This is a genomic window from Ruegeria marisflavi (assembly GCF_025673445.1).
Classification (GTDB): Bacteria; Pseudomonadota; Alphaproteobacteria; order Rhodobacterales; family Rhodobacteraceae; genus Ruegeria_B; species Ruegeria_B marisflavi.
Genome location: NZ_JAOVQN010000020.1, coordinates 1 through 54488 on the forward strand (window position 1 = coordinate 1; position 54488 = coordinate 54488).

At 63.5% G+C, this 54488-nt stretch carries 59 protein-coding genes, 1 tRNA gene, 1 pseudogene and 1 riboswitch (1 of these 62 running past the window's edge); of the genes and pseudogenes, 30 read left to right on the forward strand and 31 right to left on the reverse strand.

What is annotated here, in order from left to right:
- Positions 1–479: 479 nt before the first annotated feature.
- Complete coding sequence (locus OEZ49_RS17505; RefSeq protein WP_263389523.1) at positions 480–1493, forward strand: GlxA family transcriptional regulator; 1014 nt, start codon at positions 480–482, stop codon at positions 1491–1493.
- A gap of 337 nt (positions 1494–1830) precedes the next feature.
- Here the strand turns inward: OEZ49_RS17505 and OEZ49_RS17510 are convergent, their stop codons facing one another.
- From OEZ49_RS17510 to OEZ49_RS17520, 3 genes are all read right to left on the reverse strand, one after another.
- A complete protein-coding gene (locus OEZ49_RS17510; protein ID WP_263389524.1) occupies positions 1831–2808 on the reverse strand; it encodes an ABC transporter substrate-binding protein in 978 nt (325 codons plus the stop codon).
- Positions 2809–3082: 274 nt separating this feature from the next.
- Complete coding sequence (locus OEZ49_RS17515; RefSeq protein ID WP_263389525.1) at positions 3083–4087, reverse strand: ABC transporter substrate-binding protein; 1005 nt, start codon at positions 4085–4087, stop codon at positions 3083–3085.
- Positions 4088–4117: 30 nt separating this feature from the next.
- A complete protein-coding gene (locus OEZ49_RS17520) occupies positions 4118–6934 on the reverse strand; it encodes an MFS transporter (RefSeq protein ID WP_263389526.1) in 2817 nt (938 codons plus the stop codon).
- Positions 6935–7780: 846 nt separating this feature from the next.
- Here OEZ49_RS17520 and OEZ49_RS17525 point away from each other — a divergent pair.
- Genes OEZ49_RS17525 through OEZ49_RS17535 form a run of 3 tightly spaced genes read left to right on the forward strand, consistent with a single transcriptional unit; the run spans position 7781 to position 9529 of the window.
- Positions 7781–7984, forward strand: coding sequence for a helix-turn-helix domain-containing protein (locus OEZ49_RS17525; protein ID WP_058272705.1), 204 nt, complete (start codon positions 7781–7783; stop codon positions 7982–7984).
- The gene (locus tag OEZ49_RS17530) at positions 7984–8490 is read left to right on the forward strand and encodes a helix-turn-helix domain-containing protein (protein ID WP_263389527.1); all 507 of its coding nucleotides are present in this window, start codon (positions 7984–7986) and stop codon (positions 8488–8490) included. The genes OEZ49_RS17525 and OEZ49_RS17530 overlap by 1 nt, the downstream gene beginning before the upstream one ends.
- Positions 8468–9529: a tyrosine-type recombinase/integrase gene (locus OEZ49_RS17535; protein WP_263389528.1), complete on the forward strand. Its 1062-nt coding sequence runs from the start codon at positions 8468–8470 to the stop codon at positions 9527–9529. Before OEZ49_RS17530 ends, OEZ49_RS17535 begins: the two co-directional genes overlap by 23 nt.
- On the opposite strand, the gene OEZ49_RS17540 is transcribed toward OEZ49_RS17535, so the two are convergent.
- From OEZ49_RS17540 to OEZ49_RS17550, 3 genes are all read right to left on the reverse strand, one after another.
- Complete coding sequence (locus tag OEZ49_RS17540; RefSeq protein WP_263389529.1) at positions 9511–11373, reverse strand: 7-cyano-7-deazaguanine synthase; 1863 nt, start codon at positions 11371–11373, stop codon at positions 9511–9513. The two genes, OEZ49_RS17535 and OEZ49_RS17540, sit on opposite strands and share 19 nt — an antisense overlap.
- The gene (locus OEZ49_RS17545; protein WP_263389530.1) at positions 11348–12127 is read right to left on the reverse strand and encodes a hypothetical protein; all 780 of its coding nucleotides are present in this window, start codon (positions 12125–12127) and stop codon (positions 11348–11350) included. Before OEZ49_RS17545 ends, OEZ49_RS17540 begins: the two co-directional genes overlap by 26 nt.
- A gap of 134 nt (positions 12128–12261) precedes the next feature.
- Positions 12262–12337 (reverse strand) — tRNA-Lys (locus OEZ49_RS17550).
- A 218-nt stretch (positions 12338–12555) separates the two neighbouring features.
- Here OEZ49_RS17550 and dapF point away from each other — a divergent pair.
- From dapF to OEZ49_RS17565, 3 genes are read left to right on the forward strand one after another with little or no spacing between them, the layout of a single operon-like run.
- Complete coding sequence (gene dapF, locus OEZ49_RS17555) at positions 12556–13389, forward strand: diaminopimelate epimerase (protein WP_397545684.1); 834 nt, start codon at positions 12556–12558, stop codon at positions 13387–13389.
- Positions 13386–14642, forward strand: a complete 1257-nt coding sequence (mtaB, locus tag OEZ49_RS17560) for a tRNA (N(6)-L-threonylcarbamoyladenosine(37)-C(2))-methylthiotransferase MtaB (protein WP_263389532.1) — start codon at positions 13386–13388, stop codon at positions 14640–14642. The genes dapF and mtaB overlap by 4 nt, the downstream gene beginning before the upstream one ends.
- 8 nt (positions 14643–14650) lie before the next feature.
- Positions 14651–15190: a chloramphenicol phosphotransferase CPT family protein gene (locus OEZ49_RS17565; RefSeq protein ID WP_263389533.1), complete on the forward strand. Its 540-nt coding sequence runs from the start codon at positions 14651–14653 to the stop codon at positions 15188–15190.
- Between the two features lie 80 nt (positions 15191–15270).
- On the opposite strand, the gene OEZ49_RS23070 is transcribed toward OEZ49_RS17565, so the two are convergent.
- The 8 genes from OEZ49_RS23070 to OEZ49_RS17600 form a co-directional block, all read right to left on the reverse strand.
- Positions 15271–15639, reverse strand: coding sequence for an HNH endonuclease (locus OEZ49_RS23070; protein WP_397545683.1), 369 nt, complete (start codon positions 15637–15639; stop codon positions 15271–15273).
- Between the two features lie 280 nt (positions 15640–15919).
- Positions 15920–16441: a helix-turn-helix transcriptional regulator gene (locus tag OEZ49_RS17570; RefSeq protein WP_239059699.1), complete on the reverse strand. Its 522-nt coding sequence runs from the start codon at positions 16439–16441 to the stop codon at positions 15920–15922.
- Entirely contained in the window at positions 16438–17016 is a 579-nt protein-coding gene (locus OEZ49_RS17575; RefSeq protein WP_263389534.1) for a cytochrome b/b6 domain-containing protein, read from the reverse strand. Before OEZ49_RS17575 ends, OEZ49_RS17570 begins: the two co-directional genes overlap by 4 nt.
- The gene (locus OEZ49_RS17580; RefSeq protein WP_263389535.1) at positions 17013–17267 is read right to left on the reverse strand and encodes a PepSY domain-containing protein; all 255 of its coding nucleotides are present in this window, start codon (positions 17265–17267) and stop codon (positions 17013–17015) included. Before OEZ49_RS17580 ends, OEZ49_RS17575 begins: the two co-directional genes overlap by 4 nt.
- 303 nt (positions 17268–17570) lie before the next feature.
- On the reverse strand, positions 17571–18362 hold the full coding sequence (locus OEZ49_RS17585) for a cytochrome c1 (RefSeq protein ID WP_263389536.1): 792 nt from the start codon (positions 18360–18362) through the stop codon (positions 17571–17573).
- 18 nt (positions 18363–18380) lie between these two features.
- Positions 18381–19709, reverse strand: coding sequence for a cytochrome b (gene petB / locus OEZ49_RS17590; protein WP_164128421.1), 1329 nt, complete (start codon positions 19707–19709; stop codon positions 18381–18383).
- A gap of 12 nt (positions 19710–19721) precedes the next feature.
- Complete coding sequence (gene petA, locus OEZ49_RS17595; RefSeq protein ID WP_263389537.1) at positions 19722–20282, reverse strand: ubiquinol-cytochrome c reductase iron-sulfur subunit; 561 nt, start codon at positions 20280–20282, stop codon at positions 19722–19724.
- A gap of 199 nt (positions 20283–20481) precedes the next feature.
- The gene (locus tag OEZ49_RS17600; protein ID WP_263389608.1) at positions 20482–21093 is read right to left on the reverse strand and encodes a glutathione S-transferase; all 612 of its coding nucleotides are present in this window, start codon (positions 21091–21093) and stop codon (positions 20482–20484) included.
- A gap of 170 nt (positions 21094–21263) precedes the next feature.
- Here OEZ49_RS17600 and OEZ49_RS17605 point away from each other — a divergent pair, with 170 nt between their 5' ends.
- A complete protein-coding gene (locus tag OEZ49_RS17605) occupies positions 21264–22154 on the forward strand; it encodes an alpha/beta fold hydrolase (RefSeq protein WP_263389538.1) in 891 nt (296 codons plus the stop codon).
- Here the strand turns inward: OEZ49_RS17605 and OEZ49_RS17610 are convergent.
- Positions 22151–22768 (reverse strand): FMN-binding negative transcriptional regulator, encoded by a 618-nt coding sequence (locus tag OEZ49_RS17610; protein ID WP_263389539.1) that lies wholly within the window; start codon positions 22766–22768, stop codon positions 22151–22153. The two genes, OEZ49_RS17605 and OEZ49_RS17610, sit on opposite strands and share 4 nt — an antisense overlap.
- 61 nt (positions 22769–22829) lie before the next feature.
- Positions 22830–22981: riboswitch (FMN riboswitch) on the forward strand.
- A gap of 76 nt (positions 22982–23057) precedes the next feature.
- Between OEZ49_RS17610 and OEZ49_RS17615 the strand changes: the two genes are divergently transcribed.
- From OEZ49_RS17615 to OEZ49_RS17630, 4 genes are all read left to right on the forward strand, one after another.
- Positions 23058–23498 (forward strand): 6,7-dimethyl-8-ribityllumazine synthase, encoded by a 441-nt coding sequence (locus tag OEZ49_RS17615; RefSeq protein WP_263389540.1) that lies wholly within the window; start codon positions 23058–23060, stop codon positions 23496–23498.
- A gap of 145 nt (positions 23499–23643) precedes the next feature.
- Positions 23644–24744, forward strand: coding sequence for a chorismate synthase (aroC, locus tag OEZ49_RS17620; protein WP_263389541.1), 1101 nt, complete (start codon positions 23644–23646; stop codon positions 24742–24744).
- Positions 24728–25390 (forward strand): HD domain-containing protein, encoded by a 663-nt coding sequence (locus tag OEZ49_RS17625; RefSeq protein ID WP_263389542.1) that lies wholly within the window; start codon positions 24728–24730, stop codon positions 25388–25390. The genes aroC and OEZ49_RS17625 overlap by 17 nt, the downstream gene beginning before the upstream one ends.
- Positions 25387–26328: an AEC family transporter gene (locus tag OEZ49_RS17630; protein ID WP_263389543.1), complete on the forward strand. Its 942-nt coding sequence runs from the start codon at positions 25387–25389 to the stop codon at positions 26326–26328. Before OEZ49_RS17625 ends, OEZ49_RS17630 begins: the two co-directional genes overlap by 4 nt.
- On the opposite strand, the gene OEZ49_RS17635 is transcribed toward OEZ49_RS17630, so the two are convergent.
- Positions 26329–27660, reverse strand: a complete 1332-nt coding sequence (locus OEZ49_RS17635; RefSeq protein ID WP_263389544.1) for a CoA transferase — start codon at positions 27658–27660, stop codon at positions 26329–26331. It abuts the gene before it with no gap.
- A gap of 101 nt (positions 27661–27761) precedes the next feature.
- Here OEZ49_RS17635 and OEZ49_RS17640 point away from each other — a divergent pair, with 101 nt between their 5' ends.
- From OEZ49_RS17640 to OEZ49_RS17650, 3 genes are read left to right on the forward strand one after another with little or no spacing between them, the layout of a single operon-like run.
- Entirely contained in the window at positions 27762–28697 is a 936-nt protein-coding gene (locus OEZ49_RS17640) for a DMT family transporter (protein ID WP_263389545.1), read from the forward strand.
- Positions 28698–28753: 56 nt separating this feature from the next.
- Positions 28754–29353, forward strand: coding sequence for a cob(I)yrinic acid a,c-diamide adenosyltransferase (cobO, locus tag OEZ49_RS17645; RefSeq protein WP_263389546.1), 600 nt, complete (start codon positions 28754–28756; stop codon positions 29351–29353).
- A 5-nt stretch (positions 29354–29358) separates the two neighbouring features.
- The gene (locus tag OEZ49_RS17650; RefSeq protein ID WP_263389547.1) at positions 29359–30225 is read left to right on the forward strand and encodes a DMT family transporter; all 867 of its coding nucleotides are present in this window, start codon (positions 29359–29361) and stop codon (positions 30223–30225) included.
- 82 nt (positions 30226–30307) lie between these two features.
- Here the strand turns inward: OEZ49_RS17650 and OEZ49_RS17655 are convergent, their stop codons facing one another.
- The 3 genes from OEZ49_RS17655 to OEZ49_RS17665 form a co-directional block, all read right to left on the reverse strand.
- Positions 30308–31876, reverse strand: a complete 1569-nt coding sequence (locus OEZ49_RS17655; protein WP_263389548.1) for an alkaline phosphatase D family protein — start codon at positions 31874–31876, stop codon at positions 30308–30310.
- A gap of 173 nt (positions 31877–32049) precedes the next feature.
- A complete protein-coding gene (locus OEZ49_RS17660) occupies positions 32050–32415 on the reverse strand; it encodes an SPW repeat domain-containing protein (protein WP_164128434.1) in 366 nt (121 codons plus the stop codon).
- A gap of 111 nt (positions 32416–32526) precedes the next feature.
- Positions 32527–33507 carry an AraC family transcriptional regulator gene (locus tag OEZ49_RS17665; protein ID WP_263389549.1) on the reverse strand — a complete coding sequence of 327 codons (981 nt, stop codon included), beginning with the start codon at positions 33505–33507 and terminating at the stop codon, positions 32527–32529.
- 136 nt (positions 33508–33643) lie between these two features.
- Between OEZ49_RS17665 and OEZ49_RS17670 the strand changes: the two genes are divergently transcribed.
- Positions 33644–34168: a DUF4142 domain-containing protein gene (locus OEZ49_RS17670; RefSeq protein ID WP_263389550.1), complete on the forward strand. Its 525-nt coding sequence runs from the start codon at positions 33644–33646 to the stop codon at positions 34166–34168.
- A 38-nt stretch (positions 34169–34206) separates the two neighbouring features.
- Positions 34207–34488, forward strand: coding sequence for a cupredoxin domain-containing protein (locus OEZ49_RS17675; protein ID WP_263389551.1), 282 nt, complete (start codon positions 34207–34209; stop codon positions 34486–34488).
- Positions 34489–34500: 12 nt separating this feature from the next.
- On the opposite strand, the gene OEZ49_RS17680 is transcribed toward OEZ49_RS17675, so the two are convergent.
- On the reverse strand, positions 34501–34938 hold the full coding sequence (locus OEZ49_RS17680; protein WP_164128438.1) for a MarR family winged helix-turn-helix transcriptional regulator: 438 nt from the start codon (positions 34936–34938) through the stop codon (positions 34501–34503).
- A gap of 111 nt (positions 34939–35049) precedes the next feature.
- Between OEZ49_RS17680 and OEZ49_RS17685 the strand changes: the two genes are divergently transcribed.
- Positions 35050–35478, forward strand: coding sequence for an organic hydroperoxide resistance protein (locus OEZ49_RS17685; protein ID WP_263389552.1), 429 nt, complete (start codon positions 35050–35052; stop codon positions 35476–35478).
- Positions 35479–35533: 55 nt separating this feature from the next.
- Here OEZ49_RS17685 and OEZ49_RS17690 read toward each other — a convergent pair whose 3' ends face one another.
- A complete protein-coding gene (locus tag OEZ49_RS17690) occupies positions 35534–36400 on the reverse strand; it encodes a branched-chain amino acid aminotransferase (protein ID WP_164128440.1) in 867 nt (288 codons plus the stop codon).
- A 155-nt stretch (positions 36401–36555) separates the two neighbouring features.
- On the opposite strand from OEZ49_RS17690, the gene OEZ49_RS17695 reads away from it, so the two are divergent.
- From OEZ49_RS17695 to OEZ49_RS17730, 9 genes and pseudogenes are all read left to right on the forward strand, one after another.
- Positions 36556–37068 carry a MarR family winged helix-turn-helix transcriptional regulator gene (locus OEZ49_RS17695; protein ID WP_263389553.1) on the forward strand — a complete coding sequence of 171 codons (513 nt, stop codon included), beginning with the start codon at positions 36556–36558 and terminating at the stop codon, positions 37066–37068.
- Complete coding sequence (locus tag OEZ49_RS17700) at positions 37065–37766, forward strand: response regulator (RefSeq protein ID WP_263389554.1); 702 nt, start codon at positions 37065–37067, stop codon at positions 37764–37766. Before OEZ49_RS17695 ends, OEZ49_RS17700 begins: the two co-directional genes overlap by 4 nt.
- Positions 37767–37838: 72 nt before the next feature.
- A complete protein-coding gene (locus OEZ49_RS17705; RefSeq protein ID WP_263389555.1) occupies positions 37839–38621 on the forward strand; it encodes a delta-class carbonic anhydrase in 783 nt (260 codons plus the stop codon).
- 55 nt (positions 38622–38676) lie between these two features.
- On the forward strand, positions 38677–39603 hold the full coding sequence (locus OEZ49_RS17710; protein WP_263389556.1) for a histone deacetylase family protein: 927 nt from the start codon (positions 38677–38679) through the stop codon (positions 39601–39603).
- Entirely contained in the window at positions 39600–39842 is a 243-nt protein-coding gene (locus OEZ49_RS17715; RefSeq protein WP_044027791.1) for an exodeoxyribonuclease VII small subunit, read from the forward strand. The genes OEZ49_RS17710 and OEZ49_RS17715 overlap by 4 nt, the downstream gene beginning before the upstream one ends.
- A 2-nt stretch (positions 39843–39844) precedes the next feature.
- Positions 39845–40711, forward strand: a complete 867-nt coding sequence (locus OEZ49_RS17720) for a polyprenyl synthetase family protein (RefSeq protein ID WP_263389557.1) — start codon at positions 39845–39847, stop codon at positions 40709–40711.
- Positions 40712–40726: 15 nt separating this feature from the next.
- The gene (gene dxs, locus OEZ49_RS17725; RefSeq protein ID WP_263389558.1) at positions 40727–42655 is read left to right on the forward strand and encodes a 1-deoxy-D-xylulose-5-phosphate synthase; all 1929 of its coding nucleotides are present in this window, start codon (positions 40727–40729) and stop codon (positions 42653–42655) included.
- A 29-nt stretch (positions 42656–42684) separates the two neighbouring features.
- Positions 42685–42915, forward strand: a pseudogene (locus OEZ49_RS23075) (winged helix-turn-helix domain-containing protein); the annotation flags it as partial.
- A 33-nt stretch (positions 42916–42948) separates the two neighbouring features.
- Complete coding sequence (locus OEZ49_RS17730; protein ID WP_263389559.1) at positions 42949–43581, forward strand: restriction endonuclease; 633 nt, start codon at positions 42949–42951, stop codon at positions 43579–43581.
- A 9-nt stretch (positions 43582–43590) separates the two neighbouring features.
- Here the strand turns inward: OEZ49_RS17730 and OEZ49_RS17735 are convergent, their stop codons facing one another.
- Genes OEZ49_RS17735 through OEZ49_RS17765 form a run of 7 tightly spaced genes read right to left on the reverse strand, consistent with a single transcriptional unit; the run spans position 43591 to position 50162 of the window.
- Positions 43591–44349: a tyrosine-protein phosphatase gene (locus tag OEZ49_RS17735; RefSeq protein ID WP_263389560.1), complete on the reverse strand. Its 759-nt coding sequence runs from the start codon at positions 44347–44349 to the stop codon at positions 43591–43593.
- Positions 44346–45152, reverse strand: a complete 807-nt coding sequence (locus OEZ49_RS17740; RefSeq protein WP_263389561.1) for a metallophosphoesterase family protein — start codon at positions 45150–45152, stop codon at positions 44346–44348. The genes OEZ49_RS17735 and OEZ49_RS17740 overlap by 4 nt, the downstream gene beginning before the upstream one ends.
- Entirely contained in the window at positions 45149–45919 is a 771-nt protein-coding gene (locus OEZ49_RS17745) for an ATP-binding cassette domain-containing protein (protein ID WP_263389562.1), read from the reverse strand. Before OEZ49_RS17745 ends, OEZ49_RS17740 begins: the two co-directional genes overlap by 4 nt.
- Entirely contained in the window at positions 45916–46866 is a 951-nt protein-coding gene (locus tag OEZ49_RS17750) for an ABC transporter ATP-binding protein (protein WP_263389563.1), read from the reverse strand. Before OEZ49_RS17750 ends, OEZ49_RS17745 begins: the two co-directional genes overlap by 4 nt.
- The gene (locus OEZ49_RS17755) at positions 46863–47681 is read right to left on the reverse strand and encodes an ABC transporter permease (protein WP_263389564.1); all 819 of its coding nucleotides are present in this window, start codon (positions 47679–47681) and stop codon (positions 46863–46865) included. The genes OEZ49_RS17750 and OEZ49_RS17755 overlap by 4 nt, the downstream gene beginning before the upstream one ends.
- Complete coding sequence (locus OEZ49_RS17760) at positions 47678–48622, reverse strand: ABC transporter permease (RefSeq protein WP_164128451.1); 945 nt, start codon at positions 48620–48622, stop codon at positions 47678–47680. Before OEZ49_RS17760 ends, OEZ49_RS17755 begins: the two co-directional genes overlap by 4 nt.
- 46 nt (positions 48623–48668) lie before the next feature.
- Positions 48669–50162, reverse strand: coding sequence for an ABC transporter substrate-binding protein (locus tag OEZ49_RS17765; protein WP_263389565.1), 1494 nt, complete (start codon positions 50160–50162; stop codon positions 48669–48671).
- A 332-nt stretch (positions 50163–50494) separates the two neighbouring features.
- Here OEZ49_RS17765 and OEZ49_RS17770 point away from each other — a divergent pair, with 332 nt between their 5' ends.
- Both OEZ49_RS17770 and OEZ49_RS17775 read left to right on the forward strand, forming a co-directional pair.
- A complete protein-coding gene (locus OEZ49_RS17770) occupies positions 50495–51238 on the forward strand; it encodes a hypothetical protein (protein ID WP_263389566.1) in 744 nt (247 codons plus the stop codon).
- The gene (locus OEZ49_RS17775; RefSeq protein ID WP_263389567.1) at positions 51235–51999 is read left to right on the forward strand and encodes a hypothetical protein; all 765 of its coding nucleotides are present in this window, start codon (positions 51235–51237) and stop codon (positions 51997–51999) included. The genes OEZ49_RS17770 and OEZ49_RS17775 overlap by 4 nt, the downstream gene beginning before the upstream one ends.
- Before the next feature lie 97 nt (positions 52000–52096).
- Here the strand turns inward: OEZ49_RS17775 and OEZ49_RS17780 are convergent, their stop codons facing one another.
- Entirely contained in the window at positions 52097–52942 is an 846-nt protein-coding gene (locus OEZ49_RS17780; RefSeq protein WP_263389568.1) for an SDR family oxidoreductase, read from the reverse strand.
- Between the two features lie 87 nt (positions 52943–53029).
- Here OEZ49_RS17780 and OEZ49_RS17785 point away from each other — a divergent pair, with 87 nt between their 5' ends.
- Positions 53030–53662, forward strand: coding sequence for a class I SAM-dependent DNA methyltransferase (locus OEZ49_RS17785; RefSeq protein ID WP_263389569.1), 633 nt, complete (start codon positions 53030–53032; stop codon positions 53660–53662).
- Positions 53663–53672: 10 nt separating this feature from the next.
- Here OEZ49_RS17785 and queF read toward each other — a convergent pair whose 3' ends face one another.
- Positions 53673–54140, reverse strand: a complete 468-nt coding sequence (queF, locus tag OEZ49_RS17790) for a preQ(1) synthase (RefSeq protein ID WP_263389570.1) — start codon at positions 54138–54140, stop codon at positions 53673–53675.
- 21 nt (positions 54141–54161) lie between these two features.
- Positions 54162–54488, reverse strand: the 3' end of a protein-coding gene (queE, locus tag OEZ49_RS17795) for a 7-carboxy-7-deazaguanine synthase QueE (protein WP_263389571.1). Its footprint extends 393 nt past the window's final position; 327 of the gene's 720 nt are visible here — the last part of the coding sequence; its start codon lies beyond the right edge, outside the window — the gene reads right to left on this strand; it ends in the stop codon at positions 54162–54164.

The window sequence follows — 54488 nt, forward strand, 5'->3', positions numbered from 1 at the left end:
TTCAGACCTCCCTTTTGGGAGTTTGAATCAGAACCTAGACCAGATGGGAATCCTGAATCTCAACAGACCCTAGGGCGATATAGAAAATGACCGCTTTCTTATTCCAGCGGACGTTGGCTGAAAACAGTGCAAAGGTCCGCGTTACGGACTTAGTAGACATTGGAATCGGGGCAAGCTAACGGTCTCTCATCAGCGGTCCGCCGGGCCCGAGATAAATCGCTGAGCTCCACACCTTTTCCGAAACTCTGCATTCTTCGGCTCTACTTTCCTGGTCAACTTTCCGACCGTCTTCTCTTGAAGCAACCCCCTTCGAAAAGATGAGCCATTCACGTCCAAAAAACAGTTCCCAAACTGTGTTCATCAGATCCGACCCTCCTGCCAAACACGAACGCATAGAGGTTTGGTGACATTTCTGGTTGGGCGTGAGAGGCAAAAAGCCTAAAACGGAGCCAAATTCACCACTTTTGGTCAACTCGCCCATGCCATTGTCAGTTCAGATTGTCGCAACTCCAGAAGCCAGTGCGTCCAGTGTGTTTGGTTTATATGACACGCTGGTCGCTGCAGGCCGGGACTGGGAACACCTGGTGAGCGGCGATGAGCCTGAGCCAGTGTTTGACGTCAGTCTGGTTGGCCCGGATGTTGAGGGGTTTCGATGCGGAAGTGGAGTGTGGATCGCGCCAGACCAAGCATTTCACGACGCTGACAGCGCCGATATTGTTATTGTGCCCGGGCTGACGCTTTCACCGCACGAACGGCCTGACCCCGCTCAACACCCCTGCTTGTCTTGGCTTGCTGAACGCGACATGGCCGGGGCACGGGTGATGTCAGCCTGTACGGGAGCAGTCTATTTGGCGGAAATAGGTATCCTTGATGGGGTCGAAGCTACGACGCATTGGGCTTGGGAAGGCCTGTTCCGTCGGTACTATCCTGCCGTCCGACTACGCACCGACCGCGGCCTTTGCTTTTCCGATGCGTCCCGCGGCCCCGTTACGTCGGGCGGGACAACCGGATGGCAGGAACTTGCCACGTTCCTAATTGCGCATTACGGCGGCACACAAAGAGCAGTTCGCGCCGCAAAGGTATGGCTTTTGGCCAACCGTGGTGAACTTCAGGCTCCGTTCACGTCGTTGATCACCACAACGCCTCACGCTGACACGGTCATTGCTCAAGTCCAGGAATGGATCGCCGACCATTACGCGACCGATAACCCGGTTGGCGAAATGACAGACCGTTCCGGATTGCCGCCCACTACATTCGCGCGACGCTTCCGCAAAGCGACCAACAAGTCGCCGCAAGACTACGTTTTAGCCTTGCGAATTGAAGAAGCACGGCAGCTGCTTGAAACCACCGATATACCGATAGCAGATGTTGGAGAGGCAGTAGGTTATGTTGATACGCCGTCGTTCAGGAAGTTATTCAAGCGCAAGACCGGACTGACTCCTGCGGAACATCGCAAGATGTTCGGCAAGTCACGGTTCTTGAGCTATTCCTGAAGAGCCACGTTCCAGATTGGCGAGTTTCCTGTCCGCATCGGGCTCTGAGCCCGTATTCGCGGTGTTTGACATTAACGTCGCCTGCCGAAGCGTGAATGTCTCGGGTGCCACGGGCAAGGCCAAAGATCAATGGCTTGGCGTTTGTGGCGAACGGCCGGTTTCCTGCGGTCTGAGCCAAGGTGCGTGCCGCGGTCGCATTGGGCCGCTTCGAGCCCATATTGTCGATTGCTGCGCGGTGTAATAATGACGACTTTCTCCACAGAACGGCCATTTTGTTAGGCATACAATGGCCAATCGAGTTTTTTCCGCGCAGCGGAACCGGTTTCAGTTTTCGCGGTCAGTCATGAACCGTATCTGCAATCTGAAGAAAGGCGAAGGGCGGCATTCTGTTCAGCTCCCGCGCGACGTCCATGTTCACGACAATGGCAAAGTCGGCGGCGCGAACGATCGGCAAGTCGCCAGGACTTTCGCCGTCGCGCAGTATCCTCAGGGCCTGTTGCGCGGCAAGCCGTCCAACATCCTTGAGGTGCGCTGCCACGGAGATCAGCGCATCGCTTTTGCGCACGAGGTGCTCGTATGGGCTCACCACCGCCATGTCGCGAACAATCGCGCCACGCGTGAACGCGTCTGCGTTCCTTTGCAGGAACGAACTCGAGCCGATATAGATCCAGCGAACACCCGCTTCTTTCAGTCGGTCCAGCCAAGCTGGCAGGTCCTCTGGCTCCGGGCGCGCGCCGTCCTGGGACATGTCGACCGCGACCAGATTGAAGCCCATAGTCCGGGACAGGTCCACCAATTCATCATGCTTGATCACCGAGTTCGCCTCGTCCGAATTGTACAGGAGGCCCAGCGTATCAAAGCTGTCGTCATAGGTCTTGATGACCTGGATGTTCAGGGCTTCCTCCGGCCGGTTGAACGTGCCGGCCACGTTGGCACGACCGGTGCCATCGAAATCAACGGCGATACCTGCGCTGAAGGGGTTTGCGACATTCGTAAACACGACGGGGATCTCGCCGATAAATCCGTCGTCCCCTAGATCGTCAAAGGTGCCGACGACACCGAGTGTCGCGTTCGTGCCGTTCGTCAGGATCAGGTCTGCCTCAAGCTCACGGGCTTCGGCGACCAGGCCCGGCAGGCGAGACTTGTCCAGTTCATAGTCGCGCCAGACGATCTCGACATCAAAGCCGCTTTCCTCGACCTCGGCCTGAAAGCCCTCGCAGATGGGATCGCACATGTCGAAGGTAATGGCGAAAATCCTCTTCGTCTCTGCGATTGACGGAGACACAGAAAATGCTAAGAGCACCGATACCGCCATCAAGACGTTCAAGCTGCGCATCGGCCTCTCCCCTTCTTGAAGCTATGGGTGAGACAAGGTGAAAAGCCCAGGCATGTCAAGCAAAGCGGATTCGGTACGATGTCACCTGTCACGCCCATGGATCCTATCAGGGTGCGGTGAAGAAATGGAGGCTTGGTCGGAGTTTGCGATCAGGCCGATAATCGGGTCTCGGCGGGATTTTCGCGACTCTCGTGACCGTTGGCTTGCTAAGGCAGTCCGGGTCCACCGACAGGCCACTGCCAATCGCCCGTGATCAGTGCTGAACCGTCTCGGCTATCTGCAGGAAGGCGAAGGGCGGGATTTTGTCGAGTTTCCGGGCGACGTCCATATTGACGACATATGCGAAATCGGTCGCGCTTAGGATCGGGAGGTCCCCCGGGGCGATGCCGTCGCGCAGGATGGTAAGCGCCTGTCGCGCGGCGAGGCGGCCCACATCCTCTTCCCGTGCCGCGATCGACAGAAGCGCGCTGTCGTTGCGCACGAGAACCTCGTAGGGACTGATGATTGCGATGCCATTCTCGACCGCAGACTCTGTGAACAGTGTTCCGTTCTGACGAAGGAACGAAGATGACCCTAGGTAAAGCCATTCGACCCCGGCTGCGGCCAGTTCAGCCATCCGCGCAGGGATCTGCGCGGGATCTGGCGGCCCCGAGACACCTGGCTGGACCTCGAGCGCAATCAATTCCACGCCAAGTGTCGGGGCGAGCGCGGCAAGTTCGTCGCGCTTGATGACCGAGTTCTCTTCGTTGCTGTTGTAAAGAAGGCCGAGCCGGTCGAACTTGGCGTCGTAACTGCGCACGACCTCAATGTTCACGGCCTCGGGAACGCGATTGAAGGTGCCCGCAACATTTTCGCGCCCGCTACGTGCGAAGCTTTCGGCGATACCGGTGCCGAATGGGTCGGCCACCTGAGTGAAGACAACCGGAATATCGGATAGGAACTGCGGGTCACCGACATCCTCCAACCGTCCGATCGTTCCCAGCGTTGCACTAGTCCCATGCGTGATGACGAGAGCCACCTTGTTGGCCCGGGCCTCTTCAAGCAGCGCCGGCAGGCGCGAAATGTCCTGCTGAAGATCGCGGACGTCCAATTCGACATCATAGCCGCTTTGCGCCAATTCCGATTGTACGCCGTGGCACAGTTCATCGCACCCGTAGTAAAATACCCCGAGAATGACTTTCGTATCTGCCCACGCCGGGACAGAGAAGGAAACATGAAGACAAAAGACCACAGCAAGTTTTGAAACGACAGTTTTCATCGGGTACCTCAGTCGGATCAACAAGAACAGTCACCGGTCAGACCGCTGCGATGTCAAGAAATTCATGCCGCCCATGACGGCGAAAAGGGCACCTCCGGCCATCGTCCAGACCGCGATTGCCAGCGTCGCGGCAGCGTGCCCCGTTGCTCCCGAGAGCCAAGCCACAAGGATGAGGCCGACAACACTGCCAAGGCGTTCACCGGTGCGCAGGGCGCCAAGGACGGTTGCAGGTCCGAGCCCGGTGACTTTCGCCTCCGAAAGGCTCAGGGCAAGGGAAACCTGGGTTCCCCGCACCAGCGCGCCGCCCGCGCCGGTGCCGATCATGGCAAGCGCCATGGTCAGCTGGGACGGCGCGGCGGCAATGGGAAGCAAGGAGATTCCGGCAAGGGCCGCTCCGAGGATACAAAGAACCGTGCCGGGCATCCGCAACAGGCCTTCCAGGCGCCCTGCAAGCGGGCTGACTACCATGACCGTGACGAAGTAGAGCATGAGAATCCGGCCGATTTCGGCTGCCGACGCTCCCTGCGCATTCAGGGTGAGCGCGGCGAGGTAGGAGACAAAGGCCTGCAAGACCACTGCCGCAGGGATGGCAATTCCGAAAATCAGGGCGGCGAGATGCCCATCAGCCAGAACACGCCATTTCGCGCCTCGGGTCGATGTGGCGGCCTTTTCCATGTCTATCCGGCCGATGTCGGGCGCAATCAATTTCCAGCTCAGCAGGGCGGATGCCGCAATCAGGGCGGCACTGACCAGAAAGACATTCGATGGCCCCAGTCGGTCGGCCAACACGCCACCCAGCGCCACTCCGGAAAACACGCCGCCAAAGAGGACGAGGCTGAAGATGCCAAGCATTCGATCCCGGTCTGCCTTGGTTGCGACGCTCAGAACATAGTCCTGTGCGGCAAGGGTCACGAGCGCGTAACCGAAACCGGTAACCGCGCGCCAGAGGATGATCTCCTGAGCCGTGCTGGCCGCGAACAGGCCGATATGCGCGGCCAGCGTCGGGATTGCCGCGGCGAAAAAGAGCCCCCTGACCCCGAAGCGCTCGACCAGCAAGCGCGCATAGGGCGACATGATCACGATGGCCAACAGGTAACCGGCAAGCGGCAACGAGATCAGGACGGATTGGTTCAGCCACGGCCAAAGATTGTCCGCCGCGCGGGTATAGATCGGCAAAAAAGCCAGCGGTAATTCGTCCGCCGCTGCAAACAGAAAGAGAGCAAGCCGAATGTCGGAAAAGGACGATGTCTCCAGCAGCTTTGGTCCGCCCGGAGAGAGACCGAACCGCCCGCCGACGGACTGGAGAGCGGCGCGGCCCGGTGCGGTGGCGGTCTCGACAGCCTTGGCAAAGGCCCCGTGCAGTGTCTCGGCTCGGTTCGAGACACTGCTCAGGATTGCCTGAACCGAATCCTGTCCGACGACAGAGACCCGCCGCGAGAAATCGCCCGCCGCCTGCATGGCGCTCAGCCTTTGCAGCCGCGCCAATCCGCCTGTCAGAGTGCGTCCGGTGAGCAGCAGCATCACCTCCCACGCAAGCAGGACCGTCACCAGCAGGATCACCGTTTCGTCAAGCAAGACGTCCCGGAACCGTTGCGCGATCAGGCGCGGGTCTATGTCGATGACAACATAGGCGATCTCTTTGCCGTCATGCAGGATCGGATGGCTCCGCACGCCGCGCCGCTCTCTCGGCGGTGCGAGATAGGGGTCGATGCGCTCGCCTGCCTCAATCACGATCCGCCCGGTTGCGATGGCGATGTAGGCCACTTCCGGCAGCCGCTTGAGCATGTCGCCAAAGAACTGGTCCGCCCCGACGATCTCATCGAGGCCTATTCCGCTGTCGAGAGCGTGCTGGACGTTCTCGCTGACGACGGTACCGATCAGGTCGGTTCGCGCAGCGAGTTCAGGCTCGACCGATCTGGTGACGGCACGCATAAGCACCGTGCCCAGCATCATGGCCGAGGCAATGAGCAAGACAATCGTGATCGGCAGAACCCGCGCAAGTATCAGGGTTTTCAACCGGCCAGTTCGCTCCGGTGAAACCTCTTCGGTCTGAGCGGACGGGGACTGGGAAGAGAACGGCCGGCCCTCCGCAGAGGCGGCAATGGCCCGCTGCGCCTCGTCATAGGCCGCCTCGGCGTCGTGCAGGCTCCGCGCCAGCCGCGAGAACTCTGCGTCGAGAGCCCCATGTTCTGGCGATCTGTCCGGCGGCACGGCGGACGCAACAGCTTTTCCATGGCTGTAGGTACTCAAAAGCTCCGCCAGTCTGCGCCGCGGTCGGTCGAGAACCAGATAGATCAGAATGAAAGCGAGAGTGGATGTTCCGATCAGGATCACAAGTGCGCTGCGCAACGTGATACGTACAATGTCTTGCGACGCAGTTTCCAGGAGCTCATGCGGATATTCCACGATAACGGCGCCCGATACCGGCCCGTCTTGCGCTCGGCGAATGGAAAAGCCGCTATAAAGCGTGTCCGCGGTCTCGTGCCCCCAGAAGTCGCCGTCCGCAAGCCGCATGGCTGTCAGCACATCCTGTGGCAGTGTTGTGGGTTTCGTTCCCGTGGTATGGGCCACGATGCCACTGGGGTTTATCGCGTGCACCGCCACGATCTTGGGATCAATGTACATGCCACGGGCCACGATGCTGTCGCCATCCCGTAGCATCGATATAGGCAGGCCAAGGTCGAGAACTGGTCGGAAGGTCTCTGCCGTCGTCTGGGCTATGACGGCGATGCGCTGGCGCAGCAGTTGGGAGTAGAGCGCGTTGTGCTGCAGGACCAGTAGGACAGAGAGCACTGCAAGCGCGATTCCAATCACCAAGGTGGTGACGATCCAACTTCGAAATCGCATTGGCGCCCTTCTGAAGGTTCCCGGGGCGGATCAAACAGCGCAATCTGCCCGTCACAAACCCAAGGATGGCCGATTGAACCAATCATATCAAGGACGCATACGTAAGGACATCTCACGCATGCTCCAGGCCCACGAGCCACGAGGTGCCGCGATGATTTATCAGACTTCGAATGGAGTTCGAGGATCAGTGCGCCCGAGCTTTGCGTCCCGACCAATCCAACACAAATTGCGCCTTGGTAAAAGTTAACCAGAGCCGGAAAGTAGGAATTGGTGCAAAACGCAGTTCACTCCGTTTTTCGCCATTCAGTCGGGGCCGTTATGCGCTCAGGTTTTGTAGTAGGTCTGCTACGTGCTACACAGCGGTCATCGCCCGAACCGTTTCGAAAGGCGGCAAGGTCCGCATGTGAGACGCTCGAAACCGGCGCAGCGAAGGTCCGGTTCAGAAAATGATCTTGAAGCCCGGACTGAACGGCAGCTTTCGCCGTTTCGACTCGGGTTTCTCGCGGTCGCAGAGAATAGCCGGTGTCCGCCCTTCGAGACGGTTTCTGCGCACTTAGCCAACTTACAGTATGGGCTCGAAGCCGTCTTCGAAGTATTTTTGATTAACGTCAGCTTTCGGGCCATTTGCAGACACTGATTCCCACGCGGTTTGGATCGCGAGGTCACGCATTTTGTGGATATGTCACACCTTTTCGTCTCGGCGTATTTAGTATCAATGGCTTAGCTTTGGTACTTGTCACGCTTTCCGGGGCAGTTGCCACATACTTCCAAACTCTGAACCATCAGATTCTCAATTGTAGAAGCGGACCGAACTTCCTCGTGCCGCAGTGAGCAATTGAGGTTGATATGCCCAAGTTGACACAAGATCAGCTGGCGGAGCGGTGGCACATGTCGCCGCGGACGCTGGAGCAGTGGCGGTGGCTCGGAAAGGGCCCCAGGTTTTTGAAGATCGGAGCGCGCGTGCTCTACGATGAAGGCGTGATCGAAGCCTTTGAGGAGGCGCAGGTCTGCCAGAATACATGCGGACCGATTTCCGGGGAGGGTGTGTAATGGCAAAGTCCTTCCCCTCACACAAAGTCAAATCGCACCTTGTCTACACAGTCTGGGAGGTGGCGGACGTTTTGGGCTGTCATCGCCAGACCGTCATTCGCTGGATTGGGAACAACGGACTTGCGGCTGATACCAGCAGCAAGCCTTGGTTGATCGAAGGACATGTGCTCAAGGACTTCCTTGGACAAAGACAACGCAAGGCGCGGTGCAAGTTGGCATTGCATCACTGCTACTGCCTCAGCTGCAGAGGTCCGCGTGAGCCCGACGGCAAGATTGCGGATTACGTTCAGGAAACGGTTGCCAGCGGCCGCCTAACAGCCCTCTGTCCGACGTGTGGTGCGGTTATGAACAAGATCATTCGCCGTTCAGATCTGGAGGCCGTTCAGGCCAAATTGGAGGTCACACCTCAACAAGCATCCCCAAGATTAGTGTCCTGTACCGAACCCCATTCAAAAGTGACCTTGAAAGAGGAGCCCGAGACCTATGTCAAAACACGCCTCGGATAACCTGCGTATCAAGCGCAAACACCTCGTCTGGCTGAAGGACGCAAAGGGGCTGTCGCAATCTTCGATCGACAAAGCTGCAGCGTCGATTGCCATCTATGACAGATGGCTCAAAGGTAAGGACTACAGGGCGTTCCATTCAGAAAAGGCGCGCGCGTTCAAACGCCATCTGGAAGGTCTACGCAATGACCGCACAGGCGCTTCATTGTCGCCTGCCACGATCAACGGCGTGCTGCGCGACGTCATGAAGTTCTTTGACTGGATGGCGGACCAACCGGGGTACAAGTCCAGGATCTCCCGCGCCGACATTGCCTATCTCACGCCGGATCGCAAATCGGAACAGGCCCGTCGCGGCACCCTTTGGAAACCGCATCCGTCTCCCGAACAGGTTGAACGCCTGTTGTCTGAGATGCCCATAGAAACAGTCATCCAGCGCCGTGATCGTGCGCTGATCGCCTTCTTGTTTCTGACTGGGTCACGTGAGGGCGCGGCGATTACAGTGCGGCTGCGTCATGTCGACCTTGCCAATAAATGCGTGCAGTTTGACGGCCGTTCGGTGGACACCAAGTTCGGAAAGTCCTTCACGACCAGTTTCTATCCCTTCGGAGATCAAGTCGAAGCAATCCTGCAGTCGTGGATCATGGAGCTTCGTCAGGAGCATCTTTTCTCAGACACAGATCCTCTCTTCCCAAAAACACGCGTCGCCGTTGGGCTGTTGAGATGCTTTGAGGCAGTTGGCATCGCGCGCGAGCCTTGGGCAGGCCCGTCATCAGCGGCCAGGATCTTTAAGCAGGCTTTCGTCGACGCCGGACTGCCCCCGTTTTCGCCGCACCGCGTGCGAGATACGATCGCTGAACTGGCAAAGCATCATTGCAGGACACCAGAGGATTACAAAGCCTGGTCGCAGAACATGGGGCACGACGACGTGATGACAACGTTCAGCTCTTACGGCTCCGTGGCTCCCGGGCGCCAGGTCGAACTGATGGCGCGGTTCCGCCATCGCGGACCGTTGTCAGACGATGATCAGGTCATCCAACGGTGACACCTTTTGCGCACCTTCACACGATCGGGTGCGAGCCGGTAGCCGTGCGATGGGATATTCTCGATCAGGTTTGCAGCGACATTGAGATCAATACCGGCGGATAGGAGGTTTTGCTTCAGTATTCTGCGGCCGTTCATCACCCTGCGTCGCGTCGCCTCTTCCGTTTCTAAGCCAAGTTCTTCAGCTAGCAGCCCGGCAGGGAGGCAAGTAAAATCATACGGATCAAGACCTTCACCAATACATCGGAGCCACTGTTCAGACAAAACGATCAGCAGGTCAGCCGTTGCGTTTTTCTTAAGCTCAACACGTTGATCGATCACAACCAAACGGGAGGCTTTGTCGATTTCCATGGTCAGCGGAAGCTGCTGTTTCTGAGTGTTTTCGACAGGTGCAGCAGGCACGAACGGCAAGGTCAAGGCGCTCTGCATCTCGCCATACAGTCTGGGCAAACTCTGTGCGGGGAACTCACCGGGTGACTTGCTTTCGAGAGTTCTGCGCATGACAGATGTGACCGCCTTGCCGTGGCGGTTAAGCAAATCTGCGATCATCGACATTGCTGTGTCTGGTGGACTGTCGAGATGATTGACCGCATCCAGAACAACCGGGAAACTCCGGGCCAGTGCATCTGGTGTGGCGTTCCCGAAGAACACTGCATTGCGTACGTAGGACAACGCCATCTCCCGGTCGGTCCCGTTCGGTCGAGCGTCCGACATAAGGTCCACGCGATAGGCATCTTCCGGGTCAAATCGCTCCAACCCCTTTGAAAGCATCGCGAACCGCCGATCGATACACTGCGAACAGCGCCCACAATGGAAGTATTGATGGGTTTGATTATGCACATCAGCGCAACTACGCGTCTCGATAATCTGGTCTGCTATCCCCAGTTGCGCAATGCGTTCCACGACTTCTGCTTTTGTGCGCGCGAAGTAGGGATTGTCGACGCGCATATCGTTCTCGAAAACAAGCCGCAGAAGACCGGTGAACAGCTTCAGTGTCTTTGGATGCGTGGTTCGCGTCGCTCGTGTTCCAACGACGTTGCCGACCGGCGGTAGGTTGAGGCTCACGACCCCGTTTTCATGGAACGACACGCGGTCCAGTCCAAAGGCCGTTGCAGTGATCGACCCAAGTACCGCAAACAGGAATGAGCGTGTGCGATGCGTTCTTTCCGCGGTCGATCGGCTCTTCAACTGGGCGGTCATGGGAATGTGACGGCACGTTTCCGGTCCGTACCGTTTGCTCAACGCTGATATCAGCCGTTTCTGGACTGGCGCTATTTTCGTGGACGAGGCATGACTGACCAAAGCAACCCGATGCTTCTGTTCTACGATTTCTTCCACAGCGCCCGCAAAGGAATCGAGCCCGCCGGAAAACATCAGGACGCGGTGGGGCTTCCATGAACTATTTCGGCCGAATTTGAAGAAGCGCGATCGCTCTGCATCCGGTTCGTCTTTGGTCGAAAAAGAAAATTCAAAGCGGTCGCCGGATAGAAACATCAACGTTTCTTCCAGAGCCTGTATTACGCTCTCACGTTGCCAGAAATCCAGATCGCGTACCGGCATGGTGGCTACGAACCGTCTGTGCCACTTCTCACCCATCTTCTGATCCGCCAGGCCACCACGGCTGACTGCCGCGTCCGCGCAATAGACAAGCGCGGCAATCTCCAGCAAATCGAGTGCACGATCCTGCAGGGCCTCGACCAATTGACGGTTCAATTGTCCAATCCGCAGCGTCATTGCGACTTCGCGGCCAGCAATGCCGAGACGCAGGACTTCATCACCGCCGCTTTTTGTCAGGGGCGGCAACCATCTGACTTCAACTTCAGGCAACGGCGCGACGGCGCCCAAACTCCGAGCGCATCTTTTTGAACGCATAAGCTGTGAACTTGTCTATTGCATCGCGATCAAGCGCCTGCTTCTGCCAGACGGTTTTGCCATACCAGCCGCCCGCATATTCTTCGACAATTCTAGACACTTCAAATGTGTGCTGGGCGAGGGCTTGTTGAAATGCCACTCGCTGTGCATCGGTGGAAAAGCGTCGATCCTCGCCAGTGTGATTGGCGAGTTCCCGGCTCAGATAGTAGTCTAGAGAGCGGTATGTCAGCCGGGCAAAGAAATCCCGCGAGAGTCTCGCAAATGCATCGCCCGAGGCGAAGCTCGCGAGTGCTTGGCGAATTTCTTGCGGTGTCGGTTCAAACAGGGATGGCAACCGGTCGTGCAGCTGAACGGAAAGGCTTTCCAAGAGCGCGACCTTCGCCAATTCTCCTGCATCTGAGGAACTTCGGAGATCGAAGCTGTTGCGACCAATGGCACGATCCAAACCGGCCAGCAAGCCGGTCACTGAACCGAGTTCCGACGTCGCAATGCCCAAGTCAGCCAAAGCGTCTTCGAAGCCCGGAGCCCTTGCAAGCAAAGGCAGCCTCACGAGGAGATCACTTACAAACTGAAACCTGGGGTCACGACTCGCCCGTGCGAGATCGCTCTCAGATGCATCCGCTGCGGCCTCGGCGATCTGTTCGACCGACGCATCGGTTGCGATCAGATCAACGACCTCTCGCCACTTCTTAGATCGAGGCAACGTGCCAAGCCTGATGTGTCCCATCAGTTCCTCCCTTGTCTGCAGAGTCGTGCAACCCTCGGGCGAATGTAAAGGGAAAAATGGGTATCTACGCTTACCCTACGCTTACCCTAAGCGAGTGCCAGGCATGAGATTGCCTCGTAAGTCTTTGAAAACAGTGGTGAGCCGTACAGGATTCGAACCTGTGACCCACTGATTAAAAGTCAGTTGCTCTACCAACTGAGCTAACGGCCCACTCTTTTGTCCGATCTTTCGATCCGTGGCGCTCTCTAAGCCATTTCGCCGAGGGGGTTCAAGAGCTTATTTGCGCCTCGTGTCGCTTTCGTTTCCGGCGTGTCCGGCGACCCGATAGGCGGCCTAATTAGGCAGGTGGCCGGAGGGGGTCAACCCCTTTTTTCCGGAATCTTTCCAGCGGGCTGGAATATTATCTGGCTCAGCGCTATATGGCCGCCATGACGCAGCAGCAGAACACTGGTTTGACCTTCATGAAGATGCACGGGCTGGGCAACGACTTTGTCGTTGTCGATGCGCGCACGCATCCGGTCGCCGTTTCGCCAGCGATGGCCCAGGGTATCGCGCATCGCCATTTCGGCGTTGGATTCGACCAGCTGGCGCTGATCGAACCGGGCAAGGGCGACGCACATCTGGTGTTTCTGAACGCCGACGGCTCGACCTCGGCCGCCTGCGGCAATGCCACCCGCTGTATCGCGCGCTACCTGATGGATGAGACCAGCAAGACCGAGCTGCACCTGACAACTGATCGCGGCGAACTGTTTGCGCGCAATGCAGGCAACGGGCTGACCTCGGTCAACATGGGGGCGCCGCAACTTCTGTGGCACGAGATTCCCCTGGCCGAAGAGTTGGACACGCTGGAACTGCCCATCGAGGGCAGCCCGACCGCCACCGGCATGGGCAATCCCCATTGCACCTTCTTCGTGGCCGATGCCGAAGCGATCCCGCTGGCCGAGTTCGGCGCCCGCTACGAACATCACCCGCTCTACCCGCAACGCACCAATGTGCAGGTGGCGCAAATTACCGGCCCCGACCGTATCCGCATGCGGGTCTGGGAGCGTGGCGTCGGCATCACCCTGGCCTCCGGCTCCTCCTCCTGCGCCACAGCCGTGGCCGCCGCGCGCCGGGGCCTCACGGGCCGCAAGGTGCAGATCGACCTCGACGGCGGCACGCTCTGGATCGACTGGCGCGACGATGGCGTCTGGATGACCGGCCCCACCATGCATGTGTTCAGCGCCACGCTGACGCCTGAGTTCCTGGCCAGCCTGGGATGAGCGCGCCAAAGTTCACCACGCTCGGCTGCCGACTCAATGCCTATGAGACGGAAGCGATGAAGGAATTGTCGGCCCAGGCCGGGCTGGACAATGCCGTCATCGTCAACACCTGCGCCGTCACGGCCGAAGCCGTGCGCAAGGCCCGTCAGGAGATCCGCCGCCTGCGCCGCGAGAACCCCACCGCCCGGCTGATCGTCACCGGCTGCGCCGCCCAGACCGAGCCCAAAACCTTCACCGCCATGGCCGAGGTCGACGCGGTGATCGGCAATACCGAAAAGATGCGCCCCGAGACCTGGAAGAGCATGGCCGCCGATTTCATCGGCGACACCGAAGCGGTGCAGGTCGATGACATCATGAGCGTGACCGAAACCGCCGGCCACCTGATCGACGGGTTCGGCACGCGGAGCCGCGCCTATGTTCAGGTGCAGAACGGCTGCGACCACCGCTGCACCTTTTGCATCATCCCCTATGGCCGCGGCAACTCGCGCAGCGTTCCGGCGGGCGTGGTGGTGGACCAGATCAAGCGGCTGGTGGATCGCGGCTATAACGAGGTCGTGCTCACCGGGGTCGACCTCACCTCCTGGGGCGCCGACCTGCCCGCAGGCCCTAAACTGGGCGACCTGGTGATGCGCATCCTGCGGCTGGTGCCCGACCTGCCGCGCCTCAGGATCAGTTCCATCGACTCGATCGAGGTGGACGAGAACCTCATGCAGGCCATCGCCACCGAACCGCGCCTGATGCCGCATCTGCATCTCAGCCTGCAACATGGCGACGACCTGATCCTGAAACGGATGAAGCGCCGCCACCTGCGCGACGACGCCATACGCTTTGCCGAAGAGGCCCGACGGCTCCGCCCCGAGATGACCTTCGGCGCCGATATCATCGCTGGCTTCCCGACCGAGACCGAGGCGCATTTCGAGAACTCGCTCCGGCTCGTCGACGACTGCCACCTGACCTGGTTGCACGTCTTCCCCTATTCCCGGCGCGAGGGCACGCCCGCCGCCAAGATCCCCAGTCAGGTGAACGGCAAGATCATCAAGGACCGCGCCGCCCGCCTGCGCGCCGCAGGCGACAGGCGCGTGGCGCTGCACCTTGCCGAACAGGTCGGCCGCAGCCACCGCATCCTGATGGAAAGCCCGCACATGGGCCGCACGGAACAGTTTACCGAGGTTGCCTTTGCCGCGCCCCAGCCCGAAGGCCGGATCGTCACCGCCACGATAACCGGCACCTCGGGCAGCCAGCTTTCGGTCTGAACCATCCCATGGCGACGGTTCTGTTCCTGCATGGCCCGTCCAGCAGCGGCAAGTCGACGATCGCCGCCGCAATTCGTGACGCATCGGACCGGCCCTGGCTGCATCTCTCCATCGATCACCTGCGCGACAGCGGCGCCTGGACACCCTCCGCCTACGCGAACTGGCCCGCCGCCCGGTCCGGTTTCTTCGAGGGGTTTCACCGCGCCATCGCCGGATTCGCCGATACCGGCAACGACCTGATCCTTGAACATATCCTCGACACACCCGGCTGGCATGCGCGCCTGCAACGCCTGCTCGCCACACATACGCTCCTCTTCGTCGGCGTTCACGCCCCGCTGGAAACCCTGACCCTCAGGGAACACCGGCGCGGCGACCGCCCCGCTGGCAGCGCAGCCCGCGACCATGCCCATATCCACAGCGGCCTAAATTACGATCTGGAGCTCGACGGCACCGCCAGCCCGCAGGACAACGCAGGCAAGGTGCTCTCGGCCCTGGCCTCGCCGCCAAACCCGTCGCGCTTCTTTCTGGTCGAAAATACTCCGGGGTGAATTGCCCGTAGGGCAAGAGGGGCAGCGCCCCTCCCCTACTCCGATCTGCCGGTAGCCCGGTAGCTCTTCCAACAACAGGCTCAAGAGGTGGATCGACGCAGTCGCCCCGCACAACGGAGGGCCGCCATGTGCCACTTACCTCTGGCCAATCGGCACCGAACTTTCGCCCTGTACTTGTCTGCCGGCATCGGAGTCGACGTCGCGTGACGTGTCTGGTTGCAGAAATGGCAAGCGGCGACAATGTTCTCCTCGGCGTCCGTCCCGCCATCACACCGCGCCGTCAAATGCTCGGCGGTACACCGAAACCGCTCTGCCTGCTTCCTGGTCAGCCCGGTTTGCCTGATGTAGTCGCTCGGATCGCCCGTCCACACGGGAAACCCACAATAGAAACAAACCCCGCCCTGAGCCTTCATGCGTTTGGTTCTGATAATTTGAATCGTCGCGGCCATACCGCTCCTCCGTCATCTTTCGTTTTCATGAAAGACGCGCAGCGGTCATTTTCGAATCCGCTCCGATACCGGGGGCCAATCGGCATCTCCCGACAACACTTTTCCCGTGTCGCGTCGGGGTCAGAATGATCAACGTCAAACTACCTGTCAACCTGTCACAGACCGTCCCCTACCAACCCTCAAGGAGCCTCCCGTTATGGGCAGATGTGTCCCGCTTCTTTCTGGTCGAAAATACTCCGGGGTGAATTGCCCGCAGGGCAAGAGGGGCAGCGCCCCTCTCCTACTCCGGATCCGCCAGCAGCTCTTCCATGAAGAGGCTCAGGAACTGCGTTCGCCCATCGACCCCCGCCTTGGCATAGATCGCCGCCGATTGCGCGCGGACCGTACCCGCCGCCCGGCCGCGCACCGTGGCGATGCTGTCGTTGTCCAATCCCTTCAGGATCATCAGCGCCACATCGCGTTCGGCAGGCGTCAGCCCCCAGGTGGAAAAGAACGCCTCGATCACCTCCGCCATCTCGCCCCGCGCCGCCATCAGCCCGGCGGTGACCCGGTCCATGCGCAACAAGAGCTGGCGCAGCTCGACGATCAGAACCCCCAGCCCCAAAAGCAGCACCACCGCGACAAAGCTTTCCATCCACAAATGACCCAACGCCTGCCCGTCACCGGCATAGAGGTCGAATGCAACATCGCCGATGAAGAACAGCGCGCACAGCGCCTGGATCGTGGTCATCCAGGCCAGGACCGCGGCCCGGCGCTCATCCGCGCCGCCGGGCCGCAGCAGTTTTCCGACCGCAAAGATCATTTGACCGGCCTGTCACCCGCGACCTGCTTGCGCCCGTTGGCCATCGCCCGCACCAGGGGCACCCCCGTCCGCCACTGGTCAAAGATCACGCCACCCACATGCAGGGCGACCGACAGCATCAGCCAGCCATAAGCCGCCTCGTGCAGCTCCTCGACCCAGTCGGCGCCGAAAAAGGCAACGGTTCCCATCATGATCCCGGTCGCCGACAACGCCAGCAGTGTAAGCCACAGGTTATAGACCATCAGCGCCCCCAGCGGGTTATGAGACAGATGCACCGCGCGGTCCCCGCTCAGCATGTCCCGCAGATGCCTCATGGCCGCAGCCGGGGACGGGGGGAAAGTGGTGAACCGCGCCGTTTTCGGGCCCACGATACACCACAAGAGGCGCAGCACAACCAGACCCAGCACCGCATAGCCGACCTGTTCGTGCAACCGGCCGTCCGGGTCAGTGACGCCCGCGTTCAGCAGCACGCCCAGGGCGACGCCCCAATGGGTGATGCGCACCAGCGGGTCCCACACCCGGTAGGTGCGGGCGCCCATGCGCCCGCCGCGTTCCCCGGCCACCCGACCGGTCATTTCGTCTTGATCTTGACGACCTTGCCGGTCGTCAGATCGACATAGACCTCGGCCATGGTCTTGTCCTTGACAACATAGGCCTCGATCTTGCCGTCTTCGGCCTCGGTCTTGCGCACCTCGTATCCAAGGTCCTTCAGGCTGGTGCGGACAGCTTCCTCGGTCGTGCCCAGCACGGTCTCGGTGGTCAGGTCCATGGCAAAAACGGGGGCAGCGGCCAGAGCCAGCGCGGCAACAAGAGACAGGGTTTTCATCTCGGATTCTCCTTCGGTCAGGGCCGGCGGGACATCCGCCGACACGACACGAAGCTGGCCGCGACAGCCCCTCGCCACCATGGGCCAAAGGCTTATCCCCCCGAAATAAGCGCGTGCTGATGCGCGTTTCGGGCAGATCTCGCCGAACCAGTCCCAAGTCAACTGCGGGTCGCGCTGCCCCGATGCGGTCTGGCGCGCCGTCGCGTTGCCGGCAGGCCCGACGCGCGGCCGATCGGCGGATCGGCAAAAGAAAACCCCCGCACCGGGGTGCGGGGGTTTCCGAAACCAAAGCGTCGAAGCGGCTTAGTGCTTCTTGCCCTTGTGCGGCGCCCAGAGGCGCTTGTTGGTCAGGTACAGCATGCTGGCCAGGATGGTCAGGAAGATCACGCCGACCAGACCGGCCTGCTTGCGAGCCATCATCTTGGGCTCGGCCGCCCACATGAGGAAGGCCGAAACGTCAGCCGCCATGTGGTGCAGGTCATTGGCGTGACCATCGGCAAATTCCACCTGCTCGTCGCTCAGCGGCGGCGCCATCGAGATCCAGCCACCCGGGAAGGCGGTGTTCTCGTACAGGATCGAACCTGCCTCTTCCTTTTCCTCACCGGTATAGCCGATCAGGAGCGAGGCGATGTATTCCGCGCCGCCGATCCCCTTGAGCAGCTGGTTGATGCCCAGACCGTAGGGGCCGTGGAAGCCCGCGCGCGCCTTGGCCATCATGCTGAGGTCCGGGGCGCCTGCGGCGGTGTTGGCCGGAAAGTGATCGGTCGGGATCGCCGGGCGATCGTCTTCCAGTTCCGGGTCATAGACCGAGAAAGTCTCGGACGCATAGGCGCGGACCTGTTCGTCGGTCCAGCCGATGCCATCCTCGTCGCCCAGCGTGCGCAGCGGCACGTATTTCAGGCCGTGGCAGGCCGCACAGACCTCGGTATAGACCTGAAGACCGCGTTGCAGCTGGTTCTGGTCATAGGTGCCAAAGGGGCCTTCGAACGAGAACTGGAAATCCTCGATATGCTGCTCGCCGCCGCCTGCCGCAAAGGATGCGACAGGAGCAAGCGCCAGGGCAAAAGCGGCACCGATTGCAAGTTTCTTGAACATGAGTTCCGGTCCCTCTTCTTACTCGGCCGGTGTGGCGTCAGACGCCGTGCCGTAGTGCGCGTTGAAGTCTTCCTCGATCGTGGCCGGCTGCGGCAGCGGCTTCTCGATCACACCCAGGATGGGCAGGATTACGAAGAAGTAGCCGAACCAGTAGGCCGAGGCGATCAGCGAGAACGATGCATAGGGCTCTTCCGCCGGCATCGCGCCCAGCCACATCAGGGCAAAGAAGTCGATGATCAGCAGGTAGAACCACCATTTGAACATCGGACGATACTTACCCGAACGGACCGACGAGGTGTCGAGCCAGGGCGCAAGCGCCATGGCCAGGATCGCGCCGAACATTGCCAGCACGCCAAAGAACTTGGCGTCGATGATGCCGCCGGTCACAAAGCTGGCGATCTGCACCACCCAGACCTCCGAGGTGAAGGCACGCAGGATCGCGTAGAACGGCAGGAAGTACCATTCGGGCACGATATGCGCCGGGGTCACCAGCGGGTTGGCCTCGATATAGTTATCGGGGTGGCCCAGGTAGTTCGGCATGAAGCCGACGATCGCCCAGAAGATCACCAGCACGATAGCCAGTCCGACCAGGTCCTTGATCACGAAATAGGGCCAGAACGGCAGCGTGTCCTTCTCGGCCTCGGCTTTCGACCCGCGACGAACCTCAACACCCGTGGGGTTGTTGTTGCCGGTGGTGTGGAAGGCCCAGATATGCACGACGACCAGCGCCGCGATGACGAAGGGCAACAGATAGTGCAGCGAGAAAAAGCGGTTCAGCGTGGCGTTGTCCACGGCGGGCCCGCCCAACAGCCAGGTCTGGATCGCCTCGCCCACAAAGGGGATGGCGCCGAACAGGCCGGTGATCACGGTTGCGCCCCAGAACGACATCTGACCCCACGGCAGCACGTAGCCCATAAAGGCGGTGCCCATCATGCAGAGATAGATCAGCATGCCGACGATCCAGGTGATCTCGCGCGGCGCCTTGTACGAGCCGTAGAACAGGCCGCGGAAGATGTGGATATAGACGGCGACAAAGAACAGCGAGGCCCCGTTTGCGTGCAGATACCGCAGCATGTGGCCACCGTTCACGTTGCGCATGATGTGCTCGACGCTGGCAAAGGCCATGTCGACATGCGGCGTGTAATGCATCACCAGCACGATGCCGGTAATGATTTGCAGCGCCAGGCAGAAGGCCAGGACGATGCCCCAGATCCACCACCAGTTCAGGTTCTTGGGGGTGGGGATCATGATGGTGTCATAGATCAGGCCGACGATGGGCAGGCGGCTGTGCAGCCACTTCTCGGCGCCCGTCTTCGGTTCGTAATGGTCGTGCGGAATACCGGCCATGAGCGCGCTTCCTTATCCCAGCTTGATGGTGTTTTCGTCGACGAACTCTGCAACCGGAATGTGCAGGTTCTCGGGCGCGGGACCTTTGCGGATCCGGCCGGAGGTATCGTAGTGCGAGCCGTGGCAGGGGCAGAACCAGCCGTGGAAATCGCCGGCGCCATCGCCCAGCGGCACACAGCCCAGGTGGGTACAGACACCCATCATCACCAGCCATTCGCCGCTTTCATCCAGCGAACGGTTCTCGTCGCTGGCATCGGCACCCGGCTTGTTGGGGTTCTCTGCGCTCTGGTCGATCAGCGCGCTCAGCTCGACGGCGCGGGCATCGCTGATCTCTTCCTCGGTGCGGCGGCGGATGAACACCGGCTTGCCCAGGAACTTCACGCTGATCTGGGTGCCCACTTCGACGCCGCTCACATCCACGCGAATCGACGACAGAGCCTGCACGTCGGCCGAGGGGTTCATTTGGTTGACCAGGGGCCAAACGGCGGCTCCCGTGGCTACGGCACCTGCGCCAGCCGTGGCGTAGTAGAGGAAATCTCTGCGGGTGCCTTCGTGATCTTCTGCGTGGGACACGAGGTTTTCTCCGATTCCAGCGCCCGGGTTCGGGCAAACATGCATGTACGCCGCACGGAATGCGGTGTCTCAGGGCGGGTATCTATCCGGGAGAAATCGGTTCGTCCAGCGGTCATAGGCGCGCAGGACGCCGCAGTTTGCCTTTCATGTCGCGGCAGAGCCACACAATTTCAAGCTCGACCCGGAATTTTTGCCCCCCTCAGGCCGCAGGCGGGCGCGTCGCGACCATCGAGGCACGCGATTCGAAATCGGTAAACCACGCCGCCAACGCCGGGTTCCCGTTGCGCCAACCGCGCGCGTCGTGCCGGAAATCGACATAGGCCAGCGCACAGGCCACCGCGATCTGTCCCATGTCCACCGGCCCCGCCAAATGCGCCATCCAGCGGCTCTCCAACGCGGCGCAGGCGCGGGCGATCTTGTTCCACTGCCCTTCGCTCCACGCGTCCCAGCGCATGTCCTCGGGCCGCAGCCGCCCCTCATAGGTCATCAACAGCGCCGCGTCGGTGATACCATCGCCCAGCGCCTCCAGAGTCATCGTGTTCCAGCACCCGTCGCCCTCGGGGTACAGCCCGCCCTTGTAACGCGCATCCAGATAGGCGGTGATCACCCGGCTGTCGAACAGGGTCGGCCCCTCGGGCCGTTCCAGCGCCGGCACCTTGGTCAGCGGGTTCTTGGCCAAAAGCGCCTCGGCCGGGACCAGCGGCGTGCCGCTGGCGGTCACCAGCTCGACATCGCCCAGCTTGCCGACCTCGTGCAGCAGCACCATGACCTTGCGCACATAGGGCGAGGTCGCGCTGTAATAGAGTTTCATCATGCTGCGCTCTCCTGAATTCGCAAATCGCGGCCCGAGAGGGCCGCAGGTACGCCAAGTGGTATCCGGCCCGCCCGCCAAATCAACCCCCGAACCTGACCTGACGTCGTGTTTGAGCATCCGGTACCCGCGCCGCTAGGCTGGCCGTACCCTCTGCAACCGGTATCCCGATGGACGCTCCCGCCCGCCCCGACCGCAAGTCCCGCCCGATTGGCGACATCACCCTGTCCTATGTCGAACGGCATCCCGAACTGCGCGGCCGGGGCAAGACCCTGTTCCTGTCGCACGCCACCGGGTTTCACGCTCGCGTCTGGGACCCGGTGATCGCCCGCCTGCCGCCGGTGCATTCGATCTGTGTCGACCTGCGCGGGCATGGTCACAGTTCCGGTGGCCCTTTCGACCATTGGCAGATCATCGGCCAGGACCTCGCCGCCCTGTTCGACACGCTCGACCTGCGCAACCTTGTCGCGATCGGCCATTCCATCAGCGGCCACGCCCTGACCCAGGCCACGTCGCTCAGCCCCGACAGGGTGGCCGCGCTGATGCTGATCGATCCGGTGATCATGGACCCGGCCTTTTACGAGGTTGGCGCCCGGATCATGTTGGCCGCAGGCCCGCACCCCGCCGCCCAGCGCAAGCGCGCCTTCACCGGCCCGGCCGAGATGTTCGCCCGATTCCGCGACCGCAGCCCCTATGCGCTCTTCACCCCCGAGGCGCTGCACGCCTATTGCGATCACGCCCTGCGCCCCGACGGCAAGGGCGGCCTGACGCTCGCCTGCGCGCCGGAGACCGAGGCTGCGACTTATGCCGCCGCCTTTTCCAACCCGGGCATCTTCGACCATGTGACACGGGTCGCCTGCCCGGTACGCGTGCTGCGCTCGGACCCGTTCGACCTGAAAACGATGCACGATTTCACCCGCTCGCCCACCTGGCCCGGGTTGGCGGCGGCCTTTGCCCATGGTACCGACATCCACCGCCCCGACCTGACGCATTTCATGCCGATGCAGGACCCCGATTTCGTCGCCGCCGAAATCGCCCGCGCCGCCGGGCTGGCGGCCTAGGACACCGCCCGCATCAACGCCGCCAGCGCCGCGAACTCGGAGCCGACCCCGGCGTCCTCCATCGCCTCTGCCGCGCCCATCCGCGCGGCATCAGGCTTGTTCTGGCCCAGTTTCCAGGTTCCCTTCACATCTTCGACTTGCAACCGGCAGGGCACGATCATTCGCATCATCCGCGCCAGCCCCTCAGGCTGCATCTTGTCCGCGACCCAGGGCGCCTTGGGTGTCAACCGCCCCTCGAACTCGGCCGAGAGCCGATCGAGCAACCCGCGCATCTCCTCCTGTGGCCGCAGCTCCAGCCGTCCGACCAGATGCACCGCGACGTAGTTCCAGGTCGGCACCTGCTCTTCGACCCCGTACCAGTCGGGCGAGACATAGCTGTCTGGCCCGCTGACCGCCAACCGTGCCGCCACCGGCTCGGACAGCAGCCGCACAATCGGGTTCGACCGCACCAGATGCAGCTCCGCCACGTCCCCGTCAGGGTTCAGCAGAAACGGCACGTGGCTGATCAGCGGCGCCCCCTCGGCCGCCACCGCCAGCACGCCAAACCCGCGCGCCCGGGCAAACTCCAGATTGCGCGCGGTGCTTTCGCCACGAAACGCCGGGTTGGGATGCATTGCGGTTCTCCTCTCCTGTCGATTCCGTCTTGCAGCGGCGTGCGCGCCTTGGCAAGTTCTCCCTCGTTCTCAGGGCGGGGCGGAATTCCCCACCGGCGGTATGCGGGTCAGACCCGCGAGCCCGCGAGCGGCCCCGACGCTTTGTTCGGGGTGTCAGCAGATCTGGTGAGACGCCAGAGCCGACGGTCACAGTCCGGATGAAAGAGAACGCACGGTCAGGCCACGCAACCGCGTGCGTCCGTCCGTTCGTGATCGCCTTGGGTGACGTGTCTAACCAATGGAGATCATGATGACACACACCCGCTATGCCTTCATCAAGGCCAACTGGCATGCCGATATCGTCGACCGCGCGCTCGACGGTTTCCTTGAGCTCATCCCGGCGCAACAGGTCGACATCTACGACGTGCCCGGCGCGTTCGAGATGCCGCTCCTCGCCCGCGACCTTGCACAGACCGGGCGCTACGCCGCCGTGGCCTGCGCCGCCTTCGTGGTCGATGGCGGCATCTACCGGCACGATTTCGTGGCCCAGGCCGTGGTCGACGGGTTGATGCGCGCGGGCCTCGACAGTGGCGTTCCGGTCCTGTCTGTCTCGCTGACCCCGCACCAGTATCAGGAAACCGACCACCACAACGCCATTTACCGCGCCCATTTTGTGGACAAAGGGCGCGAGGCCGCCCGCGCCGCGCTCCAGATCACCGCGACCCGCGCAAAACTGACACAAGCGGCCTGAGCCTTCATTTCGCTACAAATACTCCGGGGGGAGTCTCCGCATCGCGGAGACGGGGGGCAGCGCCCCCCTCCTCCCTTTCCACCCAGCAAACCCCTTGAGACCCGGGGCACAGCCCGCTAAGCACATCGCTCAAAGGAGCCCGCCCATGTCGATGAACAGTTTTGGCCATCTCTTCCGCATCACCACCTGGGGTGAAAGCCACGGACCCGCGCTTGGCGCCACCGTCGACGGCTGCCCGCCCGGCGTGCCCATCGACGAGGCGATGATCCAGCACTGGCTCGACCGCCGCAAACCCGGCCAGAACAAATACACCACCCAGCGCCGCGAAGCCGACGAGGTAAAGATCCTCTCGGGCGTGTTCGAGGGCCAGACCACTGGCACCCCGGTGCAGCTGATGATCGAGAATACCGACCAGCGGTCCAAGGATTACGGGGATATCAAGGACAAGTTCCGCCCCGGCCATGCCGATATCACCTATTTCCAGAAATACGGTATCCGCGACTATCGCGGCGGCGGCCGCAGTTCGGCCCGTGAAACCGCCGCTCGGGTGGCCGCCGGTGGCCTCGCGCGCGAGGCCATCCGCGCCCTGGCCCCCAATGTCCAGATCACCGGTTACATGGTGCAGATGGGTCCGCACCGGATCGACCGCGCCCGCTTCGACTGGGCGCAGATCGAACAGAACCCGTTCTGGGTGCCCGATGCCCGGGCCGCCGCCGACTGGGCCGATTATCTCGACGGGCTGCGCAAGTCCGGCAGCTCGGTCGGCGCGGTGATCGAGGTCGTGGCGCGCGGCGTGCCCGCGGGCCTCGGCGCGCCGGTCTATGGCAAGCTCGACACCGATCTTGCCGCCGCGATGATGTCGATCAACGCGGTCAAGGGCGTCGAGATCGGCGAGGGCATGGGGGCCGCCGAACTGACCGGCGAGGCCAATGCAGACGAGATCTTCATGGGCCAGAACGGCCCGCAATACAGCTCGAACCACGCCGGTGGCATTCTCGGCGGCATCTCCACCGGGCAGGACATCGTGGTGCGTTTTGCCGTCAAACCCACCTCCTCGATCCTCACCACCCGCAAGACGATCACCAAGTCGGGCGAAGAGACCGAGATCATCACCAAGGGCCGCCACGATCCCTGCGTCGGCATCCGCGCCGTGCCGGTGGGCGAGGCCATGATGGCCTGCGTGATCCTCGATCACCTGCTGCTGCACCGGGGCCAGATCGGGGCCAATCGTGGCCATATCGGCTGATCTGCGTCAGGCGCTGCGCGGCATCGTCGCCCAGCGCATGGCGACCGACCCGGCGCATGATCTCGCCCATCTGGACCGGGTCTGGGTCAATGTGCAGGCCATCGCCAGCCCCGATGCCGACCACGACGTGCTGCTGGCCGCCAGCTACCTGCACGATCTGGTCAACCTGCCGAAAAACGCGCCCGACCGACACACCGCCTCGCGCCGCTCGGCCGAAGAGGCCGCGCCGATCCTGCGCGACCTGGGCTTTGACGACACGCAGATCGCGGCAACCGGCCACGCCATCGCTGCGCACAGCTTCTCCGCCGGGATACCGCCCGAGACCGAAGAGGCGTGCATCCTGCGCGATGCCGACCGCCTCGATGCGCTCGGCGCCATCGGTATCGCGCGCAACTTCTCGGTGTCGGGCTCGCTGGGCCGGGCACTTTATGATCCCGCCGATCCCTTCTGCGAACACCGCGCACCCGACGATACGCTCTATTCGCTCGACCACTGGCGGGTAAAGCTGCTGTCGCTACCGCAAGGCATGCTGACCGCCAAGGGCCGGGCGCTGGCTGAGGCGCGCATCGCCCTGATGCTGCGCTTCCTCGACGATTTTGCGGCCGAGATCGGCACGCCGCTGCCTGCCGAATGGACGGCAGCATGAGCCAGATCCTGACCATCACCTTTCCGATCTATGCCGCACTTGCCATCGGGTTTCTGGTGGTCCGACAGGGCTGGTTCAGCACCGCAGACATGCGGGTGCTGGGCCGCTACGTGATGGACATCGCCATGCCGGCGCTCCTTTTCAACGCGGTGGCCAGCCGCAACGTGGCCGAGGTGTTTCACCCCGGCTATATGCTGGCCTTTGCCGCCGCCGGGCTTGGCGCGGTCGCGCTCAGCTATCTGTGGTTCACGCTCACGGGCACCGAGGCCACCCGCCGCGCGGTGGCGGTGATGGGCAGTTCCTGCCCCAATTCCGGCTTTGTCGGCTATCCGGTGATGCTGCTCACCTTTCCCGATCTGGCGGGCGTGATCCTCGCGCTCAACATGCTGGTCGAAAATGTGCTGATCATCCCCGCCTGCCTGATCCTGATGGACATGGCGCGCGGGCGCGGTCAGGGCGGCATCGGCCTGCGGATCGCCGGGATCCTCTGGGGCGTTCTGAAACGCCCGATGGTGATCGGCCTGCTGCTGGGCCTCGCGGTCAGCTTGGCGGGCGTGCCCGTGCCGCAGACCGTGACCCGGCTGATGCAGATGCTGGCCGCTTCCGCCTCGGCGCTGGCGCTGGTGGTGATCGGCGGCTCACTGGCGGGCCTCAGCTGGAAAGGCAGCCGCTGGCATGCCGTGCAGATCTCGGCGCTGAAACTGTTGCTGCACCCGGCGCTGGCCCTGCTGGCGGTGATGCTGGTCGCCGCAATCGGCCTGCCGCTTGATCCCAACATGCGCACCGCCCTGATTCTGTCGGCGGCGATGCCGATGTTCGGCATCTACGCCGTTCTGGCACAGGAGCTGGGGCACGAGGGCATGGCCTCGATCGCCCTGCTCACGGCAACCACGCTGGCCTTCTTTACTCTCTCGGGCCTCCTGTACTGGCTGACCTGATCACCGCCACGCCGCAGGCGATGATCCCAGCTCACAAGCCGCACTGTCCCAGTGCATCGGCGCCCCCTCGACACTCAGCGCCGGTTTCAGCCGCCGCGCCGGTCCCCAAGGGGTCCGCTCCTCCCAATCCGACAGGTCATCGGGGGTGGAGCCGGTAATCGCCGGACCCTCCTCACCCGTCTCCAGGCCGCAAAGCAGCTCCGCCGTGCGCGCCAGCGACAACCGGGCCGAGGACACGCCTTCCCCCCGCGCCGCCCGCGCCAGCGCCGACAGGACCGCCGCCGCCATCAGATACCCCGTCGCATGGTCCAGCGCCTGCACCGGCAGCGGATGCGGCTTCTCCGCCCCGGCCCAGCCCATGCCCGCCGCGGCAATGCCACAGCTCATCTGCACCAGCGAATCGAACCCGCGCCGCCCGGCCCACGGCCCGGTCCAGCCATAGGCGCAGAGGCTCACCTCGATCAGGTTCGGCGCCAGCTCCAAACGCCGCGCGGGCGAAACCATCGCATCCAGCGCGCCGGGACGATAGCCATGCACCAGCACATCCGCCCCCGCCAGCAGCGCCTCGAACCGCGCCCGGTCGGCGGCCTGCTTCAGATCCAGATGGGCACAGGTCTTGCCCAGTGTCACATCCGGCACCACCCCCGGCTCCGACCAGCTTGGCGGGTCGATGCGCAGCACCTCGGCCCCGTATCCGGCCAGCGTTCGCGTCGCCATCGGCCCCGCCAGCACCCGCGTCAGGTCAAGCACCCTCAGCCCTGCCAGCGGCCGCGCCCGGGTGCCGCCAAAATCGCGCAAGGCGCCGGTGCGCGTGGCCCAATGCACCAGCGGCTCCGCCGCCACCGCCGCCCCCTGCGGATGCGCCAGCCAGGCCGCGCGGTCACGCATCGCCGCCGCTGCCCCGCCTGCGCCGACAACCGCCGCTTCCAACGCGTCGACCTCCCAGCCGCTTAGCGCCTCGGCAACCGCCGCGCGCTCCGCCGCACAGCCAAGTACCGACAAAGCCGCATCCCGGTGATGCGGCGCATTGGTATGCAGCCTGATCCAGCCATCCGCCGCCGCATAATCCCCCGCAATCGGATCCCAGGCCCCGGGCATCTGCCATCCCTGCGGATGGATTGACCAGGAATACCATAGCGAGGCCAACCGCCGGTCGACCGTCACCGCCGGACGCGGCCCGAGACCCGTGGCCTCGATCACCTCGCCCAGCGCCGCGCCCACCGCGCCAAAGCAGCGGGTCGCCAGATCGGTCACCGCGAACCGGGACGGCCACGCGCCCGCCCCCTGAACGTCAAAACCCTGCGGCCCGAATGCGGCGGATAGCTGATCCATACCCTGTACTCCCACTGTCTTTCTGCACCTGCACAATGGCTGTTACCGGTAGCAAAAATCAAGCAATTGATCTTTCCCGGGCAAAGGCGCAGGTTCGCGGCATGGCAAAGCCCTTAACATCGCATCGACCGATTCTGGCGGTGACTCTCAAGCTCAGCGCGCTTGTGCTGTTCACCGTGATGTCCGCTATGATCAAGGCCCTGTCGACCGATTTCCCGCCCGGCGAGATGGTGTTCTTCCGCTCGCTCTTTGCCATCCCCGTCATCCTTGTCTACCTGATCGCGCGCGGCCAGTTGCGGCAGGGGTTGATCGTCAAGAAACCCATGGGCCATTTCTGGCGCGGGGTGCTTGGGACCAGCGCCATGGGCCTGACCTTCACCGGCCTTGGCCTGCTTCCCCTGCCCGAAGTCACCGCCATCGGTTATGCCACCCCGATCTTCACCCTGATTCTCGCGGCACTGATGCTGGGCGAGACTATCCGGCTGGTGCGCATCGGCGCGGTCGTATTGGGCCTTTTGGGCGTGATCGTCATGCTCTGGCCGCGCCTGGGTACCGGCGCCTCGCTGGATCAGGCGGCCACCATCGGCGCGCTCTGCGTGCTTGGCGCGACCGTGGCGCGCGCCTTTGTCCAGATCCATATCCGACAACTGGTGCAGGTCGATCACGCCGCAGCCATCGTGTTCTACTTCTCGCTCACCGCGACCCTGTTGTCGGCGCTGACCGCGTTTTTCGGTTGGACCATGCCGACCCCGGAACAGGCCGCGGTCCTGATCCTGACCGGGCTGATCGGCGGGGTGGCGCAGATCCTCGTCACCTCCTCCTACCGCTTTGGCCAGGCTTCGATGCTGGCGCCCTATGACTATGCCTCGATGCTGTTCGCCATCATCATCGGCTATGTCTGGTTCGACGAATTGCCGACGCTGGTCATGCTGGCCGGTGCCCTGCTGGTGATCGCGGGCAACGTGGTGGTGATCTGGCGCGAGCGGCAGCTGGGCCTCGACAATGTGAAGACCCGCCCGCTCAATCCCAAGGCGTGACCTTTACCTTTCCGCGCCACGCCCTAGGGTAGCGCGGAACCGGGAAAGGAACACAGATGACCGACGCGCAGGACCACAAGGAAAAGATGAAGGCCGTACAGGCCGAACACCGCAAGAAAGTGTCCGAGGCCGTCGACCCCGGGCGCGGGCTGGTGCTGATCAACACCGGCAAGGGCAAGGGCAAATCCTCGGCCGCTTTCGGCGTGGTGATCCGGGCGCTGGGCTGGGGGCAAAAGGTCGCCGTGGTCCAGTTCATCAAGGGCAAGTGGAAGACCGGCGAGCGGCGTTTCTTCGAGGAGCACAACCTGGTGACCTGGCACACGATGGGCGAGGGCTTCACCTGGGACACCCAGGATCGCGACCGCGACATCGCCGCCGCCACCGCCGCCTTTGGCAAGGCGCGCGAACTGATGGAAAGCGGAGATTATGACCTCGTGGTGCTCGACGAGATCAACATTGCGCTGCGCTATGAATACCTCTCGGTCGATACGGTGCTCGACGGGCTCAAGGCCCGCTCGGACCGCACCAGCGTGTTCCTGACGGGTCGCGACGCGCCGCAGGCGCTGCGCGACTATGCCGATCTGGTGACCGAGATGACGGTCGAGAAACATCCGTTCGAAGCAGGGATCAAGGCGCAGCGCGGCGTGGATTTCTGATCCGCATGACCCGCCGGGACGAAAACCTCAGCGGCAGCCTCTACATGGTGGCCGCCATGGGCGCCTTTGCGCTCGAGGATATGTTCGTCAAATCCGCCACCGCGGTCCTGCCAGTGGGGCAGGTGCTGATCCTCTTCGGGCTGGGCGGCATGGGCATCTTTGCGCTACTGGCCCGCTGTCGGGGCGAGGCCGCGTTTGTCCGGCCCGACCGGACGCTTGCGATCCGCTCGGGCTTCGAGGTGATGGGCCGCATCTGCTATACGCTGGCGCTGGCGCTCACCCCGCTCACCAGCACATCCGCCATCCTTCAGGCGACACCGCTGGTGGTGGCGATGGGGGCCGCGCTGTTTCTGGGCGAAACGGTGGGCTGGCGGCGCTGGGTCGCCATCCTGATCGGGCTCGCGGGTGTGCTGCTGATCCTGCGCCCGGGGATGCAGGGCTTTGTCCCCGCCTCGATCTTTGCCGTCCTCGGCATGATCGGCTTTGCCGGGCGCGACCTGGCCACCCGCGCCGCGCGGCCCCGGCTGAGCAACGTGCAACTGGGCGTCTACGGATTCGGCGCATTGGTGGTCTCGGGCTTCCTGGCGCTCGGCTGGACCGGCGGTGCCTCCCTGCCCGATACCCATACAGCACTGCATCTGGGTGCCGCGATCCTGTTCGGTGTACTGGCCTATGAATGCCTGACCCGCGCGATGCGGCGCGGCGAAATCTCGGTCATCGCCCCCTTCCGCTATGCGCGACTGGTCTTTGCCATGATCCTCGGGATTGTGGTGTTTGGCGAAACTCCCGACGCCGCTACCTGGATCGGCAGCGCCATCATCGTCGCGGGCGGCATCTACACCATCCTGCGCGAAGGCCGCGCCAGACGCTGACTGGCCCCATCGGGGCCAGCCACAGAATTTCACAGAAATTCTGTCACCAGAAAATTTTCAGTTTTCTGGCCTGTGGCACCCGTCAGAGCGCAGTCAGAACCGGGTCGAGCGTGACCGACCACAGCTCGGTATTGCCGCGATCCATCAGGCGGACCTTCATCTGCTGGGTGGCGGCGTCGATATCCACGAGGCCAAAGAACTGGAGCCCCATGCTGGGCGGCAGGTTCGCGCCCTGCTCCGGCGTCGGCGCCTTTATGAACTTCACCTCGGGGCCAAAGGTCCCATCCAGCTCGTTGGGGCCGAAGGTCCCGGCATGCAGCGGGCCCGAGACGAACTCCCAGAACGGCTCGAAATCCTGAACCTGCGCCCGGTCCGGGCTGTAGTGATGCGCCGCGGTGTAATGTACATCCGCCGTGAACCAGACCGTGTTGCGCACGCCCTCGCTCTTGATAAAGCGCAGGAGATCGGCGATCTCCAGCTCGCGCCCCCGCGCCGGGCCGTGGTCACCGTTTGCAACGGCCTCGGCGCCTGCCTTTTCCTTCCAGTTGTCCCAGACGATCAGACCCAGCGGCATGTCGGATGCGATCACCTTCCATGTCGCGGTCGAGGCCGCCAGTTCCCGCTTGATCCAGGCCAGCTGTTCGGCCCCCAGAATGCGGCTCTGGTCGGTGATCTCCTCTTCCATCGACGCGCCGTTCGGGCCGCGATAGCTGCGCAGGTCGAGGAAGAACACATCCAGCATCGGCCCGTAGGAGATCTTGCGATAGACCCGGCCCGGTTCGGCAGGCGTGATCCTCAGCGGCGTCATCTCGTGGAAGGCGCGGGCGGCGCGGCTTTGCAGCACATGCACCGATTTCTCGGTATAGCGGTCGTCGGCGCTCAGGTCCTTGGCATCCGACCAGTTGTTGACCACCTCGTGATCGTCCCACTGGATGAATGTCGGACAAAGCGCGTTCATCGCCTGCACATGTTCGTCCATCAGGTTGTATTTCCACTGGCCCCGGAACTCGGCCAGCGTCTCGGCAACCTTGCGCTTTTCCTCGATCAGGGTGGTGTTCTTCCAGATCACCGCGCCGTCCTTTTCGACCTCATCCTTCATCGGGCCATCGGCATAGATCGTGTCGCCGGAATGGATGAAGAAATCGGGCCGGTGCTGCGCCATGGTGGCATAGGTGCGCATGCCCTCGTCGTCGATACCCCAACCCTGACCGGCGGTATCGCCCGACCAGGCGAACCGGATATCGCGCCGCGCGGTCGGTGCTGTGCGGAACCGGCCCGTGATCGGCTCGGACACGGCGCTGATATCGTCCAGATCGGCGGCGACAAAGCGATAGAACACTTCCTGATCGGCCGGCAGGCCCTCGACCAGCCGCTTGACGGCAAAATCGCTCTCCGGTGTGGCAAACATCGGCGACAGGCGGCGCGCGTCGGCAAAGCTCTCGGTGCTCGACACTTCCATCATCACCTTTGCCGGACGGTCGGTGCGGGTCCAGATCATGCCCGACGCCGTATCGACATCGCCGGATTGCACCCCATGGGTAAAGACCGGGCGTGAAGCGGCGCGGCTGATCGACGGCATGGCCAGCGTCGCGGTAAAGGCGGTGCCGCCCGCCAGAAAGGCCCGGCGCGAGGGGCGAAGAAGTCGTGTCATGCGAATGCTCTCCTGTCTGGCGGCCGGAGGGTCCGGTCCGCGCGATTGATAGGCCGCATGAGAGCCGCGGGTTTGTAAAACCCGCGGCTCAGATTCTTGAACTTCTCACGATGATATTGTGACGGATCGCTGCCGTCACAGGGTAATTGTGACGGATCGTTGCCGTCACCGGCTTACATCGCCGGTTTCGCCTCGGGCGTGCTCAGCGAGATCACGGTCACCACCGCCGCGCCGTTGACCCAGTAGAACAGCGCATCCAGCCCCGTGAACCCGAACAGGCTGGGCGCCAGCAGGAACACGACCCCGACGGTCAGGTCGACAGCCAGATGGAACTTGTAGGGCAGCACCCGCCAAACCCCCAGATGGTGGTCGGTCAGCAGGGTCAGCACAAAGGCGGCAATACCGGTGATCACCGACAACCACAGCGCCATCGGGTTCTCGGCGCCTAGACCCAGGATCACGGGCAGACCCATCAGGGCCAGCGCCACCGGATAGTCGAGATAGGCATGCACGGTACGTGTCACGAAACGAATAGACATGTTTGGGGTCCTTATCAGGTTGGTTGAACCGCCCGATGGCGGCATGCCCTGATATGGAGCCAGAAGTCCGAACGCTGAATGATCCAGAGTTCGAAAATTCCGTCAGATCGTTCAGGATGCAGCCAAGGCCTGACGTTTCGCACTATCGAACTGCTGCCGATAGGCCGCCGGAGACACCCCGAGCTGCTTGCGGAACACCCGGCTGAACGCCGCTTCCGAGGCATATCCGGCAAGTTCGGCGGCATCGGCCACGCTCAACCGGCTGTCGACCAGCCCCTCACAGGCGATCTGCATCCGCCACGAGGTCAGGTATTGCATCGGCGTCATGCCCATCTTGGCGGCGAAATGCTGGGCAAAGCCGGTGCGCGACTGGCCCGCGATCCGGGCCAGCATCTCGACCGTCCAGTCCCTGGCCGGGTCGCGGTGAAAGGCGCTCAGCGCCCGCGACAGGTTGGGGTCGGCAAACCCCGCCAGCGCCGCGTCATCCGGGCTCACCGTCTCCAGATGCGCGCGGATCGCCTGGGCAAACAGCGCCTCGGTCATCTTCAGCGCGATCAGGTCGCTGCCCATCCGGTCGCGCCCCGCCTCGGCGGCGATCACCCGCAACGTCGCCTCCAGCCAGACACCGCGCTCCTCGCCATAGTCGCGGATCAGGATATAGGGCGGCAGCCGCTCCAGCAGGGTATGACCCGGGCAGGACCGGCCATGCATGCCATAGGTCAGATGCCCGCAGATCAGCTGCGTGTCCTGATCGTCGTCGCCGCCGCCATAGACCAGCACTCCCTCGCCGCGATAGCCGGACTGGGCCAGCACCGTATCCAGCGGCAGCGCCGAATCGGGCCGGGAATGCTGGCACATCAGCATGTGCTCGGCCCCATGCGGGATCAGCACCAGATCACCCTGGGTCAGACGCAGCGTCTCGTTCGCCGCAGGCACATGCACCATGCATTCGCCGCGATATGCGAAATGGAACCGGGCCACATTCTGATAGGACGGCACATGCACCCCGAACGGCGGCGTGAACGAGGTGCGGAAATATAGCGTCCCCTTCAGGGACAGGCGGGTGAGGATATCGCTGAGCAGGTCCAACATGCCGCCAGAATATCATATTTCTTCAACCCGTCCAGATAGCTGAACGATCTGCAATGTTCTTTGTCTTCACGCGCATTCAACATACCGGGAAACCCATTACTTCAGGGTTTACCGAAACCTTTTCAGGAGACAAGACATGAAGACCATTACCCTCGCCGCCGCGCTCGCCCTCGGATTCGCGGCGCACACCGCCCAGGCAGCAGACAAGATGAACGACCTCGAGATTGCGCATACCGCCTATACCGCCGGTCAGATCGACATCCGCTATGCGCATCTGGCGCTGGTCGTATCCGACAATGCCGAGGTCCGCGCCTTCGCCGAAACCATGATCCGCGACCATACCGCGGTGAACGTGGCCGCCGGCGACCTGATCACCAAGCTGAACGTCACGCCCCAGGACAACGACCTGAGCCGCACACTGGTCAAGGGCGCCGCCGACAAGCGCGCCGAACTGATATCGCTCAGCGGCAAGGCCTTCGACTGCGCCTATGCCCAGAACGAACTTGGCTACCATCAGGTGGTCAACCAGACGGTCGAAGGCGTGTTCATCCCGACCGTGACCGTCGAACCGCTCAAGGATCTGCTGTCCGAGGCGCTCGTCACCTTCAAGGTGCACGAAGGCCATGCCGAGCAGATGGTGAACGGCCTGAAATGCGGCTGACCCGCAGACAGGTCTGCTTCGGTGCGGGGGGGGCGATCGTGGGTTCCGCCCTCCCTGCATCGGGCTCTGCCCCGGTGGTGGTCGAAATCCGCGCCTTTGCCTTTGACCCAACCGAGGTCACCATCCGGGCCGGGGAAACCGTGCGATGGATCAACCACGACTTTGCCCCACATACCGCCACCGATGACGAGGGGAACTGGGACACCGAAGAATTGGAAAAGGGCGGGCAGGCCACGATCCGCTTCGACACCCCCGGCACCTATCCCTATTTCTGCGCCTATCACCCGCATATGAAAGGGGTGGTCATCGTGACCGCCTGACGCGCGGGGCCGCTATCCGGCCTCGCGCAACCGCGATGTCAACCGGTGCAGCCGGTCGCGCAGCTCGGCCAGTTCGGCAAGGTCCGCATCCGCCGCCGCCAGGATGCAGTTCGAGATCTCCGCCGCCTCACCCTCCAGCGCCCGGCCCTTGTCGGTCAGGGTCACGATCACGCTGCGCTCATCCTGCGGGTTGCGCGCGCGCCTGATCAGCCCCGCCGTCTCCATCCGTTTCAAGAGCGGCGTCAGCGTGTTCGATTCAAGCTGCAATTCCGCACCCAGATCGCTCACCTTGCGGCCATCCTGCTGCCACAGCGCCACCAGCACCAGGTATTGCGGATAGGTCAGATCGAACCGCGCCAGCAACGGGCGGTACAGCCGCCCCATCGCGTGATTGGCGGAATAGAGCGAAAAGCACAGCAATTCGTCGAGAGTGAGGGCACGGTCCAGCATGCTCCCGATATAGATCGCACGCGATTATTTCGCAATGTCTTGCGTTTCCCGGCTTGCGTCCCTATTTAAATCGTACACGATTTAATCGTGCTCGATAAAATGGAGCCCAACATGACCGTTTCCCCCGTCTACACCGCACACGCCCGCGCCACCGGCGGCCGCAATGGCCAGGCCCAGGTCGCCGAATCCGGCCTCGACCTGGTGCTCGCCACCCCGCCCGCGATGGGCGGCACCGGCAAGGGCCATAACCCCGAACAGCTTTTCGCCGCCGGTTATGCCGCCTGCTATATCGGGGCGATGCAATTCGCCACGACCCAGGACAAGACGCTGGCCAAGGTGCCCGCCGATGTCTCGGTCGACGCCGAGGTCGGCATCGGCCCGCGCGCCGAGGGCGGCTTTGGCCTGACCGTGGCGCTCAAGGTCTCGATGCCCGGCGTCGATGCCGCCGAGGCGCAGCGCATCGCCGATGCGGGCCACGCCATCTGCCCCTATTCCAACGCCACCCGCGGCAACGTCGTGGTCACGACCGAAATCGTCTGAACGAAAAAAGGGCGCCGGTCATCCGGCGCCCTTTCCCCAATAAACAGGTCGCGATTTACGCCCGTACCAGCGCCTCATACTCCGCCGCGATATCGCGGGTCATCTGGCCCACTTCGAACGTATAGGGCCCGATCTGGCCCACCGGGGTGACCTCGGCGGCGGTGCCGGTCAGCCAGCACTGTTCGAACCCTTCCATCTCTTCCGGCTTGATGCGGCGCTCGTGCACGGTGATGCCCTTGTCCTTGAGCATCCCGATCACCGTCTGCCGGGTGATCCCGTTCAAAAAGCAGTCGGCCAGCGGCGTATGAACCTCGCCATCCTTGACAAAGAACACGTTGGCGCCGGTCGCCTCGGCCACATAGCCGCGCCAGTCCATGAACAGCGCGTCCGAGCAGCCCTTGGCCTCGGCCTTGTGCTTGGAGATGGTGCAGATCATGTAGAGACCCGCCGCCTTGGCATGCACCGGGATGGTTTCCGGGCTGGGCCGCTTCCATTCCGCGATGTCCAGCTTGGCGCCCTGCATCTTGGCATCACCGTAATAGGCGCCCCAGGGCCAGACCGCGATTGCCATCCGCACCGGGTTGCGGGCCGAAGCCACGCCCATATCCTCGCCCGACCCGCGCCAGACCAGCGCGCGCACATAGGCGTCCGTCAGCCCGCTGGCCTTCAGCGTCGCCTCCTTGGCCGCTTCGATCTGGTCCACCGTATAGGGCATCGGCATATCCAGCGCCTCGGCGCTCGCGATCAGGCGCTCGGAATGTTCGCGGCTCTTGAAGATCTTGCCGTTATAGGCCCGCTCGCCCTCGAACACCGAACTGGCGTAATGCATCGCATGAGTCAGGATATGCACCTTGGCATCCCGCCAGGGAACAAACTCGCCATCCATCCAGATCACGCCGTCGCGATCGTCATAAGCCGCCATGCCACATCCTCCAGCCCAGGCCTTTTTCGAAAATTGCGCAACTTAAGTCCGAACCGGACACAATGTTGCGCAAAAACTGCGACTCGATACTTGTTCCGTATTGGAATGTCAACAAGACTGACATAAGCTGCCCCGAACCAAGGAAGAGGCACATCATGTCCGACGCGCGGCCCGCCCAAAGCTTTGGCGGCGAAAGCCTGCTGTTCCTGACCGACGAGCAGTTGCGTCAGGGGATCGAGGCGATGTTCTTCGCCTATCGTGGCTTTACCGCCGATCCTGACCGGATTCTGGCGGAAATGGCCTATGGCCGTGCCCATCACCGCGCGATCCACTTCATCAACCGGGCGCCGGGCACCACGGTGAACAACCTGCTGGCCATCCTCGGCGTCACCAAACAGTCGCTCAACCGCGTTTTGCGCACCCTGATCGCCGACGGGTTGGTCGAAAGCCGGGTCGGCACCCAGGACAAGCGCGAACGCCACCTCTTCCTGACCCCCGAAGGCGCCGCACTCGAATCCAAACTCTCGGACGCCCAGCGCGTCCGCATGCGCAGCGCCTATAAAGAGGCCGGGCCCGAGGCCGTCGCCGGGTTCCGCCAGGTACTCGAGGCGATGATGGACCGCGAGATGCGCCGCACCTACGCCAACCTGCGGGACAGCACCACATGACCACACTCGATTCCCATCTGCTGATCGTCGACGACGACGAGCGTATCCGCGACCTGCTCAAGAAATTCCTGATGCGCAACGGCTTCCTCGTGACCGCCGCCCGGGATGCCGCCCATGCGCGCCGGGTGCTCTCGGGGCTCGATTTCGACCTGATCGTGATGGATGTGATGATGCCGGGCGAGGATGGCGTCAGCCTCACCCGGTCGCTGCGCGAAACCCTCACCACCCCGATCCTGCTGCTCACCGCGCGCGGCGAGACCGAACACCGCATCGCGGGGCTCGAGGCCGGGGCCGACGACTATCTCGCCAAACCCTTCGAGCCACGCGAACTCTTGCTCCGGATCAACGCCATCCTGCGCCGCGTGCCGGACACACCGGCACAGGACACCGCCCCGAAATTCCTGCAACTGGGTCCCATCCGCTACGATATCGAGCGGGGCGAACTGTGGCAGGGCGACCAGATCGTCCGTCTCACCGCCACCGAGAACCAGCTGATGAAAATCTTCTCGGCCCGTCCGGGCGAGGCCTTCTCGCGCAGCAAACTGGTCGAGGAACTTGGCCGCGACCGGGGCCAGGCCCAGGAACGCGCGGTCGACGTGCAGATCACCCGCCTGCGCCGCAAGATCGAACCAAACCCGAAACAGCCGCGCTACCTGCAAACGGTGCGCGGCGCGGGCTACATGCTGGCGACCGACTAGAGCAGGCTTTTTCATCCGCTGCGGCGCCTTTCATGATAACCTGAACCCATCGGCAACAGCGGGGTTCCGTTCATGAATAGCACCGGCATTCTTTCATTCGCCTTTCTCGCACTGGCCTTGCCCGCCAGCGCCCAAACCCTCTGTCAGGGGTTCGGCCCGCAAGCCCCCCGCGACGTCGCCAGCGCCATCGGCACCAACCCTGTCAGCTTTCCCCGCGCGCCCGAGGCCGCCGGGATGAACCTCTGCGACATCCACACGCATACCAATGCCGAACACAAGGGGCCCGGCTTCTCGCTCCCCGGTGGCGAGGGCGAACATGGCGGCTGGAAATGCAACGGCACCGACAGCCTGACAGCCGCCGAGCTGACCGCGCCCGAGGGGCACGAGACCTTTCACGGTGTAAAACCCGGCGACACGATCGAGGTGCATTGGGTCTATACCACCTGCGATGTCGATCCCGGCCCGACGCTGGGTTCCTGCTTTTCGGACGCCTGCACAAACCCCTCCCTGCGGGTCGAATCGCAGGTGTTCCTGATCGTCAACGACGACAACGCCGCCGACTTTGCCGCCTTCGCCTATGACGGCCATGTGGCGGGCGGGGTACACCAGCCCAAATCGCTGCCCTCGGGCACCGGCCAGCCCGTGGTCTTCCTCGGCTCGACCACCGGACCCAGCTACACGCAAGAGGTCTGTTCGCCCATGCATGTAACATGGAGCGTGCGGCCCGAATGCATGAAACTCTCCTACAGCTCGCTCCAGAACTGGGGCGCCAAGGGCAACGTGTTCAACGAGGATCACAGCCACGGCGTGCGGCAATTGGTGACCGCCCCCGAACTTCTGGCGACGATCAACTGAACCCGAGGGGACAGAGCGTTTGCAGAGCCGCCCGCGCGTTGCTAGCGTGCGCGCCATGACAACCGCCCTGATCACCCATGCCGACTGCCTAAACCATGTCACCCCCACCGGCCACCCCGAGCGGGTGGCCCGGCTCGAACATGTGCTTCACGCCCTCGAACCGCTCGACCTGCGCCGCGTCACTGCGCCGCTGGCCGCCGAAGACGACCTGCTGCGCATCCATCCTGCGGGCTACATCGCCGATATCCGCGATGCACGGCCCGAGGAGGGGTTCACCCAGATCGACGGCGACACCTTCCTGTCGCCCGGCTCGGTCGATGCCGCGTTCCGTGCCGCAGGCGCGGTGGTGCGCGCCGTCGACATGGTGCTGGGCGGCGAGGTGCAGAACGCCTTTTGCGCCATCCGCCCGCCGGGCCACCACGCCGAACGCGAAACCGCGATGGGCTTCTGCCTCTTCGGCAATGCCGCGCTGGCCGCGAAACACGCGCTCGATCATCACGGGCTGAACCGCGTCGCGGTGGTGGATTTCGACGTGCACCATGGCAACGGTACCCAGGACCTTCTGTGGGACGAGGCGCGCGCGCTGCTGATCACCAGCCAGCAGATGCCGCTCTGGCCCGGCTCGGGCCGCCCGGACGAGGATGGCGCCCACGGCCAGATCCTCAACATCCCGCTGGCCCCCGGCACCGGTGGCGCCGAGATGCGCGCGGCCTACACGGCCCAGGCCTTCCCGCGTCTGCGCGCCTTCAAACCCGAGCTTATCATCATTTCCGCCGGGTTCGACGCCCATCAGGACGATCCATTGGCCAACCTGAACTGGTCCACCGCAGATTTCGCATGGCTCACCGCCGAGCTTTGCACCCTGGCGCAAGAGCTGTGCCAGGGCCGTATCGTCTCGACTCTCGAAGGCGGTTATGATCTGAACGCGCTCGCCGCCGCAACGCGCGCGCATGTACAGGAATTGATAAAGGCCGCGACATGACCGAGACCCCCGTCGACCAGATGAGCTTTGAACAGGCGATGAAAGAGCTGGAAACCGTGGTCGGTCAGCTTGAACGCGGCGATGTGGCGCTGGATCAATCCATCGCGCTCTATGAACGCGGCGCGGCGCTGAAAAAACGCTGCGAGGACGAGCTGAAGCGCGCCGAGGAAAAGGTTGCCGCCATCACGCTCGACTCCAATGGCCAGCCGACGGGCACCAAACCGGTCGAAGGTCTCTGACCATGTTCGGCGCAAGGCTGGCGCAGGACGCCGTGCTGATCCAGCGCAGTTTCGACACTGTGCTGGGCGCGCTGGAGCCGCTCGACATCACCCGCGCCATGGCCTGGACCACCGAGGGCGGCAAGCGCCTGCGCGGCTTTCTGGTGCTGGAAAGCGCCCGGCTGCATGATGTGGACGAGGCGCGCGCGATCTGGCCCGCCACCGCCATCGAGGCGCTGCATGCCTACAGCCTGGTCCATGACGACCTGCCCTGCATGGACGACGACGACCTGCGCCGGGGCCGTCCCACCGCCCATGTGAAATGGGACGAGGGCACCGCCGTTCTGGCGGGCGACGCGCTGCATTCGCTGGCCTTCGAGCTGTGTACCCGCCCCGAGGTCGGCACCGCCGAGACCCGCGCTACCCTGGCGCTCTCGCTGGCGCAGGCGGCGGGCGCGCGGGGCATGGTGCTAGGCCAGGCGCTGGACATCGCCGCCGAAACCGCGCCCACACCGTTGACACTCGACCAGATAACGCACCTTCAGGCGGGCAAGACTGGTGCCCTGATCGAATGGTCCGCCGCCGCCGGGGCGGTGCTGGCCGGGGCCGATCCGGCCCCCTTGCGCCAATATGCCCGCGCGCTGGGGCTTGCTTTCCAGATCGCCGACGACATCTTGGATGTCGAAGGCGATGCCGAAAAGGCGGGAAAACGGCTGCAAAAGGACGCCAGCGCGGGCAAGGCCACCTTTGTCTCGCTCCTGGGCCTCGACGCCGCCAAAACCCGCGCTCGCGACCTTGTAGATCAGGCCTGCGATGCGCTCGCCCCCTATGGCGCCCGCGCCGAAACCTTGAAGGAAGCCGCCCGCTTCGTTATTGCGCGCGAGAACTGAACCGCAAAGGACACCATGTCTGACCGCCCGCATACCCCGCTTCTCGACCAGGTGACCCGTCCGGCGGACCTGAAACGGTTCTCCGACGCGCAGCTCACCCAGCTCGCGGGCGAGCTTCGGGCCGAGACCGTCTCGGCCGTCTCGGTCACCGGCGGCCACCTGGGCGCGGGTCTGGGCGTAGTGGAACTGACCGTGGCGCTGCACGCGGTGTTCGACACCCCCCGCGACAAGGTGATCTGGGATGTCGGCCACCAGTGCTATCCGCACAAGATCCTGACCGAACGCCGCGACCGCATCCGCACCCTGCGGATGAAGGACGGTCTGTCGGGCTTCACCAAACGCTCCGAGTCGCCCTATGACCCGTTCGGCGCCGCCCATAGCTCCACCTCGATCAGTGCAGCACTCGGGTTTGCCGTGGCGCGCGACCTGGGCGGGGTGACGCCCGAAGGGCTTGGCGACGCCATTGCCGTGATCGGCGACGGTTCCATGTCCGCTGGCATGGCGTTTGAGGCGATGAACAACGCGGGCCACCTGAAAAAGCGCCTGATCGTCATCCTCAACGACAACGAGATGTCGATCGCCCCGCCAGTCGGCGCATTGTCGAACTACCTCTCCCGCCTCTATGCCGAGGCCCCGTTCCAGGAACTGAAAGCCGCCGCCAAGGGCGCGGTCTCGCTCCTGCCCGAACCCTTCCGCGAGGGCGCCAAGCGCGCCAAGGAAATGCTCAAGGGCATGGCCGTCGGCGGCACCTTGTTCGAGGAGCTCGGGTTTTCCTATATCGGCCCCATCGACGGGCACGACATGCACCAGCTCTTGCCGGTCCTGCGCACCATCAAGGCGCGCGCCACCGGCCCGATCCTGCTGCATGTGCTGACCAAAAAGGGCAAGGGCTATGCCCCCGCCGAACGCGCCCGCGACCGGGGGCACGCCACCGCGAAATTCGACGTGGTGACGGGCGAGCAGAAAAAGGCGCCCTCGAACGCACCCTCCTATACTTCGGTCTTTGGCAAGGCGCTGGTCGATCAGGCCGCCCGCGACGACAAGATCGTCGCCGTCACCGCCGCCATGCCCGACGGCACAGGGCTGAACCTCTTTGCCGAACGCTACCCCTCGCGCTGTTTCGACGTGGGTATCGCCGAACAGCATGGCGTGACCTTCTCCGCCGCGCTGGCGGCGGGCGGGCTGAAACCTTTCTGCGCGATGTACTCGACCTTCCTGCAACGCGGTTACGATCAGGTCGTGCATGATGTGGCGATCCAGCGCCTGCCGGTGCGCTTCGCCATCGACCGCGCCGGGCTGGTCGGCGCCGACGGCGCCACCCATGCGGGCAGTTTCGACATCGCCTATCTGGCCAACCTGCCCGGCATGGTGGTCATGGCCGCCGCCGACGAGGCCGAACTGGTCCACATGGTCGCCACCGCCGCCGCGCATGACGACGGCCCGATCGCCTTCCGCTATCCGCGCGGCGAGGGCGTGGGTGTCGAGATGCCCGAACAGGGCAAGGTGCTGGAGATCGGCAAGGGCCGGATGATCCGGAAAGGCGCCCGCGTCGCGCTCCTCTCCTTTGGCACAAGGCTGGCCGAGGTGCAAAAGGCCGCCGAGGCGCTCTCGGCCAAGGGGATCACCCCCACCATCGCCGACGCCCGCTTTGCTAAACCGCTCGACCGCGACCTGATCCTGCAACTGGCTCACGATCACGAGGCGCTGATCACCATCGAAGAAGGCGCCGTCGGCGGTTTCGGCAGCCATGTCGCGCAACTGCTCTCGGACGAGGGCGTCTTCGACCACGGGCTCAAATTCCGCTCGATGGTCCTGCCCGACACGTTCATCGACCAATCCAGCCCCGAGGACATGTACGCCATCGCAGGCATGAACGCCCCCCAGATCGAGGCCAAGGTACTCGAAGTGCTGGGCGTGGCGAAGATCGGGGAGAAGAGGGCTTGACCTCCGCAATCCCGAACATGAACGAAGTCATGCTCCCATGCCTTAGGGCCTTGGCAAATGGCGCGACCAATGCAAGGGAATGCTTGCCTGACCTTCAACGGGCATTCGGTCTCACCTCGGAACAGATGGAAGAAACTATTCCAAGTGGACTGCGCACTCGGGTATTTGATCGCGCGGATTGGGCGATTTTCCACATGATGAAGGCGGGTCTCATCGTACGTCCCAAACGAGGGTTCTACGTCATTTCCGATACTGGCCGCGCTGTTCTGGCCGGACCAAAATCAGAACTGTCTTTGTCCGAACTGAAAGAATTCGCCCCATACCGCACGTGGAAAAGCTCGGCCGCACCGGCCAAAAATGGAGATCCCGAGTTCACCGAAACACCGCTTTCTCCGGTTTTCTCGACCCCGCAAGAACAGATTGAACAGGCGCTATCACAGATTGCGGATGCTCTGGCTTCGGAGGTTCTCGAAGCCGTCCTCTCCCTCTCTCCCGCCCGGTTCGAAAAGCTGGTTGTCGATCTCTTGATCGCCATGGGCTATGGCGGCGGCGATCTGGAGCGCGGGTTGCAGACCAACCTTTCCGGCGATGGCGGCATCGACGGTATCATCAACGAGGACGAGCTTGGCCTCGACGCGGTCTATGTCCAGGCCAAACGCTATGCCCCCGACAACAAGGTGGGCCGTCCCGCGCTCAATGCCTTTGTCGGGTCGCTGACCGGCGAGGGCGCGACCAAGGGCGTGTTTGTCACCACCTCGGATTTCTCGCGCGAGGCGCGCGACTATGTCGCGCGGGTCCAGCAACGGATCGTCCTGATCAACGGCGACCGCCTTGCCCGCCTGATGATCAAGCACGAGGTCGGCGTCCGGGCGCGGCGCACCTATGTGCTGCGCTCGGTGGACGAGGACTATTTCTCGGATATCTGAGCGGGTACCCTACCCCATCAGCAGCCGCTCACGCAGGGCCGAGATATCGCCCGCCGCCAGTCCGATATCCTTCAGATATCCTTCGATTGAACCATGCCGCCGGTCGATATGATCCAGCATCGCCGCCATGGTTGGCGGTGCGCAGGCCAGGAACCGGGCATGCGCCTCGGCATCGCCGCCGCTCTGGCGCGTCCGCTCCAGCAGCTCCGCGACCAGCGCCGCGATGAACTCCCCGGTCAGCGCATAGTCGGCCAGGATGGTCTCCCGCTCCACTCCCGCCGTGCCCAACAGCAGCGCCGCGATGATCCCGGTCCGGTCCTTGCCGGCGGTACAGTGAAACAGCACCGCCCCTTTCGGCGCCACAGCAATCCGTGCCAGCACCGCGCGCACCGCCTCGCCCCGCTCGATCAGCGCTGTCAAATAGAACGGCACCAGCGGATCGTCGTGATCGCCCGCGCGGATGCGCTGCATCGTGGGCGCCAGATCGTCATAGACCGGCTGGTGATGGAACAGCACGTCGGGATGCCCAAGGTAGGGGTTCGGCTCGTCGGCCAGTTCCGCCGCCGACCTCAGGTCGATGACCGAGGTCAGCCCCTCACTCCCCAGCGCATCCAGCCCCTCTGCCGTGATCCGGTGCAGCCCGTCGCCGCGCAGCACCCGCCGCCAACGCGTCAGCTTGCCGTCAGCCGTCGGATACCCGCCCAGATCGCGCAGGTTCTGCACGCCGGGCAGGATCAGATGCCGCTTGGGGTGCTTGATCATCGTCATCGGAACGCGCGCAACCGCGCCTCTTCCAGCACCGCCAGTTCGCGGCGCTCAGGCGACAGCGGCGCAAAGGCCACCGACAACCCGTGCGGCCGCAAGATGCACAGGCCCATGCTGGTGCCCTCGACAATCCGCATGTCGCGCTGCTCCAGGATATCGACCGTCGAATTCAACCCCATGCAGGTGACCACCGGCACTCCCCGCCAGTGATGCACCTGGTCCAGATGCACATGCCCCGACAGCACCCCGACCACGCCCCGCCCCTCCAGCGTCTCGCCAAACACGCGCGAGCTTTCGGGGTCGAGACTGGCCCAGGGCAGCGTGCGCGCGTCCATATGCGGCGGGTGATGCGCGACCACCAGTTTGGGCAGATCCGGCGCCCGGTCCAGCGCGGCGTCGAGAAAGGCGATCTGTTCGGCGTCGATCCGCCCGGCCACCCGCCCCGGAACCAGCGTATCCAGTGTGATCACATGCAGACCCGACACGACCCGGTCGTGAAAATAGGGCCCATCGCCGGTGCCGGTCCCGAACACCTGCGCAAACGCCGACCGCTTGTCGTGATTGCCCAGCGCCAGAACCAGCGGTGGCACCAGATCGGCCAGGATCTCCCTGAGCAACTCATAGGACGGCACCGCGCCCGTATTGGTCAGATCGCCGCTGGCCACCACCAGATCGGGCGCCGGGTCCATCGCGTTGATCAGGCCGACCACATGCCTGAGCATGCCCGCCGTATCCGTCCGCAACGATGGGTCGCCCACATCGGGGTGAGAGACATGGAGATCCGTCAGATGAACGATACGTGTCATAATAGTCCGCCAGCCTGCAAAAGCGATTTCGTGTACGCGGTCCCGGGACTGCGCATGATCTGCGCCACCGCACCCTGCTCCACCGTCTTGCCGTGTTCCATCACAAGAACGTGGTCACAGATGCTGCTCACGACCGCCAGATCGTGACTGATGAAAAGAATGGCAAGCCCCAGCTCATCCTGCAAGTCCATGAGCAGGTTAAGGATCTGCGCCTGCACCGACATGTCCAGCGCCGACACCGCCTCATCCGCCACCAACAGCGCGGGCCGGGTGACGATGGCGCGCGCGATGGCGACACGCTGGCGCTGCCCGCCCGAGAATTCATGCGGGTATTTCCCCGCATCCGCCGGGCGCAGGCCGACATGGTCCAGCGCCTCGGCCACCTTGCCGCGCTCCTCTGCCCCGGTGGCGCGCAGCGGCTCGGCAATGGACCAGCCCACGGTGCGGCGCGGGTCCAGACTGCCATATGGGTCCTGGAACACCATCTGGAACCGGGGCCGCAACCGGCGCAGCGCGGCTGGCGGCAAGGCCGCCAGATCCTGCCCGTCAAACAGGATACGGCCCGCGTCCGGGCGCTCGAACCCCATGACCATGCGCGCCAGCGTCGACTTGCCCGACCCGGATTCCCCCACCACGCCCAGCGTCCGCCCCGCCTCCAGCGTGAAACTGGCGGCATCGACCGCCGTCAGCACCGGCGGCGGCGACCAGAGCGCCTGCCGGGGCAGGCGATAGCGCCGCGTCACCGCTTCGACCGACAGCAGCGTCATGCGCCCTCCTCCGCCCGGTGACAGATCATGGTGCCCCGCAGCGGCGGCCGTTCGCCCCGACACATGTCCAGCTCGACCGGGCAGCGGCCAGAAAACCGGCAACCGGGCGCCAGCTCGGCCAGGGGCGGCACGCTGCCGGGGATGGTCGGCAGGCGTCCGCGCCGCCCGCCTGTCGCGCGCATGTTGCCGGGGCTGGGCCGCGCCGACAGCAGCCCTTGCGTATAGGGGTGCCGGGGGCGCACCAGCACCTCGCCCGTCGCCCCCCGCTCGACGATATCGCCGCCATACATGACCATCACCCGCTCCGTCGCCCGCGCAACGGCGGCCAGGTCATGCGAGATGAACACCAGCCCCATGGTGCGCCGCTCGGCCAGCCCGACCAGCAGCTGCGTCACCCGCAGTGCCACGTTGGCATCCAGCGCCGTGGTCGGCTCGTCGGCGATCAGAACCCCCGGATCACAGGCCAGCGCCAGCGCGATCAGCACCCGCTGCCGCTGCCCACCCGAGATCTCGTGCGGGAACTGGCGCAGCCGCGCCTCGGGATCGGGAATGCCCACTTCCCGGAACAGCTCCAGCGCCCGGGCGCGGGCCGCGTCGCGGCCCAGTCCCAGATGCACCATCATCGGCTCCATCACGGTCTCGCCCACCCGCTTGATCGGGTTCAGCGCCGCCATCGGTTCCTGAAAGATCATCGCGACCCGCCGGGCGCGCAGCCGCTGCCAGGTCGCCTCGCCCGCGCCCACCATCTGGGTCCCGTCAACTGTCAGGCTGCCGTTCACATGGCCCGCATCGGGCACCATCCCCATCAGCGCCAGCCCCAGCATGGTCTTGCCGCAGCCCGATTCGCCCACGATGCCGATGCGGTCGCCCGGCGCGATGACAAACGACGCCTCGCGCACCGCCTGCCCCGCCCCCATATCCACCGTCAGCCCTGCCGCCTCGATCATCGCTGCCGTACCAGTCTGGGGTCGGTAACGTCGCGCAGCCCGTCCCCCAACAGGCTGAACCCCAGCACCGCGGTGACGATGCACAACCCCGGATAGATCGCCAGTTGCGGCGCCAGATACATCAGCGTCTGCGCCTCGGACAGCATCCGCCCCCAGGACGGCGCCGGGGGCTGCGCCCCCAGTCCCAGGTAACTCAGCGCCGCCTCGGCCAGGATCGCGATGGCGAACTCGATGGTCGCCTGCACGATGATCGGCGCCGCGATATTGGGCAGCACATGATCGCGCGAGATCGTCACCCGCCCCATGCCCGCCGCCCGCGCGGCATAGACATATTCGCGGGTCCAGATCTGGTTGGCCGAGGCCCGCGTCACCCGCGCGAATACCGGGATGTTGATAAATGCGATGGCGATGATCGCCACCATCAGCGACGGACCGAACACCGCCGCCAGCATGATCGCGAACAACAGCGCCGGAAAGGCGAAACCGATATCGGCGATGCGCATGATCACATCCTCGACCACGCCCCCCATGGCCGAGGCAAGAAGCCCCAGCGCAACCCCGATCACCCCGCCCAGACAGACCGAGATCAGCGCCACGGCGACCGAATTGCGCGCCGCCACCATCAGTTGCGAGAACACATCCCGCCCCAGCTGATCGGTGCCCAGCCAGTGCAGCTCGGACGGGGGCGCGAACTTGCCCCGGATGTTCAGCAGCGTATGGTCATGCGGCGTCCACACCAGCGACAGCGCGGCGGTTCCCGCCACCAGCGCCACCAGCACCGCGCCGATGATCAGGTTTGGTGGCAGTCTCGTCATGACCGCGCCTTCAGCCTGGGATCAATTGCCAGGTACAGCAGATCGACGATGAAATTCGCGGTTACCACGATGGCGGCAAACAGCATGACCAGCGCCTGCACCGTCGGCAGGTCGCGATTTGCGATGGACTGAAAGATCAGACGCCCCAGACCGGGCAGATAGAACACGTTCTCGATCACGATGGTCCCGGTCACCAGTGCCGCGAATTGCAGGCCCACGATGGTCACGATGGGGATCAACGCATTGGGCAGCACATGCCGCCACAGCACCCTCCGCCGCGAAAACCCCATCGCCCGCGCGGTGCGGATATAGTCGAGCCGCATTACCTCCAGCGCCGAGGACCGCGTCACCCGCGCCAGCACCGCCGACTGCACCAGCGCCAGCGCCACCGTCGGCAATATCAGCGACCTCACCGCCGCCGCCGGTTCCGACCAGCCCGGAAACCCGCCGGGCGGCAGCCAGCGCAGCTTGACCGCGAACAGCAGCACCAACAGGATCGACAGCCAGAACGCCGGTACCGCGATACCGAGCTGGCTCAGGAACATGATACCCCAGTCCCCCGCCTTGCCATGGTTGGCGGCGGCGGCAACGCCCAGCGCAACCGCCAGGATCACGGTCACCACCATGCCCGAGATCGCCAGCGACACCGTCAGCGGCAGCCGCTCGGCGATCAGCTCGGACACCGGCACGCGGAACGACTGGCTGATCCCGAAATCACCCTGCACCGCCCCCGCGATCCAGGCCAGATAGCGGCTCAGCACAGGCTCGTTCAGCCCCAGCTCCTCGCGCAGCGCGGCCAATGCGTCCTCGGTCGCATCCAGCCCCAGGATCGACAGCGCCGGATCGCCCGGCAGGATGTTCATCACCGCGAAGACCACCACTGACACGGCCAGCAGGGTCAAAACGAAACTGATCGTGCGGCGGAAAAGGAAGTACCCCATCAGTCGGCAGCAGCGCGCCGGCCCACCCGGCGCGCCGCCTTTCCGGTCAGTTCACGGACACACCCGCCAGTGGCTGGAACAGCACAGCACGTGAATCCCAGAACCCCTCGACCCCGGTCTTGTAGACCCCAAGCTGCGGCAGCTGGAACAGGAACCCGTGCACCGCCTGATCGGCCAGATACTTCTGCGCCTCGGCCAGCAGCGCATTGCGCGCCGCGTCATCGGCCTCGGCGCTGATCCGGTTCCACAGGTCGGTGTAGCCGGCATCGTCATAGCCATAGAAATACTTCGGCCCGCGCGCAAAATTGCCCATGTCATTGGGCGAGGTATGGGCGATGATCGTCATGTCATAATTGAGCTTCTTGTAGATCTCGTCGATCCAGAACCCCCATTCGACATTCTCCACCTTGGCGTCGATCCCGGCCTCGGCCAGCTGCGCCTGGATGATCTCGGCCGAGCGCGTGGCATAGGGAAACGGCGGCACCCGAAGGGTCATGGTCGTCCCGGCAACCCCCGCCTCTTCGAACAGCGCCTTGGCCTTGGCGGTGTCATGCGGATAGGTGCCGGTCAGATCGACATAGGCGGGCCCGTGCGGCGGATAGAAACTGCCGATCGGCACCGCCTGCCCGTACATCGCGCCGTCGATGATCTCGCCCCGGTCGATGGCATGGCTCACCGCCTGCCGCACCCGGATATCGTTGAACGGCGCCTTGGAATTGTTCATCGCCAGGATCACCTCGCCCTCGGTCGATCCGGTCACCACCTTGAACCGCGGATCGGCCTCGAACTGCGGCAACAGCTCGGGCGCCGGAAATCCGGGAAACGCGTCGATTTCGCCGGCCAAGAGCGCCGCCGAGGCCGCCGCCGCATCGGCGATGAACTTGAACTCGACCCGCTCCAAGGCGACAGAACCCGCATCGCGATGATCGGGGTTCTTGACCAGCACCAGCTTGTCGCCCCGCGTCCAGCTGTCGTATTTGAACGGCCCGGTGCCGACCGGGTTTGCGTTGTTGGCCTCAACCGACTCGGGCGCCACGATAGACACGTCACCCTGCGCCATGTTGAACAGGAAAAACGCGTCCTTCTGCTTCAGCTTGATCTCGACCGTGCCCGCATCGACAACCGTCACGCTTTCAATCGGCTTGAACAGACCTTTCGACGGGTTGACCGAATCCTCCGCCATCGCCCGGTCGAAACTGAACTTGACGTCCTCGGCATCGAACCCGGTGCCGTCATGGAACATGGCCCCATCCACCAGGTCAAAGGTATAGGTCAGCCCGTCCTCGGACACGGTCCAGCTTTCCGCCAGTTGTGGCAGCACCTCGCCCGCCTCGTTCACGGTGGTGAGCGATTCGAACAGGTTCTGCGTCAGCATCCCGTCAATCGACGCGGTCGCATCCGCCGTCGGATCCAGCGAGGTCGGCTCCTGCTGCAACCCGATGACAATGGTGGTTCCGGCCCAGCCCCCTGTCGGCGACAGCGCGGCGCACAGTGCCAGCGCGGCGATGGCCACGCCAGATCTTGCAAGTTTGGATGACATGGATGTCCTCCCCCTTTTCCATTGTTTGCGAACACATTCTGTAGAAAGTTCTTTACCTTTTCTTAAAGGCTGCATGAGCGACCCTGTCAGCGTCAACTGTTTTCGCCGCAGAGTACGGCCCGCCTACCCCGGGGATTTCCGGCCATCCATGCGCGCCGCCTTGACCCGCCGTCACAGGTCGCCTTCAATGACCGGCAACCACCTTGGCCCCGCTCCAAAGGAAAACCATGCCGCCGCGTTCCTCCAGAAACGTCCCGACCGCCCGGCCTTTGGAGCGTGCCACAAGGGCCCGATTGGCAAACCTGTCCCGAAAAACCCGGCAACTCTGTACGATGGCCGCCGCAGCAACCCTGTTCACGGCCCATGGGCTGGCGGCCGACGAGGTGTCCCTCAAGGTGACCGAACAGCTCGCCTTAAAAGGCGCGCCAATCCCCTATTCGATGGTCCTTCGCCTCGGCGACGTCAGCCCGACCCGGATGTCGGTGGGCGCGTATCTGGACCTGCGCGGGTTTCAGGCACAGGCGCCCGCCCTGCTCTCCAGCGTCCTGCAAGAGGACTGCAAACAGAAATTCGCGGTGGCCATCTCGGACGTTTCGACCAAGGCCGACACCATTTCCGTGCGCGGGCAGTTTCAGGCCAAATTCTTCGGCTGCAACTCCAAGGACCCCAAGGTGCATTACCGCCGGTTTCTCCTGTTTGGCCAGAACGTGAATTTCCAGGCCACCGCGCGCACGGTTGTCACCCATCCCTGCATGCGGGCCAGTCTGGTCGATCTGAAACTGGACCCCCTCGGGCTGCTGGGCGGCGCCGCCGACCTGTTCGGCCTGACCGAACTGGCCGAACGCCTGATTGTCGAAAAGGCCGAAGAGGCGCTGTCAGACCACCCCGTCTGCCCCAAACTCCCGCCCGAAATCGCAAGTCTCGAACCGCGATACACCTCCGGCGGTATCCGCGAGATCGGCGTGGGCGGCCTTGGCGCCAGCCTCAGCGGCTCGGTCAACACCAGCGCCGCAACGATCCTCGATCTGGTCCGGGTCATGAAGGATCGCGGCATTCTGGGGCCGCAAAACCAATGAAAACTGTTTGGACCCTCGTCGCGCTTCTCGCCCTCACGATGCTGGCGCCCCAGGTCTCGGCCAACGAGGTCGACCTGACCTTTGACAGTGACCTGACGGTTCTCGACCGCAAGATTCCCTACAGGCTCAGCCTGCAACTGGCCGAACGTGGCCCGACCCGCATCGGTACCGAGGCGCTGCTCGACCTGACAAACCTCCAGTCCACCCTGCCCGGGATCGTGAACGGGCATGCGCTGGTGGACCTGTGCACCCTCAGGGCCGAAATTCGCGGAATAGAACTGGCCGCTCAGGGTGGCAATTTCGTGTTTTCGGGTACGCTTGCCGCCGATATGTATAGCTGCGAGCGCGACGGGTTGACGGCCACTGACCGGGGACCGCTGGTCTTGTCACAGGACATGACCCTGACCGTCACGGCCGGGGTCCATATCGAGGACAATTGCGTCACCCTCAACCTGGCCGACATGGCCATCGACCTCACCGGCGCGGTCGAACTCACCGACGCGCAGAAACAGGCCTCGGAAAAAGCCGGGGATCTGCTGGTGGCGGTTGTCGAACGCCTGATGGCCAACCACCCGGTCTGTCCGAAACTGCCACCCGAGCTTGCATCGCTGGAACCGCGATACGACACCGGCGGCATCACCGAGATCGGCGAAGGTGGCCTCGGCCTCTCCCTGCGCGGCTCGACCGATGTCAGCACCGGGACCATTCTGGATATCTTGCAGGTGCTGCAAGAGCGGGGCGTCCTGCCGCCGAAACCGTGAAGCGGGCCGGTTTCCCCACGGAAAACGCCGTACAAAACGGTCAATTGCCGTCCCGGGACCGGTACAAAACGGTCAATTTCCCGTACAAGGGCCCGGTTCAGCCCTCGTGCGCCAGCGCCTCCAGCCCGACCTTGTAGTTGGGATATCTCAGCTCGACACCCAGCTCCTGCTTGATCTTGTCGTTCCGTACCCGCTTGTTTTCACTATAGAAACTCCGCGCCATCGGGGTCAGGTCAGCCTCGTCAAAGTTGACGGCGGGCGGCAGCGGCAGACCCTGCAACTCGGCCGCATAAGCAATCACATCCTGCGGCGGAACGGGCTCATCATCGCAAACATTGTAGATCGCGCCGGGGTTTGGCCGCGCCATGGAGGCGGATAAAACATGAGCAATATCAGTAACATGTATGCGCGAGAACACCTGTCCCGGTTTGATGATCCGGCGCAGTCCGCCCTTGCCCAGCTTGGAAAACGGCCCCCGTCCGGGACCATAGATTCCGGCCAGCCGAAAGATGTGAACCGGCAGATCGGGCACCGCCTGCCATTGCTCCTCAGCCATCACCCGCCAGCACCCGCGCGCCGCCGTTGGCGCGACCGGTGTGCTCTCGTCCACCCAGGCGCCGTCGTGATCGCCATAGACCGCCGTGGTGGAGAGGTAACCAACCCATTGAAACTGCTTGGCTCTTCTGGTGATTTCCTCTCCCAGAGCCGCCAACACCGGATCCCCCGCCGCATCCGGCGCGGTCGAGATCAGCAGATGCGTGACCCCGTCAAACGACACCTCGCCGCCGGGCCACAGAACCGGTTCGGCCCCGGATTGCCGGATCGCCTCCATCTGCTCGGGGTTGCGACTGGTGCCAATGATCCGCCAGCCCCGCGGCGCCAGCTGCCGCGACAGCGCCCGGGCGGAGTATCCATGTCCAAACGAAAGAAGCGTGCCTGTCATGCTCCATAGTTGCGACCCGCTGCCGGAACAATCAAGCGCATGATCGCCGCACTTGATTCGAATCCGCACTTGGGCCTTCAATTGTGCATGAGCACAAAGACACCCGATCTGAACGCGGCCTATGGCCTGCAATCGCCCGAGGACAACCGGCAGCTCTATGCCGAATGGGCCGGCGACTATGACGACGGCTTTGCAGCGCGCGAAGACTATCAGCTGCCCGCGCACACCGCGCGCGCCTTTGTGGCGGCGGGTGGCCAAGGGCCGGTGCTGGATGTGGGGGCGGGAACCGGCCTCTGCGGTGCCATTCTGGCCGGGCTTGGCGTCGGCCCCATCGACGCCGCCGATATCAGCGCCGAGATGCTGGACCGCGCCATGCGCAAGGACATCTATCGCGACGCCATCGAGACCGACCTGAACCAGGGCATCCCCGCCCCGCGCGACAGTTACTCCGGCATCGTGTCCTCGGGCACCTTCACCCATGGCCATCTGGGCCCCGAGGTTTTTCCCGCGCTTTTGCGCGTCGCCCGGCACGGCGCGCAATTCGCGATCTCGATCAATGCCAAGCATTTCGAGGAGAAAGGCTTCGACCTTGCCCTGCGCCGGATGGAGCAGGGACAGATCGAGAACCTCAAACTGCCCCGGGTCCGCATCTATGGCGATCTGGCCGCCGGTCCGCACAAGGACGACATAGCGTTTATTGCCCTGTTCGAGAAGTCCTAGGGGCCTGAACCTAGCCCCGCCCGCGATAGGTCGGCACGCCCTGATCGGGGATCCAGACACCCGGCACCTCCGGCCCGGTCTGATAGAACACGTCGATCGGGATACCGCCACGCGGATACCAATAGGCCCCGACCCGCAGCCATTTGGGCGCCAGCAGCTCGACCAGCCGCTTGCCGATGGAGACGCTGCAATCCTCGTGGAACGCACCGTGATTGCGGAACGAGCCGAGATAGAGCTTCAGCGACTTGCTTTCCACCAGCCAGTCGCCCGGCACATAGTCGATAACGATATGGGCGAAATCGGGCTGCGCCGTCAGCGGGCAGAGCGAAGTGAACTCGGGCGCGGTGAAGCGCACCGCGTAATCGGTGCCCGCCTGCGGGTTGGGTACCTTTTCCAGCACCGCCTCCTCTGGCGAATTCGGCAGCTCGGTCTTGCCGCCCAGTTGGGTCAGGTTCGCATAGATGTCCTGATTGGCCATTGTCTTGCTCCTCTCGGCGCCTCAAACGCCGCGTTTGTTGCCCCAGACCAGCACATGCAGCTGCGGCAGGATAGTGGGGGTGAACCATCGGTCGGCCAGGGCCCGACCGATCAGCCATTCATAGCGTGTCATGATACCGTCCATGTCGATGGCGGCATCCTCGGCATCGGGCGGCGGCGGCGTGTGGTTGCCCGGTTGCAGATAGATCGGCAGGTTCGGATAACGCGCTGCCGCCTCACGCGCCCAGAGGTAATCGGTCTCGTCGAACACCACGATCTTGATCACCGTCACCGCATCGCGCGCCTGTGCAATACAGTCCGCGAACCGGTCCCAATCGACCGTTTCGCC

Coding starts and splice junctions, on each gene's coding strand:
- OEZ49_RS17665 (WP_263389549.1), bottom strand. CDS start 33,507: ATGTTGGACCTGCTCAGCGATATCCTCACCCGCCTGTCCCTGAAGGGG.
- OEZ49_RS17745 (WP_263389562.1), bottom strand. CDS start 45,919: ATGACGCTGCTGTCGGTCGAAGCGGTGACGCGGCGCTATCGCCTGCCC.
- OEZ49_RS17505 (WP_263389523.1), top strand. CDS start 480: ATGCCATTGTCAGTTCAGATTGTCGCAACTCCAGAAGCCAGTGCGTCC.
- OEZ49_RS17715 (WP_044027791.1), top strand. CDS start 39,600: ATGACCGAGACCCCCGTCGACCAGATGAGCTTTGAACAGGCGATGAAA.
- aroC (WP_263389541.1), top strand. CDS start 23,644: ATGTCGATGAACAGTTTTGGCCATCTCTTCCGCATCACCACCTGGGGT.
- OEZ49_RS17705 (WP_263389555.1), top strand. CDS start 37,839: ATGAATAGCACCGGCATTCTTTCATTCGCCTTTCTCGCACTGGCCTTG.
- mtaB (WP_263389532.1), top strand. CDS start 13,386: ATGAGCGCGCCAAAGTTCACCACGCTCGGCTGCCGACTCAATGCCTAT.
- OEZ49_RS17525 (WP_058272705.1), top strand. CDS start 7,781: ATGCCCAAGTTGACACAAGATCAGCTGGCGGAGCGGTGGCACATGTCG.
- OEZ49_RS17655 (WP_263389548.1), bottom strand. CDS start 31,876: ATGACACGACTTCTTCGCCCCTCGCGCCGGGCCTTTCTGGCGGGCGGC.
- OEZ49_RS17740 (WP_263389561.1), bottom strand. CDS start 45,152: ATGACACGTATCGTTCATCTGACGGATCTCCATGTCTCTCACCCCGAT.
- OEZ49_RS17575 (WP_263389534.1), bottom strand. CDS start 17,016: ATGACCGGTCGGGTGGCCGGGGAACGCGGCGGGCGCATGGGCGCCCGC.
- OEZ49_RS17530 (WP_263389527.1), top strand. CDS start 7,984: ATGGCAAAGTCCTTCCCCTCACACAAAGTCAAATCGCACCTTGTCTAC.
- dxs (WP_263389558.1), top strand. CDS start 40,727: ATGTCTGACCGCCCGCATACCCCGCTTCTCGACCAGGTGACCCGTCCG.
- OEZ49_RS17785 (WP_263389569.1), top strand. CDS start 53,030: ATGAGCACAAAGACACCCGATCTGAACGCGGCCTATGGCCTGCAATCG.
- OEZ49_RS17615 (WP_263389540.1), top strand. CDS start 23,058: ATGACACACACCCGCTATGCCTTCATCAAGGCCAACTGGCATGCCGAT.
- OEZ49_RS17780 (WP_263389568.1), bottom strand. CDS start 52,942: ATGACAGGCACGCTTCTTTCGTTTGGACATGGATACTCCGCCCGGGCG.
- OEZ49_RS17600 (WP_263389608.1), bottom strand. CDS start 21,093: ATGAAACTCTATTACAGCGCGACCTCGCCCTATGTGCGCAAGGTCATG.
- OEZ49_RS17565 (WP_263389533.1), top strand. CDS start 14,651: ATGGCGACGGTTCTGTTCCTGCATGGCCCGTCCAGCAGCGGCAAGTCG.
- OEZ49_RS17710 (WP_263389556.1), top strand. CDS start 38,677: ATGACAACCGCCCTGATCACCCATGCCGACTGCCTAAACCATGTCACC.
- OEZ49_RS17700 (WP_263389554.1), top strand. CDS start 37,065: ATGACCACACTCGATTCCCATCTGCTGATCGTCGACGACGACGAGCGT.
- OEZ49_RS17755 (WP_263389564.1), bottom strand. CDS start 47,681: ATGACGAGACTGCCACCAAACCTGATCATCGGCGCGGTGCTGGTGGCG.
- OEZ49_RS17735 (WP_263389560.1), bottom strand. CDS start 44,349: ATGACGATGATCAAGCACCCCAAGCGGCATCTGATCCTGCCCGGCGTG.
- OEZ49_RS17580 (WP_263389535.1), bottom strand. CDS start 17,267: ATGAAAACCCTGTCTCTTGTTGCCGCGCTGGCTCTGGCCGCTGCCCCC.
- OEZ49_RS17775 (WP_263389567.1), top strand. CDS start 51,235: ATGAAAACTGTTTGGACCCTCGTCGCGCTTCTCGCCCTCACGATGCTG.
- OEZ49_RS17765 (WP_263389565.1), bottom strand. CDS start 50,162: ATGTCATCCAAACTTGCAAGATCTGGCGTGGCCATCGCCGCGCTGGCA.
- OEZ49_RS17750 (WP_263389563.1), bottom strand. CDS start 46,866: ATGATCGAGGCGGCAGGGCTGACGGTGGATATGGGGGCGGGGCAGGCG.
- OEZ49_RS23070 (WP_397545683.1), bottom strand. CDS start 15,639: ATGGCCGCGACGATTCAAATTATCAGAACCAAACGCATGAAGGCTCAG.
- OEZ49_RS17720 (WP_263389557.1), top strand. CDS start 39,845: ATGTTCGGCGCAAGGCTGGCGCAGGACGCCGTGCTGATCCAGCGCAGT.
- OEZ49_RS17695 (WP_263389553.1), top strand. CDS start 36,556: ATGTCCGACGCGCGGCCCGCCCAAAGCTTTGGCGGCGAAAGCCTGCTG.
- OEZ49_RS17535 (WP_263389528.1), top strand. CDS start 8,468: ATGTCAAAACACGCCTCGGATAACCTGCGTATCAAGCGCAAACACCTC.
- OEZ49_RS17670 (WP_263389550.1), top strand. CDS start 33,644: ATGAAGACCATTACCCTCGCCGCCGCGCTCGCCCTCGGATTCGCGGCG.
- OEZ49_RS17760 (WP_164128451.1), bottom strand. CDS start 48,622: ATGGGGTACTTCCTTTTCCGCCGCACGATCAGTTTCGTTTTGACCCTG.
- OEZ49_RS17605 (WP_263389538.1), top strand. CDS start 21,264: ATGGACGCTCCCGCCCGCCCCGACCGCAAGTCCCGCCCGATTGGCGAC.
- OEZ49_RS17685 (WP_263389552.1), top strand. CDS start 35,050: ATGACCGTTTCCCCCGTCTACACCGCACACGCCCGCGCCACCGGCGGC.
- OEZ49_RS17640 (WP_263389545.1), top strand. CDS start 27,762: ATGGCAAAGCCCTTAACATCGCATCGACCGATTCTGGCGGTGACTCTC.
- OEZ49_RS17585 (WP_263389536.1), bottom strand. CDS start 18,362: ATGTTCAAGAAACTTGCAATCGGTGCCGCTTTTGCCCTGGCGCTTGCT.
- OEZ49_RS17520 (WP_263389526.1), bottom strand. CDS start 6,934: ATGCGATTTCGAAGTTGGATCGTCACCACCTTGGTGATTGGAATCGCG.
- OEZ49_RS17635 (WP_263389544.1), bottom strand. CDS start 27,660: ATGGATCAGCTATCCGCCGCATTCGGGCCGCAGGGTTTTGACGTTCAG.
- queF (WP_263389570.1), bottom strand. CDS start 54,140: ATGGCCAATCAGGACATCTATGCGAACCTGACCCAACTGGGCGGCAAG.
- OEZ49_RS17680 (WP_164128438.1), bottom strand. CDS start 34,938: ATGCTGGACCGTGCCCTCACTCTCGACGAATTGCTGTGCTTTTCGCTC.
- OEZ49_RS17545 (WP_263389530.1), bottom strand. CDS start 12,127: ATGGGACACATCAGGCTTGGCACGTTGCCTCGATCTAAGAAGTGGCGA.
- dapF (WP_397545684.1), top strand. CDS start 12,556: ATGACGCAGCAGCAGAACACTGGTTTGACCTTCATGAAGATGCACGGG.
- cobO (WP_263389546.1), top strand. CDS start 28,754: ATGACCGACGCGCAGGACCACAAGGAAAAGATGAAGGCCGTACAGGCC.
- OEZ49_RS17650 (WP_263389547.1), top strand. CDS start 29,359: ATGACCCGCCGGGACGAAAACCTCAGCGGCAGCCTCTACATGGTGGCC.
- petB (WP_164128421.1), bottom strand. CDS start 19,709: ATGGCCGGTATTCCGCACGACCATTACGAACCGAAGACGGGCGCCGAG.
- OEZ49_RS17570 (WP_239059699.1), bottom strand. CDS start 16,441: ATGATCTTTGCGGTCGGAAAACTGCTGCGGCCCGGCGGCGCGGATGAG.
- OEZ49_RS17510 (WP_263389524.1), bottom strand. CDS start 2,808: ATGGCGGTATCGGTGCTCTTAGCATTTTCTGTGTCTCCGTCAATCGCA.
- OEZ49_RS17515 (WP_263389525.1), bottom strand. CDS start 4,087: ATGAAAACTGTCGTTTCAAAACTTGCTGTGGTCTTTTGTCTTCATGTT.
- OEZ49_RS17770 (WP_263389566.1), top strand. CDS start 50,495: ATGGCCGCCGCAGCAACCCTGTTCACGGCCCATGGGCTGGCGGCCGAC.
- OEZ49_RS17630 (WP_263389543.1), top strand. CDS start 25,387: ATGAGCCAGATCCTGACCATCACCTTTCCGATCTATGCCGCACTTGCC.
- OEZ49_RS17660 (WP_164128434.1), bottom strand. CDS start 32,415: ATGTCTATTCGTTTCGTGACACGTACCGTGCATGCCTATCTCGACTAT.
- OEZ49_RS17610 (WP_263389539.1), bottom strand. CDS start 22,768: ATGCATCCCAACCCGGCGTTTCGTGGCGAAAGCACCGCGCGCAATCTG.
- OEZ49_RS17690 (WP_164128440.1), bottom strand. CDS start 36,400: ATGGCGGCTTATGACGATCGCGACGGCGTGATCTGGATGGATGGCGAG.